Here is a 57,671-nt window from a genome sequence, read left to right on the forward strand (position 1 = left end):
CGATGTAAAGCGTTACAGGCGGTTCGATAGAAGGCAGCGGTTCCCCATTGATCATTGCTTTCTAACTGCTCGATTTGAGCCTTAAAAGCCAACTTCAGCGTTTCGAACTGGATCTCTTTGCCAAAGAAGGCCTTTTCAAACTGCTTGAAGGAAAAAGGGACAATCTTCTCGATGCAATCCTCGGCTTTTTTTTCAATTTCCGCGATCCCGGCCTTGATCCGGCGCAATTCACCCCTCGGGCCGGCGCTATTGATGGCCGCCCACTCTTCCTCGTTGGCGTCGAAACCGGTTCCATAATACCGTCGTTCACCTTTATACGTAATGCGTAGTTTAAGCGGAAGTTTGCCGCCTTCCTTTTTCCGCCTGGCATCCGGAACGATGCTCACATTCACTCTTCCCTTTTTCATAAAATTAGGCTTAGATTTGATACATGATTTGATACATGTTTTTCAAAACTGTCTCAAAACGAATTTACGGAACCCTGTTGATAACTACATGAAAATAATTCATTTAGGGAGTAACTGGAGGTAACTGAAAGCGACTGAAAACACCCCGAAATCAGTCTCATAATCAGAGGGTCGCTGGATCGTGCCCAGCAGGGCCCACTACTTTAACTCCCCGAAAACCGGGGAGTTTTTTGTTCGACCATGCGAAATAGAACCAACTGGCCGGAGGCCATGCGCCCGTTGCTCAAAAAGTATCAGGGCAAAAAACATCCGCTGGAATTTGAGAATCTCTACCAGTTGATCGTCGTCGTCGTACTATCTGCCCGCTCGACCGATGCCTATATTAATTCCATCGCGCCGAAACTGTTTGCCGTCTTCCCCAACATGGAGTCCCTTGCGGCCGTTCAGCCCGAAGCGCTGTTCCCTTATCTTGCCGGCATCACCAATTTTGCCAACAAGGCGAAATGGCTGACGGCCATCGCCGCACGGGTAAAGACCGACAAGCAAATCCCGCTTTCTCTGGAAAAGCTGATCGAGCTACCCGGCATCGGCCGTAAGTCGGCGAACGTTATCCTGCGGGGAGCAGGAAAAAAGCCCGAAGGGGTGATCGTGGACGTCCATGTCCTCCGGGTGGCTCCCAGGCTGGGGATCGTCAAAGAGATGGACGCCGGCCCTATGGAAGAGCGCCTTATGAAGGTTCTCCCGCCGGACGAATGGGAAGCGGGGATGGCGATGTCCTTCCTTGGAAGAGAGATTTGCATGCCCAAGCCAAAATGTGACTCCTGCCTGATGAACAAGGTCTGCCTCTATTACTCGCGGCTGAAGAAATAGTTTATATTTGTTTCCACCTAAGCCTCTAAACATGAATCGACCTGAACCACAAGGGTCGGGAAAGGATGTTGCGCCTGTCCCGGATATCTCTCCCTTACTCGCCGTGCTGAACTATTTCCATCCTGTTACGCCTGAGATGGAAGCCTACCTGAAAAAACATGTTACCTCGATGTCCGTCAGAAAACGCAAGCTCCTTTTGAAGGAAGGCAATTTCAGCGACCATGTCTATTTTATCGTGAAGGGAGCCGTTCGCGGATTTACAAGGGAGGGTCAAAAGGACATCACTACCTGGATCGTCGTCGAGAACGAGCTTGTGTCTTCGATCCTCAGCCTCAACCAGCGAATCCCCTCTATCGAAAATATCCAGGTACTGGAAAACACGGAGCTGCTTGTTATCCGTAACGATGATCTGCAGCAATTGTACGAGCTGATCCCGGCCTTCAACCATGTCGCCCGGAAGCTTCTGCAGCATTACTATGCAGACGCCGAAAGACGCGCCTTCATCGCCCGGCTAACCAAGGCGGAGAACAAATACCGGCATTTCCTGCTTCATCATGAACCGCTGGCAAATCGGATCCCGCTGAAGTATATCGCTTCCTATCTGGGGATGACGCTGGAAACCCTGAGCCGGGTTAGAAAGAAATTCTCATCAAAAACATAGCACTACGCAATTTCGAGCCCCAGCCGGCGGGAGATATTCGACGTGAACCGGTTGCCGGGATCGTATTTGCGCTTGATGGCCATCCATTGTTCGTACTGGGGATACATGGCCTTGAAAGTGCTTTCATGGAGCAGGGCGTCCTTTCCAAGATAAAGCCTGCCGCCCGCCGACAGCACTTTGGCGTCCAGCTTTGGCGTGAAGGAAAGAAGGTTCTTCGTCACCGGGAAATCGATCGCCAGGGTATAGCCTTTGAATGGGAAGGACAGGATTCCCTGACCCTCACCCATTCTCTTAAAAACATTCAGGAAGGGAGTGCAGCCACTGGCGGCGATCATCTCGAGTATCTCCGTGAGGTTTTTCTTGCCGTTGTCTTCGGGGATGACGAATTGATACTGGATAAAGCCCCGTTTCCCATAGCCCCGGTTCCAGTTGTTGATCGCATCGAGCGGGAAGAAGAATTTCTCATAATGCACAAATTCCTTGGGGGAGTTCTGCACAAAGGCGATGACCTTGTTGAGCATCCGCACCGTGAGCCCGTTCAGCACAAAGGAGGGCAGGAAGAACGGCACCGTCAGCCTACTCGTTGCATGGAGCTTGAGCGGATTGCTCTTTAGGTTCTCCGGCAGTTCGCTCAGTTTAGCCGCATTACCCAGGGTAAGGACCCCGCCGCCCAGCTTCGGGCCCTTGGCCAGCGCGTCGATCCAGGCTACGGAGTAGTTATAGTCATGATCGTATTGCTCCAGGGCTTCGAGCATGTGATCGAGGTTCTTTATCTTGATGGATTTCTGCTTGAAATAGGTGGTCTCTACGCGGCGAAGCTTGAGCCGGGCGGTGAGGATCACGCCCAGCAGCCCGAGTCCGCCGAAATTCGCCCAGAACAGATCGGCATTCTCCGTGCGCGATGCCTCCGCGATGGTCCCATCGGCCAGCAGGATGGTAAAGGACAACACACAGTTGACGAACGATCCGTCGATGTGATGCGCCTTCCCGTGAATATCGTTGGCAATAGCGCCTCCGATGGTGACGAATTTGGTGCCCGGACAGATCATCGGCAGCCACCCTTTCGGCCCGAAGGTCAAAATAATCTCTTCGAGGCTCACTCCGGCCTCACATTCCAGTATCCCTTCCTGCTCATTCCACTTTAAGAAATGATTGAGCTTGGTGCAAACGGCGACGAACTGATCCTCGTTCACGGCTTGATCTCCATAACTCCTGCCCAGGCCGCGGGCGATGACCCTTCCTTTGTTCAGGTCGCCCCTCGCATCTTCTTCATTGCGCGGATTGACGGTGTATGATTCAGCGACAGGGTAGTTACCCCAACCGGCTAACTTATGTTTCTGGGCGGATTCCATGAAAAACGATTTTAAGAGACCGGATGCCATCCGGAATCCGCCGTGAAATTAGCTATAGTTGGCGAGTTTATCAATACCCGGGTGTCTGGGTAAAAGCCGGATTGTTATAGGTCCGGGCAAGATCCATCTCCGCCTGTGGCACCGGCCACAACGTGTCCCGGAGTGGAAAGGTCCGGAAGGCGCCGCTGGGGTCTTTTATCGTCGGGATGATCACGCGGTCCAGCCGCCATCTTTTCAGATCGAAATACCGCTGTCCTTCCAGCGCCAGCTCGATCCGCCGCTCATGACGGATGCGGATTCGCATCGAGTCCTGCGAGATCCCGCCCGGCAGCGGCGGCATATTGACACCGGCTCGGGCACGCACGGCGTTCACGGCGCTGTAGACGTCCGGCGAGGGACCGCCCGCCTCATTCTGCGCCTCCGCATACATGAGCAACACATCGGCATAACGCAGGTAGACCCAGTCCTGGTCGCTCTGGGTCCCGATGACCGTGGCCCGGGTCGAATCGACGCCTTTCTTGTTCAGAAAACCCGCCGAGGCGCCCAGCTGCGCGGGTACAAATGGAATACCGCCTTTGTACAGCACGCCCGGTGTAAGTATCGTCGCCAAAAGCCGCGGATCGCGATTGTTGTACGGCGTGGCTGCCTTGTACAGTGGTGACGAACTGATTGGCAGCCCATCGGTGCATTCATAGTCGTTCACCAAATAGCTGACAGGCTGAAAGCTTGAGCTATACGTATAGAGATAGTCGGCCGGGCTATAGGCATTAGGGATCTGGTAGCGGCCCGAGAACATGATCTCAGGATTGTTGTTCTGACCCGGCTTCAGGAAAAGCCCGCGATAGCCGCCGGTATACAGGCTGAACTTGCCTTCGGTCATGATCGTCTGCGCCGCTGCGGCCGCATCGGACCATCGCTGGAGCGTCAGGTCCAACTTGACAAGATAGCCCAGGGCCGTGCCCCGCACCACATGACCGGTATAGGCGGTGTTCGGCAGGTTGGCGGCAGCGAAATTGAGATCGGCGAAGATCGAGTCGATGACGACTGCCTTCGGCGTACGCGGCAGCTTATAGCTCGCGGAATCTTTTCCCAGTGGACGCAGCGACAACACCACGTCTCCATACAGCTGTTCGAGCAGGAAATAGTAATAGCCGCGGATGAACCTAGCCTCACCGATGTACCGGTTGAGGGTGGTTTGATCCAGCGGGATCCTCGTAATATTGGCAAGGAAGACATTGCAGTCCTGGATCGCCTTGTAAGGGGTATTGTAGGCGTCCGACTGGATGGTCCCGGTCGTCGGCTCGATATCTCCGGTAGCCATGGTCCCAAAGGCGCCGCTGTAGGCATTGTCGGTCATGGTCTCCCAGTAGGGGGTACCCGAACCCCAACCCTGGCCGGTGTTGGTGCTGCTGGTGTAATTGTATCCCTGGATCAGGTAACTGTAGATCGAGGTCAATGCCTGGTCGGCATCGGCCTGGGTCTTCCAGAAATTGGCCGAAGAAAGCTGGTCGGGGGGATTCTTGTCGAGAAAGCTCTTGCTGCAACTGCCAAGAAGGACGGCGAAGGATAGGAAAAGTATGAATGAAAGTTTCATGATTCGTTTGTTTTAAAACACGGCTTTTACACCAAAGGAGAAGACCTGGTTCTGCGGATGGACGACAAAGCGGACATTTCCGTTACCCACCGCACGTTCGGGATCGAGACCGGGGAATTTGGTAAAGGTGACCAGGTTGTCGCCTGCGAGATAAATGCGCAGGCTGCTCATAGCCACATGCTTCGCCATCGACGCCGGCAGCGTATACCCGAGTTGCACGTTCTTGATGCGCAGGAAGGAGGCGTCCTTTAGATAAAAGGTCGACGCGGTGCCGATATTGCTGCTGGCATTGCCCTGGCCGGTGATATAGATCAGCGGGGTCGTCGTGCTGTGATTCTGCGGCGTCCAGGCATTGAGATAGCTTTTCGGGGGCGGCGATCCCTGGTTGAAGGGTTGGATGCCCCAGCCGCCTGCATATTGCTTCTGGCCGTAGGAGCCATAGAAGAAGATCGTGAGGTCGAAGTATTTATACGATGCGCTCGTGTTGAAGGAATATTCAAACTTCGGGAAGACCCCCGATACGATCATCCGGTCATTCGCGTTGATCGTGTCGTTTCCGTCGATGTCCCGAAACCTCAGATAACCGGGCTGGGGACTGTAAGGCTGAACGGGCGCCTTGGCGATCTCGTCGGCCGATTGGAAGATGCCGGCGTATTGATACATGTAAAAGCTGCCGAAAGGATAGCCTTCGATATTGATCGTATTATTGGTCGTGATCTGCGGCGCGCCGAATTTCACGAGCGTATTCCGGTTCACCTGGATATTGCCGCCGACCGAATAGCGAACGGGTCCGATCTTGTCGGAATATTGGGCCGAGGCTTCGAAACCCCTGTTCCGCATCCTCCCGTTGTTGATCGTTGGCGAGGCGAGCCCGATATACCCGGGGATCGCCGGCTTATAGAGGATATCATAGGTCAGCTTGTTGTACCAGTCGAAGGTCAGATTGAGCTTGTTGGACACCGTGATATCCGCGCCGACATCGATGATGCGCGTCGTCTCCCATTTGATCTTCGGATCGGCAAGGGCGTTCTGCGCGACGCCGGAGTTCAGATTGCTGCCGGAGAACGGGTAGGCATAGGAGGTATTCGTGTTATACGCGTTGGCGCTGGTGTACACATCCTGGTAGGGATAGTTGGAGATGTTTTGGTTCCCGAGCTTTCCCCAACTTCCGCGAACCTTAAGATTGGTGAGCCAGTTGACTTCTTCGAGGAACTTCTCTTTGGAGAGCACCCAGCCGGCCGAAACGGAGGGAAACAGCCCCCAGCGGTTACCGGGCGGAAAACGGGAAGACGCGTCATAACGGGCATTGGCTTCGAGGAGATATCGCTCCTTGTAGTCGTAGTTCAATCGGCCGTAATACGAGCGTAAAGACCATTCCGCCGAAGTGCCCGAGGCCAGCTGCGAGCCGGCGGGCCCGGCATTCAATTCCCGGGTGATATTGTTGGAGAAGGGGGTGTTACGCGATCCCACGAGGGATTGGCTCCTGTTGTATTCCGCCTGCGTGCCCGCGAGCACCTTCAGGTTGTGTTCGCGGATGCTGTGGATGTAGGTTAGCTGCGTATAGCCCACGGGGTAGATGGTGTTGTTATCGGTCTCGGTCAGCCCCTGGCCGTTGACGTCGAGCGTCCGCTCGGGCAGATCTTTCGGCCCGGCGAACCAGTTGTATTGATTGATCACCGGCTTGAAGTCATAGATATTCTCATACTCGAAATTGAACCCGCCGCTGGTTTTCCATTCAAGGCCTTTGAAGAGGCGGACGTTCAGGAACAGGCTGCTTTGCACAAAATAGTCCTTGTCTTTTACGAGGGCGTTCTGTGCGATGGCGACGGGGTTCTTGTTGGGCGTCTGTACGTTCGGGAAAACGGAGTTGACATAGCGGCCGCTTCCGTCCGGGAGGATCGGGCCATACATCGGAGATTGGGACAAGGTGGACAGGAACTGGTCCTGACTGCCGCGTGACGCATAGAGGCGTTTGCCGTAATTCAACGTGAGGCTTGAGCCAAAGGTTATGGCGTCGGTGATCTTCGAGTTGAGATTGAACTGCAGATTGTATTTTTTAAAGGAGAAACCGAGCATGATATCCGGCTGGTCGACATATCCGAGACCTATATTGTAGGTTGTCCCATTACGGCCGCCGGTGAATCCCAGGTGGTGGGTCTGCGTGGTCACGGTCCGCATGATCTCATGCAGCCAGTTATAGTCGGGATAGAGATGCCTGTCGCGGCTGGGGTTGCTGTAGAGATCGATCTGGGCCTGGGTGAATTTATTGGGATACCCCGAATGATTGGCGGCGGAATCCCAAAGGACCATATACTGGGCGGAGTTATAGACCAGGTTGTCGGGTAGGGCCGACGGACGGGTAAGCCCGATATTGTAATCATAGCTTAGCTGCATCTTCCCGCTGGTGCCCTGTTTGGTCGTCACGAGGATGACCCCGTTGGCGGCCCGCGTCCCATAGATGGCCGCGGAGGCTGCATCCTTTAGCAGGGTAACCGACTCGATATTCTGCGGGTCCAGCGACGAGAGGCTGCCGGGGAGTCCGTCCACGATGATCAGCGGGTTGCTGCCGGCCGAGCTGTTGGTGCCGAGACCCCTGATCCGTAGAACGAGCCCTTCATTGCCCGCCTCGCCCGAACCCTGGGTTACCGAGAGACCCGACAGCTTGCCCTGCAGCAGCTGCATGGGATCTGTGGCGATCCGCTTGTTCATTTCGGTACCCGTGACTGCGACGACGGCCCCAGTGAGGTCTGCGCGCTTTTGTGTGCCATATCCGACGACAACGACGTCATTGAGCTCTGCGGCTTTTTGATGGAGGACGATGAGGAGGGTGGTGCGGCCAGCGATCTTTTCCTCGTCAGCAGCGTATCCTACGATTGTGACGATGATCGTGCCCTGTGGAGGCGCCTCGATTGAGAATTCTCCTTCGGGGTTAGTGACGGCGCTGGCCTTAACACCTTTTACGGTCACCGTGGCGCCGGGGAGCGGTTCGCCTTTATCGTTCCGCACCCTGCCATGCACCGCGACGGTTTGGGCATGGACGAAAAGATGAAACAGGAGGAGAAGGAAAAGGATTCTTTTCTTTTTCATATAGCAGCAATTGATTGCCGGCAAGTACGGAATATTTCGAAGTGGCAAATTCCGCGGGATTGTCAAAATATTACCTCCGTTTGGCGTAAATGCTTATTTTTAGCGGTAGGACATTCTCTGACCGATGACAAATTCGACAGCGGTAAAAAGACGGCTAATAGTATTGTTTTGGCTCACGGTCGCCATATGCCTGCTGCCGTTTGTTCTGCTTGCCTTCCTCAATGACATGGCCGCGGATGATTTCCTGTATTGCAGCCTATTCCGGCAATCCGGTTTTTTCGGCGGTCAGCAATTGATCTATTTGAATTGGACTGGCCGGTTTACAACAAGCTTTCTCAACGCAACGTTTGCAACCCCCGGACTTCTGGCGCATTTTTACTGGCTCCCCTGTCTCCTGTTATTTGCAGGCACAGCTTGGGCGACCTTCTTTCTGGTAAGGACCTTCTACTCCGTACTGCCGGATAAGCCCAGAGGGGGGGTCGGATCGCAGATGGCGGCGGTAAGCTGTATCCTGTTCATTCTTCTTCTTTATGTTCAGGCCGATATTGCCACTGGATTTTATTGGTTCAGTAGCGCCATTGTCTACCAGTCATCGATGATCCTGTTCCTGCTGATAACGGCGATGTTGCTCAAACGGTTTGCCCGGGCCGGCACCGCACCGGGCCATGATGCGTTGCTTTTGCTGCTTATACTGTTGATCGAGGGCTGCAATGAGATGTCGGCCGTACTCCTCCCGTTCTTGCTTGCCGCCGTCATCGGCGGCTACGGCTATATTCATCGCCGGATCCCAGCCTATCTGTGGCTGTATCTGGGCATGGCAATCCTAACCGGCCTTATTCTTGCACTCACATCGGGTGTCCTCCGTGTCCGGTCCGCGATGATGAACACCCATAGCTCGTATCTCACCATTGTAGCGGCGACCGGCTATCAATTTGTCTATGTGCTTTTTTCGGTTTTTAAGGAACCTCTGTTCTGGCTCTCCGGAATTGCTGCGTATCTTGCCGGAGAACGGCTCTCAGGATATGGAAAGGACACGGGGTGGCTTGCGGCATTCCAGGAAAGACCCCTATTTTTGAAGGGAGTGATCGTGCTCTGTTTGCTGATCGGTCTGAGCCTTGCAACGATATTGATAGGGTCACGGGGCTCCCTGCCACCGCGGGCGCTAAACAATCTGACCGGTCTATTCGCCATTGGGCTGTTGATCCTTTCCGTGCTGGCGGGTATCCGCAAAGGCGGCCGGAGGCCGGTTGGCGAAGGCCTCAAACCGGCACCGACGGCGCTGTCCGTGATGATAGTCCTTCTTTTGTTGGCCAGTACGAGCTACCGGGATGCCTGGAAGACCGTCCTTTCCGGATATTTTCGCCATGCCGTATTGCAGGATCGCGCGCGGCAGTTGAGTCATGCCGGTGAGCGCCATCAACGAGTTGTCACCGTCCGTTCCTATCCCGAAGCAATTGAGGACAAGATCCGTGAAAAGTTCCCGCTCGGCCTCCCTGAAACCCTACATTCGCAAATACTTGAAAAACCTCCGTTGATGTACCCTTATGATGGAACCGCGGCGCAAAACCTTAAGGTCTATTGCCAGTACTACGGCATCGACTCGATAATTGTCGGGGGCCATTAGCAAAAAAATAATATCTTGCGGGCGATTAAAAATCAGGCCGGAAGGGGGTTCTTTAACCTTTTATTAACCCCAAGGAGGATACATTTGTCAACCAAAGAGCCTGATAGAAATCACCCACAAGTGAAATTATGAAGAAGTATTTCGTAACTGCGATGGTTTTGTTAGCCACCACAACTGCTGTTTTTGCCCAGAAAAAGCATAAGAATCCTCCTCCACAACCTGCAACTACGACTGACTCCGCAAAGCTTGTTAACAAGGCCTTACAGAATGCGGCCGCCAATACTTCCACCGAGCCTGCCAAGCCAAAGAAGGTCTGGGATCTCAGCAAACGGTCGGCGGACCATTTCATGTTCGAATTGGGTTACGACAACTGGGCCGGCAAGCCGGATAGTGCGAGTATCAAAGGCTTCAACCATAGTCTTAACTTCTATTTCATGATGGACTTCCCCTTCAAGACCGACCAGCGCCTGAGTATGGGCGTAGGTATTGGCCTTGGAAGCAGCCAAATCTACTTTGATAAGACCTATCCGCAGATAGCCGCATTTAATAATACGACGCTGGCCTTCGCCACCACGGTAATTGGGGGTGGGGGGACGGATGCGGACCATTACAAGCGGTTCAAACTGGTCACCAACTATATTGACATTCCCGTCGAATTACGGTTTGCCCTCGATCCCGCGCATATGGACAAGAGCTGGAAGTTTGCCGTCGGCACAAAGATCGGTTTCCTCATTGCGGCCTATACGAAGGCCGTCGATCCGGAAGATGTCTCGGGCCATACGCTCGCCAGCGTCGTCGAAAAGGAATCCTCCAAACAATTCTTCAGCAGCTTCAAGTTTGCCCCTACGATTCGGGTCAGCAAGGGCGTTATCGGCATCTTCGGTCAGTTCCAGGCGAACAGCCTGCTGAAGTCCGGTGCGGGGAATTCGGTGTTTCCCTTTTCCGGAGGCATAGTCCTGAGCGGGCTGTAAAAAAAGCCTATAATCTCTTTAATCCTTCGGGCTATGCCCTGAGGATCCCCGGCAAAGCAACCTTTGCCGGAAATAATGAAAGCCGCCGCCGCCTACTTTTCCCTCAAGGCGGCGGTTTTTTTATTTTACCTTTGCCGTCCTAATCGCAACAGAAATTTGATAGATAAGAAAAACAGTATTCAAAAGGCGGAAAGAGCGGTGCTGGTCGGTTTGGTACACAAGACGCAGACGGAAGAGCAGTCCCAGGAATACCTGGATGAGCTGGCCTTCCTGGCGGAAACGGCCGGCGCGGTCACATTGAAGCATTTTACCCAGAAGCTGCTTCACCCTGATAGCAAGACCTTTGTGGGAAAAGGGAAGCTCGAAGAGATAAAGGATTATGTCAGCACCAAAGACGTGCAGGTAGTGATCTTTGACGACGAGCTCTCCGGCTCGCAGATCTCCAATATTGAAAAGATCCTGGATGTCAAGACGATCGATCGCTCCGACTTGATCCTCGATATCTTTGCCAGCCGGGCTAAGACGGCCCAGGCCAAGTTGCAGGTCGAGCTCGCTCAGTATCAATATCTTCTGCCAAGACTGCGGGGGATGTGGAAGCACCTGGAACGTCTCGGTGGCGGTATCGGGACCCGGGGTCCGGGGGAAACGGAGATCGAGACCGACCGCCGGATCGTAAAAGACAAGATCGCGCTGCTCCGTCGCCGGCTGCAGGAGATCGATAAACAGGCCTTTACCCAGCGCAAGGACCGCGGGGAGTTCATCCGGGTCGCGCTGGTCGGTTATACCAATGTCGGCAAATCGACCATCATGAACCTCCTGAGCAAGAGCGAGGTCTTCGCCGAGAACAAGCTCTTCGCAACACTGGACACCACCACGCGAAAGGTCGTCTTCGAGAACACCCCATTTTTGCTGAGCGATACGGTCGGATTTATCCGCAAGCTGCCCCATCACCTGGTGGAGAGCTTCAAAAGCACACTCGACGAGGTTCGCGAGGCCGATATACTCCTGCATGTCGTGGATGTCTCGCATCCGGGTTACGAGGAGCAGCTCGGCGTCGTCAATAAGACCCTTCAGGAGCTGAATGCGTTCGATAAACCCATATTGGTCATTTTTAATAAGATCGACCGCTATGAGGCAAACACTTTCGACCCCTGGCTCGAAGAGGGCGTGAAACAGGAGATCATGGGCGAGCTTCGGGAGCGATGGGAGCGGGAGACCAATGGCCACAGCGTCTTTGTCTCCGCTACCGAGCGCCGCAATATCGACGAGCTCCGCCGCACCATCCTCGACAAAGTAAAGGAGCTCTATAAGATCAGGTATCCCTACAAATCCGAACACTTCTATTAATCCGAATGGCTTTCAAGAAATACAAATGGCATAAGATAGCCGCCGCCGCGGCCGATATTCAATGGTCGCGAGGCAATGTCGCCTCCGTCGAGGTCAATGGCAAGACCCTCTGCCTAGGCCGGTTCCAGGATCAATTGTATGGCTTCGCCCATCTGTGTCCCCACGCCGGCGCCCCCCTGGGCGACGGCTACATCGACGGCGCCTGCCGCGTCGTCTGCCCGGTGCATTCCATTCGGTTCAACCTCAAGGATGGCCGCGATGCCAATGGGGATGGATACAAGCTGAAGACTTATCCTGTCGAGATCCGCGAGGACGGGGTCTACATGGGGATCGAGGAAGGGGGATTGTTTAAATGGTTCTGACACGGCGCCCACCACTTCGGCTCGGCGGCCCCGTCGCCCGAAAAAAGCGGATAATTTTTTCTCTATCAGGTTTCTGAACCCGGATTTTTCCCTATTTTTGCAACCCCTTTTGGGGCATCCGGGTTCGGCCCGGAATAGGATAATCCTCCTTAGCTCAGTTGGTTAGAGCATCTGACTGTTAATCAGAGGGTCGCTGGTTCAAGTCCAGCAGGGGGAGCAAGAAGACCAAGCAGTTATGAAGAATTCTTTGTAACTGCTTTTTTTATTTGATACATGATTTGATACATCTTAATTGTAGAAAATGGTCAAATGGAAATATGTCGCGACGCAATTAGCGGAATATTCAAGGGTACCTCTGGGGGGTCATTACACCGATGAGTTTTTGGCCAGGACTTGGGTATCGCTATTCGATTATCCCTCCGGAACATACCATGACCCAAATCTAATGCGTGGCGATCTCGCTATACTTTATGATTTCTTCATGACGATAGCGCAGAGGCAAGGCTTGACAGATTCCGAAAAAGTTAAGCGCATTCTACAATTGCTAAAAAGTATAAATGGCAACTACTCCAGTGAGGCTATTCAGGAGATTCTTGGCGAAGCTGGTTACAAGGAAAAAATAACCCACGGCATTTCGCGCGGCGAGTTAGGACATATAATGAATTTTCATCCCGCAATTCTCGATCATTGTGCATCGTTGTTTAAACGTGGCGAGTATTCTATTTGCATCAACGAAGCTTGTAAAGCGTACAACCAGGCCGTTAAGAAAATGTCGAGCAGTGAGAAAGACGGTCGACAATTGATGCTCTGGGCCTTTAGCGATAAAGGAAATCTAAGGATCAATCCGTACAAAAGCACCAGCGAAAAAGATAAACAGGATGGAATAATGTTTTTGTCCGCAGGGCTAATGGCAGGGTTTCGAAATCCAACGGCGCATGAGACAGCAAAAGATTGGAAGATTACAAAAGAAGAATGTATTGAAGTACTGGCTTTAGCGTCGCTTTTATTCAAAGTTTTAGACGGAACAACCAGATTGTAGCTGGACGTAGTCCTTCAGATTAGTATAAAGCTTTGGGGTGCAGGCCTACATTTGGAAATTCATTGTTCGATACCTTTCGCGGTACAACTTGGTCAGCCGACAATATCGAAACAAACCTGCCAAATTCCGCGATAGATTTCAATAATAAAGAGTGGGTTTGTCCGTAAATGACATTATAATAGCTGTATTTGGTCTCCGTAAACCAAGTCGGATCTACAACCAAGTTCGGAGAATAGATTATAGTGAGGGTAAGGCTGGCTGAGCGAAGGATGAAACGATTGCAAACGTAGCCGAGAAGTGTGTCCGTATTATATTTGATCTCAGTTGTGTAAACTGAATCCTGGGAGGCAAGAAGCCGATCTCCCGGCTGGTAGAAAAGAGTGTCAGTCCAATCATACTTTGAGTATACTTTGTTATCAATACGGCTGAAAAAAAGGTATTGCAGTGTTCCAGAGTCAGGTTTTAAGATCATGTTTCCATCCTTAATGATGCAGATGCTTTTTGTCGCACCCGCTGCCCTGAGGGAGTTCAAATCAAACGAACTATCCTTGCTGAAGCTTTGAAGTCGGTATAAGATTTCACCCTCAAAGTATTTTTGGCTAAAGCAAACCTTTGATACTGGGAAAAACAATAGCAACAGCAAGAATCTCATATGCATTAGCTTTATGTCGGTGAGGTAAATATAACTTTTTGGGGGTAATAAACAAATTTCGAAGGATACCTATGATTGGCGGATATTCAGCTGGAAAATGTGCCGACGATGATCCCCATTCAAGGGCTCAGAGTGGAAGTGGCGTCGGGCCAATCATAGGTATCATTCGAAATGCCAAAGCCGGCCATGAAGCTGGGCTCTGTGCTACTGCTGATCGGCTGCGGCTGCTTATTCGTCAGCTGGCGTTTCGGGCTTTGCCGGCCTTAAGCGCAAGTCAGTGCTCCGATTTCAGCTCTTGGTTTCGGACAGCCGCCTTAAGGGCTTCATCCATTTTTTTCCTACCCGCCGGGCCGATGGTGCTGTCAAGGCGGTCCCAGGCGTCCGAGAAAGTCTCATAATAATATCGCCGATTCGCTATTTCACTTTGTTTTTTCAGATAGGTATTACCCAGATTAAGCAGATATGCAAAAATTATTATTATGATCACCCAAGGGATCAAGCGACCGAAAATGATCTTATAATAGTACCCGGAATTATCCTCCGGGAAGAGTAAATATCGGCGTTGATACACGACGTTCTTTGGCTGGGCCTCAAGGACCTCAATTACCTTCTCGAAGTGCTTTTCCATCAGGCCAGCGATTGGCTGGGTGTCAATAGCTGGCACAACAAGCCGGACCTTCCCGAGCTTGTCGTCAAACCCGTCCACCTTCTTCGCAACCTCCTGTTGTTGAGCAGCTTCCTGCTCCAGTAGCTCGTTCGTTCGCTTCTGCTCTTCCAGTAGCTCATTCATCACCGTGTCCAATACTTTGGGTTCCATGATTGCCTCCTTTTGAGTGTTTTATCTATCGACCGATCCTGCGTCCCCGTTGTATCTCCTGCCGTTGTTCTTCTTCCTGGTTTTCCTTTGAAAGGCCAGCGGATCGGTCTGGCATTTTAAAATGGGCTTTTAATTGCTGCAGGGACTGTTCGTTTTGCATCAGCCGATTTCGATCCAGCGCCTTGTCGATCGTCGCCAGGGGATACCCGATCTCACTGCCTTTTACCCGAACATGCTTATCATCCTCGAAGGCAATGCCCCGCCCCTTTTCCACCCGATATCCCTTTTCTGTGATCCGTTTTTCGAATTCCGGGAAGGTCTTCGATTCCTGTAAGGCCTTGGTTATTGTTTCCTTCAAATGTTCTTTCCGGGCGTCATGTCGGGGTATCTGCCGCTGTTCAGGCGACAAATAACGCCTTGGACTTAGGACTTGCTTTAGGGAGTGCTCCAGCTCCATTCGCCGGCAAAAGGCTGCCATTCGCGCATAACTTTGGCTATCACTGGCTACCTTCCCGTCATACCCAACCCGATTGCCAACGATATGCATATGGGGCTCTCGGGTGTCGCGGTGTAGGATGCAGAGATACTGGTTTTGATCGATCCTGAATTCTTTGGCGGCCGCCTCGCCGATGGAGATCCATTGAGCCCTACTGAGCTCGTCGCCAGGCGCCGGCCGGATAGTAAGATGCAGGACCGGCTTTTCTATGCGGTGATTAAGTATCCGAACATCCTTGAACTGGCTGGTCAATTCCCTTTTATCGCCGAAACATAGATGATAGTTCAAAACCTCTGCCCGGTCTTGATGCCGAAGGCCGTCTTGCAGGGAAGGCACCGCCTTTTGCTCTTCGGAAAGACCTTTCTTATCTTCCAAACAATAGCTGATGCAATGCCCAAACGATTTTCCTATCACCACTTTTCCAATCATTGTAAATAGCTTTTGATGTCCTTCGCCAGCTGCCGAAGTACTGTTGAATCATGTTGCAATGTGGCACGTTCCAGGGCATTCAACTCATCGTGGCGGTTGCGTTTGTGGGCAATCTGGTTAATGTTAGCTGCCAGGTGGTTGAGGGTCCCGGTGATTTTCAACACCTCCCGAGGGAGGGTCCTTTCCGGCCTGTCAATTTTTCCGTCAATTCCCATCGTCCGGAGATATTCCGAGACGGATAGGTTCGCCGATCTCGCCTTGGCTTCGATAGCCCTCCTCTCGAGGAGCGAACATTTCACACCCAGTAACTGATCTTTCTTCACCGCCTTTTTAGGGCGCCCTCCTTTATTCCTCATTTCGTCAACAATGCCTGGTTATACAAATGTCCGGAGCGGTTTTCCGAATGCGATAGCATGAGGAAAACCGTCCCCCGAATGCGTAGCATGAGGGGGGGCAGCGGTTTCGGTTTTACCGAAACATAGCTGGCTACCTGAGAGTGGGAGTCGCTTCAAGCGTCGGAATTTCGGTTAGGCGGGAAGTTAGGGGGGCCGTTGGTTGGGTAGCCGTATTGGGCCTGGTCGCGGAGAAAGTCGTTGGGATCTTTGTAAGGCGCGTAAAAATGGCTGCTGTCCTGGTATTGGGTTCCCCATCCGAGAGCTTTAGTTGTGGCCCATTGGCCGGCAGGATCGTTGTCAAGGTAGAGTAGGACCTGGGCATGCCGGTCCATCAAAGGACGCGCTCTTTCAAGCATGGCGAGGGAGTTGAGGACGAGAAAATTTGTCAGGGGTACGGTTGGCTTGGCGAGAGAGAGGAAGGAAAGAAAAGAGAAAAGGCCTTCGAAAACGGCGAGCCGATCAGTGCCATTGTCAATAAAACTGACGTCCTTTGGCCGGCTGCATCCCTTGAAATTCGTGCCACGCAATTCATATCCGCCTGAGCAGTTTGGAAGGCCGAGGGTGGAAATTTTCTTTTGGTAGAGCTCAAAATCGATCTGACAGCAGTACCGCCGGGCCAGCTCTGTCGGGATTTTGCGCTGGCTTAAATAGTCCAGGAGCGGCGGCGATTCGATGGGTTTTACAGCTATGATCCGGATCGGCGAGGGCGCCGCTTCACGAGCTATTTCTGGCCCAATGTGCGGGGTTGCGGGCTGTTGAAAGGAGGGGATTACCTGCTGTTGAAATGATGTATCCAACGCCAGTTTATGGAGGAACTCCTTGACTGTACATCGGAAAAAACGGATGCCGAAGTCGACAAGCGTGCCGCCGATGCCGGCGCCATGGTCATACCAGACATTTAGCTTTTCGCTGACCTTAAAGGATGCTGTTTTCTCTTCCCGCAAAGGAGAAAGATACCAATGATCGCCGCCACGCATGAATAGGGGGTGGTGCCCAAGGGTCGCCAGATAGGCTACGATGGAGCGGCTATTCGCTTCTTTGCACGATATTCCAAACTGCCTCATATCTCTGTTTTACAGGTTCAAAAAAGTAGCTTACTGCCCTTACTATCTTACTAAGGAGCGGGTGAAAAGAAAAAGTAGGTAAGTAAGGTCAAGTAAGTAGTTAGTAAGAAGGTTCTTACTTGTAATAGCCGCACCCAGCCTGGTATTTTGGGATGTAAGTAACATAAGTAAGAAGGTGTTTTATCGTTCATTTCGGTACTTCAGATAATAGGCTTTAACAGGATACCCTTTGTCCTTCGCATACCGGTTGTCCCGGACATAGCCCAGGGTTCGGAGCGCCCGGCCCAATTGGATGTTGGAGATTTTGATGAGGCCGTTGGTGGCTTCCCTTAACCCCAATTCGATCTCGCCGGTACTGCGAAACAGGTCATGGCTTTCCTTGGTTCCAGGCTCGTAATATTTCAGCAGAAGCTCCATTTCCGGTGTGACCTGGATGAATTGTCGGGTCTCCGATTCGTTCTCGGCGACTTCTTCCGCTGTCACGTCGCAGGAAAAGCCTGACCGATATAAGGCATAGGCCTGCGCCCAGGCGTCATCGATTCGAATCTCTTTGGCATAGTTCCAATCGATGCCGGCGATCTCAAACGGGATCCAGCGGACATTGCCGGTGGGATCGGTTAGAAACTCGGTCATATTGGTGGATCCGACGAAGCTGGCCCTGCGGGCGATCTTTTTGGCCTTCCGCTCGAAGGGGTGGCGCTCCTTCACGAAGGACTTGCTGAGAATGCTTTTGAGGGCATTGATCTCGACCCGGGTGAAGGTGGCCAGCTCGTCCAGGTTAATGATAAAGTTCTCCGTCAGCGCGATAAGGCTATCCTTGTCAAAGGAGATATTCTCGGTTATGTAGTCTCTTAAAGCCGGGGGACAGAGAAAGCGGATAAAGGTCGTTTTACCGGAGTTCTGCTTTTCGTGTACCAGGATGATGGCGTTCTTGTTGCAATAGCTGTCTTCCAGTGCGCATTTAATCGCGCGGACCATCCACTTCTTGAAGTGTCGCTCGAAACGCTCAGGGTTGACGGCCTGGACATGAGAGCAGAGACGTTTAATAATGTCCACCTGATCCGGCGCCCATGCCGGCAAGCCTTCAAAATAGTTGAGGAAGGGGTTGAATCGCTCCACGAAATCGGACTTCAACAGGTAGATCAATTCATTCAGCGTCGCTCTAAAACCCTCCAGCCTCAGCTGCCGATAGATATTGTATTCATTCAGCTCATCCCATCCCGGGTCCGTCTTGCGCCGGAACTCAATGCTGCCGGTGATCTCATTGGCCCGGAAATAGAAATGCGTGGACAAGTACTTTTCCAGACGGATATGCTCCTGCTTTTTGCTCATTTTGACCATTTCCCGAATATTTGCTTTTGGCTATCCGCTGTTAATTTTTCTTGTACCTCTTCCTCTGGTATGCCATCCGGCTATGCGGCTCCTGCTTTCCCTCGCCCTTGGCAAACTCTTCGACCCAGGCTAAGAGCTCGCCCAGTTTGACCAGGTAACCCTTACCAACTTTGGTTGCCGGCAAATTCCGATGATGGATATAGTAGCGGACCGTACCGATCGGCCGGCGGACTACCTGGGCGGCCTCTGCCAGGTCCAGAAGCCGGTCGGAAGCCGGTAGAGCAGGAGTGGATTGTTTGGGCGAAGTCTCTGCCAGACCATCGACCGATGTTTGCAATTGGTCCAGTTTGGAAAGGATCAGTTCAAAAGGATTGTTCGTTTGCATTTCAGTAGCTGTTTAATTGTTGCTAACTGGATGCAAGTACATTCACAATCGGCCGAAAATCAGGCAAATCAAGGAGAGAAATCAGGCAATCAGGGGATTGCCAGAATGATCAGGAAAGCTTACTAATTTTCAGGCCCTTCAGTTGCCGGAAAAATTCGCGGTAATGGCGATCATTCCTGAATTCCGATAGGTAGGATTTGAACTTTCCGATACTATTGCCGGAATATCGTAGGTAAGCTTCGAAAACCTGCTCAAGGTTATATTCCTGCTTGAAATATCCCTGTTGGTAGAAAAAGTCGATCATCCCGCCCACGCAGCCATTAAAACCGTACGGGTTTTTGCCATTCGCCAGCCGCTTTACCGGCGAAAATAACTTGAAATGGCAACCTGCTTCCTCGGTTCTGCTGATCATAAATTCCAGGGTGTCCTCAGGGCTTCCATTCATAGGCCGAAGCATTTCCAAAAAGATGGCGGCCCGGGCAGCCGGCGGGGAGTCCAGTGCCGGGGAAAGGTTAGTGTCCCCGTCAGCCAACCGAGGCGGGGAGGAAGGGAAGTCATTTATTCTCTTTTCAACCGCCGTCAAAAATTCCTGACGGTTTTGGGCATCGAGCTGGTACAACAGGGCAAACTCGGCTTGGGTCTTCAGGTGGGCGCTTTTTCGATAGCAGAACAGCAGTTCCTGGTCGGCATCCGCCGGCGCCGGTTCTTTGTAAGCCACGGGATATTCCGCCAAGAGATCCCGGCATCGGAGCAAAATGGGGAGTCTTTGGCTTTCGACCCGGCCGAGGATTTTTAGCAAAAAGCTTTTATTGAAGGTCCAAAAGACGTATTTAGCCAGGTCTTCAAAATGGTTGATATTCCAGAAGGATTCTTCCGTAATGGCAAACGGAGTGGTAAGGAGAGAAATACAATTGTCGGTCCGAATGATCTGCAAATGGTAACGATCCCAGAAACCCAAACGACACAGAAATCGGAGGTTCTTTTTCCCTTCGACCGGCACTTCGTTCAGGTAATGCCGGTGGGAAATGAACATCGTCCAAAAGCCTATTTTCTTATTCTTCGACACAGATAAGGTAGTGATGTGCAAAAATAATCAAGCGCGAAAAACATGTATCAAATCATGTATCAAATAAAAAAGCACCGATGAACGATGCTTGTATAACTTCCTGATTATTAGTGGGCCCTGCTGGGCACGATCCAGCGACCCTCTGATTATGAGTCAGATGCTCTAACCAACTGAGCTAAGGGCCCTGCCGTTGAGGCGGAGCAAAAGTACAAAAATTAAACGCTGCACGCCGATAAAATAAAAAACAAATCCAATCCATTAAAAACTCCTTAACTTGCTAATAATTGCTAATAAAGTACAGAACTGCTTGCCGCTCAAATGACTGCTGAAGGCATAAAATATTTACAATCAAGGATTGCTCGCTTCGACGACCAGAAGGCGTACAAAGAGTTATTCACTACCTTATACACTCCCTTACTTCTCTTTGCGAAATCAATGGTCAAGTCCCGGGAATCCGCCGAGGAGATCGTGTCGGATGTGTTCATTCGCATCTGGGAGAAGCGGCGCGATCTCGAGAAGATCGACAATTTAAAGGTCTATCTCTACGTTTCCATCCGCAATACCGCACTAAACTATCTCACCCATCAGAAACGCACCGTCACCAACCCACTGGACGAGTTTCATGCGGAATTCACCAGCATCTACTTCGATCCGGAACAACTGCTGATCACGGCCGATATGCTGGCGCTGATCAGAAAGTCCATCGATCAGCTTCCGCCAAAATGCAAGATCATCTTCAAGCTCGTCAAGGAAGACGGGCTTAAATACCGGGAGGTAGCCGAGATCCTGAATCTTTCCGTCAAGACCGTGGAGAACCAGGTTGCCATCGCCCTCCAAAAGATCGGCAATACCGTCAGCTTCGACGTCCAAAAATCGGTCCCTTTCTCCGTCAAAAATCATTCTTAACCGATTCATTATCAGCTTGTCTAAAGAATGTTAAAAAAATATTAACCCGTCTTGGGGGTTTTTCCGGTTTTTCATGTCCTTGTCGCAACGACGCTGTCCAATGGGAAAAGAGCACAAGGAACATACCTGGAACCTGATTGCAAAAAAGCTGGCCGGAGAGGCCAGCCCTGCCGAACTACAGGAGCTCGAAGGATTGCTGCGAAGCAATCCCGAGCTACACTATCCTGTACAGACCATCGCCGATCTCTGGGAACACACCAGCCCTGACGACAGGACGAATGCCGAAGAGGCCTTTAACCGGCATCTCGATCGCATCGACCGGCTCAAAATCGACTATTCTCCGACACTTACCGTAGTTACCGACTCGCCGAAACGGTCTTCGACCCTTCGCCGTAGGGCCCTTGTTTGGGCGCCGATTGTGCTTGTTGTCATTGGGGCGATCCTGCTGACCACTCGACCGGGCGCCGGGCGCGGATCGGAGATCGCGGCAAAGCCGCCGGTGACCGACAACCGCGATATCAGCACCACCAGCGGTTCGAGGACGCACATCACGCTTGTCGACGGGACCCGGGTCTGGCTCAATTCCGGGAGCCATATCCATTATGGAAAGGATTTTGGCAGCGGAGCCCGGGAGGTAAATCTCACCGGGGAAGCGTTTTTCGACGTAGCGCCGGATGCCGGTCATCCGTTTATCATCCATACGCCAAAGCTGGACGTCCGCGTCCTCGGCACCAGCTTCAATCTGAAGTCTTATCCCATGGATAAGACCACTGAAGCAACGCTCATCCGGGGCAGCATAGAAATTTCGATCCGCAACCGCCCCCGCGACAGGATCATCCTGAAGCCCAATGAGAAGCTAGTGGTCAACAACGACGACAGCCTGCTGGTCAGAAAGCCCGCAAGCCGCAGGGAAGTGCACCCGGAATCGTTGGTATTCATCGGCCAACCCACGTACGAACACCGGTCGGGAGCGATCATCGAGACATCTTGGGTGGATAACAAACTGATCTTCCAGGATGAAGAGTTTGGGGACCTGGCCCGGCAGATGGAACGCTGGTATGGCATCTCCATCCGCTTCGAGGACGCCAGGTTACAGCAGCTCCGGTTTACCGGCATCTTCGAAAAGGAGAGCATCCGGCAGGCGCTGGACGCCCTGAAGCTGACCGATCAGACGGCAAGATTCGACTATACGATTGATGGGAGCGAGGTAACCATACATAACTAATCGATACGACTATGATTGACAACCTTAAAAAATTGCGAATGAATAACAGCAGTTGAATAGACAAAAAAGCGGGAAATGTTGGCGCATTCCCCGCAAGGTTCTCTCGGAAACCAGGCGGTCAGGGAAAGACACAAACCGGTTTCATTCATCAAAAACCCACAAGTTTAAAAATATGAAAAAAATGCTAACGATTGGGGGCCTCAGCCCTCATGCCGTAAAAAAAGCTCTATTGGTTATGAAATTAACCTTTCTTCTGGTGTTTGTGGCGGCACTGCAGGTATCTGCAAATGTCAGTGGGCAGGGAAGGGTATCACTCACTCTGAAACAGGTAGAGATCTCAAGGGTGCTCAACTCTATTGAAAGGCAGGGAACTTACCGGTTCCTTTATAACAGCAGGCTGGCCACCATCAAGAAAAAAGTGAGCGTCGACGTCACCGATATGACCATCAACGAGCTGTTGAAGAATATGTTCAACGGCACCGACCTCACTTTCAAGATGCTGGAAAACAACCTGATCGTGGTTGTTTCCAACTCACCCCTCCCACAGGACATCAAGGTCACGGGGACTATAACGGGCGCAAACGGAGAACCCCTTTCCGGCGTCACCGTCAGCGTGAAGGGCACCCCGAACGCCACTTCGACGGACAACAATGGTAACTTCACCATCACGGTTCCTGAAAAGGGAACGCTCGTCTTTTCCTACATCGGCTATCAGACCCAGGAAGTCGCCGTCAATGGACAGGCGGTGATCAATGCAAAACTTGCCCCTTCGACCCGGGCGCTGGATGAGGTCGTCGTTATCGGTTACGGCCAGGCCAGCAAGCGTGACCTGACCGGCTCCATCGTCAAGATCGATGGGAAAGAGATCGCTGATAAACCCAACGTCAACCCCGTATCGTCCCTGCAAAGCAAGGTCGCCGGTGTTTATATCGTCAACAGCGGCGACCCCGGCCAGCAGCCCGATATCCGCATCCGTGGTACGACCAGTATCGGCCAGGTGCACCCTCTCTATGTCGTAGACGGGATCTTCCAGGACGATATCTCCTACCTGAATGCGAATGACATCGAATCGATGGAAGTGCTGAAGGATCCTTCTTCCCTCGCCATCTTCGGGGTAAAGGGCGCCACGGGGGTCATAGCCATCACGACGAAAAAGGCAAAAGCCGGCCAGACGGTCATCAACTACAACATTACCCAGGGCTGGAAAAAGCTGGTCGATGCGCCGAAATTTGCCAACGCAACTACGTTCAAGACGCTGTATGCAGAGGAACTGGCCAACACCGGGATCACCACTCCGCCGAATTTTACCGGCCTTGATGCGAATACCGACTGGATCAAAGCGGTTACCCGCACTGCCAATTTTCAGACCAGCAACCTGAGCATCTCGAGCAGCACAGACAAGAATAAATTCAACCTGGGTCTGGGGTATACCAAGGACCAAAGCGTCGTGAACCATATCCAGCTGGATCGGATCAACATCAACCTGAGCGACGAATACAAGGTCAGCAAGAATATAAGAGTGGGTACCAACCTGATCGTTTCCCGGACGCACAATCCCTACATCTATGACGATTTGGGCGACGTCAATGGGTCCAACGTTCTCAACGATGCCCGGCAGGTGATCCCCTTACTGGGAACGGGCACCAAATCGTTCCGCCTGAAGAATCTCTACGGTACGGATACCCTCAACCAGAATATCTATCCCCTGGCGCCGTCGCTTCAACTGGCCGGCGTCGTCAACCCGCTGCTGAAACTGAATAACGAGTCGGACAAAACGATCGATTACACCTACCGCTATGTCGGTTCTGCATTTGCGGAGATCAACTTCCTGAAGTACTTCACCTGGCGCACGACCGTTTATGGAGACATCAGCGACCAGAACAAACGGCAATACAAGCCTACCTACTATGCCTTTAACCCCGTAACGCTCGATGTGCAGGTGCAAAATCCGCTCACCAGCGTACAGGAAAAGTCGATTACGACCCGTAAGTTCCAACAGGATCATATCCTGACCTTCAAAAGCATCTTCAACGAACATAGCATCACGGCCAGCGGCGGTTTCACCACATATTATTTGGGCAACTTCGAAAGAGACGGGAAGGCCGTCCAGGGCACCTACGGACCGATCCCGGACGATAAGCGCTTCTGGTATATTTCGACGAACTTCGAAGATCCCGCAACGGCGATAGCATCCGGTTCGCAGTACGAGTATACTACCGTTTCTTACCTCGGCCGGATACTGTACAATTATGCGAACAAGTATTACCTGACGGGCTCTTACCGCAATGACGGATCTTCGCAGATCTCCGGTCCTCACCGCCATCAGGGCTTCTGGGCTGTCGGCGCCGGTTGGGAACTGTCGAAAGAGAATTTCATGGCTAACCAGCATATCTTCGACTTTGTAAAGCTAAGAGGTTCGGTCGGCGTTCTGGGGAATCAGAGCACCTATGACCCGAGTACGGGTCTCGCAGCACCCTATCTCTTCGACCAGATCCTGACTGCCGGAACGGTGACCCCCTTCGGGAACACGCTCTACAGCGCCGCACAGCCTGCCTACAAGCCGGATCCGGACCTGGCCTGGGAGACGGTACATGCACAGGAGATCGGCTTCGAGGCAAACGCGCTAAACAACCGGTTACACGTAGAGTTCAACTATTACAATAAGAAGACGGAGAACCTGATGACCGTCATTACCAATGGCGCGCTCGGTATCTTCAACGAGGTAACCAACGCGGGCAGTCTGCGGAACTGGGGTGAAGAGGTGACGGCCAGCTGGAACCAGCGGCTTACTACTGACCTGAGCCTGCGGATCAGCGGCAATATCACGTTTATGAAGAACCGTGTTGAATCCCTTAGCCCGTTATTAGCCGGTGGCAAGATCATTCGGACCAGCCAGAACAACGGACAGCAGGCCAGCTATACCCAACCCGGCTATCCGATCGCCTACTTTTATGGTTATCAGCAGGTCGGAATTTATCAGTCGCAGCAGGACATTAGCAGCTCGCCTGATGCTTCGGCGATTGGCACCTATCACCCCGGCGACTTTAAGTTCAAGGACCAGACCGGCGACAACAAGATCGATGTCGATGACCGGACCAAGATCGGTGATCCCTCGCCCAACTTCATCTATGGCGGTTCGGTCGGGCTCACCTGGAGGCATTTCGACCTTGGCGTAGACGTCGGCGGCGTCCATGGCAACCAGATCTTCCGTACCTGGGCGGCGTTGGAATCCCCTTACCAGTTCGTCAACTATGCGGCTTTCCAGATCAATCGTTGGCATGGACCCGGGACATCCAATAAAGTTCCCCAGGTGAATTCCGGTGAGCGTTTCAACTATGTGGGTTCGACTTACAGTATCGAGAGCGGCAGCTATTTCCGCATCCGGAACATACAGCTGGCTTACAATTTCGATCCGAAAATGCTCAACAAGGCCTATATCAAGAACCTCCGCATCTTCGCCAACGTCCAGAACCTGAAGACCTGGAGACACAACAGCGGCTTCTCTCCCGAGTTCGGCGGCGATGCGACCAGCTTTGGCGTAGACTATGGTAAATCGAGCAGCGCGCTTCCGATGATCACCAGCGTAGGGTTGAATGTAACTTTTTAGACAAAAAAATCATTTTTGATATGAAACAGAGCACGAAACTATTTGGGATGATCGCATCAGGCATACTGATCGTGACCTCCTTCTCCTGTAAAAAATTCCTGGACAGGAAGCCGTTGCAGGCCACGCTCCAGGACGTACAGGCGGCGCAAGGTACGCTGGAAGCCCAAAGCCTTGGCCTGTACTATACGCTCAGAACCTATGCCGGTTTCTCCTCGCTGCCGTGGATAGACATGCATAGCATCCGGGGTGACGATGCCGCAAAGGGCAGCGACGCCAATGACGGTAAGGAGGTCATCGCCGAATTCGAGACCTTCCAGTACACGAAGGATGACTGGGCCACCGACACTTACTGGAATGATCACTATACCATGATCAACCTGGCGAATGCGGAGATCCATATCGGTGACTCGCTGAAGCTGACCGACCCGGCAACCTTGCGTGAACTTGGAGAGGCGCATTTCTTCCGCGCCTACTCGTTCTTCGAACTGGTCAAGGCCTATGGCCAGGTACCGTTGATCAACTATTACTTTGTCAACCCGGCAGACGGGATCCGGCCGAAGTCCACCATCGATTCCCTCTATGCCCAGATCGACGCCGACCTGGACACCGCCTCGAGATACCTGCCCCTCTCCGCCAGCGAATATGGAAGCAACTACGCCGGCCGGTTAACACAGGGCGCCGCAAACACTCTCTGGGCCCAAACCTACATGTTCCGCCCGAACAAGAACTGGGGCAAGGTGGTCTCGCTTTGTAACACGGTGATCAATTCCGGCCAGTATAGCCTGCTGCCCAACTTCTACGATATCTGGAAGGATGGCGTATTCGGCCAGGGAAAGAACAGTTCGGAGTCCATCTTTGAAATGAATGCGTACGCCGGGGTCAATGCCCAGTCCATCAGCTCGCAGAACCAGGGCCAGGACGGCTGGGGTACATCACAGCAGGTGCGGCAGGACGGGGCGCCGCTTACCTGGAACCTCGGCTGGGGTTGGAACGTACCCACCGACACGCTGGTTGCGATGTGGGATAATACCGACCCTAGAAAGAATATGACCATCCTGTATTCCGGTCAGTCCGACGGCGGTTCGGCACAAGGCGGCTGGGGCGCAACGCTGGCGCCTTACAGCGACCCGCTGGGTACCACCGGCCTGGCAGAGAAATACTGGAACAAGAAGCTCTATACCGGCAACGACCCCGCGCAGCGTCAAGCCACCGGGTTTGTCGGCGGCAGCGGCGGAGCGCCCTGGATCGATCACCGCATCCTGCGCTATGCGGATGTATACCTGATGCTGGCCGAAGCTTCCAACGAGCTTGGCGACGGCGCCACGGCTGAAAGCGCACTGGAAACGATCCGCAACCGCGCCAGCGGCAACCTGGGCCTGACCCGGACCATCCTTCCCCATATCGCCTTCGTCAACCAGGCGCAGATGCGCACGGCCATCAAGAAAGAGCGGCTTTGGGAATTCGCAATGGAAGGCTACCGCTTCTACGACCTGGTTCGCTGGACGCCGGCTTCGGACGGTATCGATGCTCCGACCGTTCTTCAGCCGCTCGGCTACCAGGCCCGCAATCAATTCTACCCGATCCCCCAACCCGCCATCGATATCTCGAACGGGGTGCTGAAGCAAAATCCGAACTACTAATCGTTTCGCCGGATAAAAAAAGTAAACCTTCACCCTCCTTCGGTGAAGGTTTATTTTTCCGAAACATTGGAGTATGTTAAGACAGCGTCGATATAGTTTAGCGATCATTTTAGGATTACTGCTTTGCGCGGGCGGCTTCGTTACCTGCGTCGACAATCAGCAGAAGCAGATTTCAGCGAAGAAGACAGAGACAGACTCCAGCCGGTATTCCCAATTCGCCGGCTCGGCGTCGTGCGCCAATTGCCACCGCGATATCTACCGGGAACATCTCAAGACAGCTCATTACCTTACGTCTCGCCGGTCGGCCCCGGGCAATATCCCCGGCCCCGTCGAACCGCCTCAAAACCGATTTTATTTTAACCCCAACGTGTATCTTGCGGTCGAAAGACGGGACGGCCTCACCTGGCAGGTGGAATATGTCAACGGCGCCGAGCAAACCCGCGCCCCGCTGGACATCACCGTAGGCTCCGGCAAAAGGGGAGAGACGTTTCTATACTGGTACCGCGATAAACTCTTGCAGTTGCCATTGACTTATTTTACCGAATTGCACCAATGGACGAATAGTCCCGGGTTTTCCAACCGGGTCATCTTCCGCCGGCCGGCCACCTCCCGTTGCCTGGAATGCCATAGCACGTATTTCCATGTTACCTCCGCGCCAAACGTCGAACCCGAAGACTTCTCACACAGCGATATCGTCTATGGCGTGGACTGTGAAAAATGCCATGGGCCTGCCGCCCGGCACGTGGCCTTTCATCAACAAAACCCGACTGAAAAGACCGCGCATTTTATCATCGACCCGAAGAGCTTCACCCGCGCCCGGAGTCTCGACCTGTGCCGGCTCTGTCATGGGGGAAGGTTGGCCAAATCAAAGCCCTCCTTCCATTTCCAGGCGGGCGACAGGCTGGCGGATTTCTTCTCGATCGACACTACGGCAAAGAGTGCCGCCGAGCTGGACGTACACGGTAACCAATATGGCAAGCTGGCGGCCAGCAAATGTTTTCAAAACAGTCAAATGACCTGTCTGAGCTGCCACAGCCCTCACGAAAACGAGACGGGGAAGAAGGCGCTCTTCTCTCAACGCTGCATGAACTGCCACAACGAACAGCACGGCAACTTTTGCAAGGCAAAGGACAGGGTAGGGGCGGCGATAAAGACCAATTGCATTGATTGTCATATGCCCGAAGAGCGGTCTCGATCCATCATGGTCCTTTTGCAGGGCCAGGATATTCCGACCGCGGCGACGATGCGCACGCATTTCATCAGCATCTACCCGAACGCGACCAAGGCTTTCCTGAATAAAACCAGGCCAAAATGAGATTTGTCAAATTCATAGCATTGATGGGGATCATCCTATTGAGTGCCTGCACCCAAAACCGAACCACCTTCCAGCGGCTCGCTTCTTCCGACACCCATATCGAATTCAGGAATGACCTGAAGCCCAGAAAGGCCTTCGGCATCCTGTATTATCTATATTATTATAATGGCGGCGGCGTGGCCGTCGGCGACATCAACAATGACGGCCTGCCCGATATCTATTTCACGGCCAACAGCAAGGGCGGCAACAAGCTCTACCTGAACAAGGGGAGTTTCCAGTTCGAGGACATCACCGAAAAGGCCGGAGTCGCCGGGACCTCGGACTGGTGCACCGGCGCCACCATGGCGGATGTCAACGGCGACGGGCTGCTCGATATCTATGTCTGTGCGGTACAAGGGGAACATGATCTTCACGGCCGCAACGAGCTTTTCATTAATAACGGAAACGGCACCTTCACGGAAAGCGCAGAGAAATACGGTCTCGGATTGGCCGCCTGGTCCACCCAGGCCGTGTTCTTCGACTATGACCATGACGGCGACCTGGACTGCTATGTGCTCAACCAGTCGCATCATCCCTACCAGAATATCGTGGACACGTCCGCCCGCCGAAAATTCGATCCCAATGCCGGCGGCCGCCTGTACCGGAACGATATCGCTACCACGGGCAAGTTCACCGATGTCTCCGCCGAGGCGGGTATCTACCAAAGCAGTCTGTGCTATGGCCTCGGGATCTCGGTAGCCGATCTCAACAACGATGGATGGGAGGATATCTATATCGGGAACGATTTCCATGAGAACGACTACTACTATATCAACGACGGGAACGGCCATTTCACCGAAAGCGGCGCGAAACACTTCGGGCACTATTCCCGGTTCAGCATGGGCAATGATATTGCCGATTATAACAACGACGGCCAGCCGGATATCGTCACCGTGGACATGCTGCCGCCCGATGAGAAGACGCTCAAGACCTACGGGAGTGACGAGCACACCGACATCTATAACCTGAAGATCATTCAACATGGATACCAGAACCAGGTGTCCCGGAACTGCCTGCAACAAAACAACGGCGGCGGAAAAAGCTTTAGCGATATCGCACTGATGGCGGGCGTATCGGCGACAGACTGGAGCTGGTCGCCCCTTTTCGCCGACTTCGATAACGACGGCAACAAGGATCTCTTCATTTCCAGCGGCATCGTAAAGCGGCCGGTAGACCTGGACTATGTCCGTTTCGTCTCCGACCTGGCCGCAAAGGTGAACCGGAATGCTTCCGACGAATACGACGAGATGACGGTGGCCAAAATGCCCGAAGGGAGCTCTTACTGCTATATGTATAGGGGCAACGGTAAGGGCAGCTTCCAGAATATCGGCGCGGATTGGGGGATCAGCGATAAAAAAGGTTTTTACAATGGCGCGGCCTATGCCGACCTGGACAACGACGGCAATCTCGACCTTATCGTCAATCCTCTCAACTCGACGGCGTTCATTTTTAAGAACAACGCCCCGCAAAAAGCCCAGCTCACCATTGACTGCAAGGGCGAGGGGATGAATAAATTCGGCATCGGCGCCAAGGCCTGGGTATTCGCCAATGGGAAGATGCAATACGAACAGTTGATGCTCACCCGCGGCTTCCAATCCGCCGTCGAACCGCGGCTCCATTTCGGGCTGGACACCTGTCATCGCATCGACAGCGTCCTGATCGTCTGGCCAAACCAGAAGTATCAGCTGCTAAAAAGCGTGCAGCCCGGCAAGCCGCTTACCGTGCTGCAAAAGAACGCAGTGGACTCCTTCCGCTATGAAGCCTTTTTCCCGCCGCAGGAGCCGCCGTTTACCAAAGACGTGGTCAGGTGTGACTGGAAGCATGTCGAAAATGATTTCAATGATTTTTCCTATCAACGCCTGATCCCGCATAAGGAAAGCACCCGGGGACCCAAGATCGCCATAGCCGACGTGAACAAGGACGGACGGGAGGACTTCTATGTCTGCGGGGCCAAGTTCCACCCCGGTGCGCTGATGATCCAGCAGCCGGATGGAAGCTTCCGCCGGTCGGACACGGCGCTGTTCAGTCGCTTCGTCACCTGTGAGGATGTGGATGCCGCCTTCTTCGACGCCAATGGGGATGGCTATCCCGATCTTTGGATCGTCGGCGGCGGAAACGAGATGCCGGCCAACGGGATCGCCAATACCGACCGGCTTTTGCTGAACGACGGCAAAGGGCATTTCAAACTCTCTCCAACCAACCTTCCTCAGCATCTCTGGACCAAATCCTGTATCACCGTTGCCGATATCGATCACGACGGTGATATGGACGTGTTCGTAGGCATCCTGGCCGACCAGCAGAAATTTGGCCTTCCCATGCAGTCCTATCTATATATCAATGACGGCAAAGGGAACTTCAGCTATGCCGACAACAAGACGATCAACCTGCTCCAGCTTGGGATCGTTACGGCCGCCGCCTTTACCGACCTCAACAAGGACGGCTGGCCGGACCTCGTCGTCACGGGAGAGTGGATGGGGGTAAAGGTCTTTATGAACGACCATGGCAAATTCACGGAGAAAGACATTCCCGCGTCCACGGGCATCTGGCAGTCGCTTTATGCGACGGATGTCAATGGCGATGGCTATCCCGATCTGCTGGCGGGCAACTGGGGGCACAACTCCAAACTCTGGGCCGGCAAGAACGGCCCGGTGAAACTGTATGTAAAGGATTTCGATTTCAACGGTCGCGTCGAGCAGGTGCTCTGCTACACTATCGATGGGCAGGAATATCCTTTCCTGCCGAAGGATGAGCTGGAACAGGCCATCCCGGTGCTGAAGAAGGCCTATCTCACCTATGGCGAAGTGGCGGGTAAGACGGTGCAGTATATGTTTTACGATCTGTTCAAAGATCCCGTGGAGGCAAAGGCCGAGACGCTCAGCTCTTCCTGTTTCCTGAACGATGGCAAGGGTGGATTCACACGAATCGATCTGCCCGACGAGCTGCAGCAGGCGCCGGTCTTCTCCTTCGCGCCCGCAAAAAACGGGTATATCGCCGGCGGCAATTTCTATGGAACGACGCCATACGAAGGAAGATACGACGCGCTGATGCCGACGCTGTTCTCTTTCGACCGCAACAAATCGGTCTTTGCGCCGGGCCCGATCGTGCCGGAGGCGCCAGGGGAACTGCGGGACCTTAAATGGATGCATATCGCCGGCAGGGATGTAATGGTTGTCGCCCGAAACAACGATAGCCTGCTTTTCTTCCACCTTTCACACTAACAACGATGAGAACGCTTCTTCTTTTTATCACCTGTTTGATCGCGACCACCGCCGGGGCGCAGACCCCGCGCCCCAAAGATCTCAGCGACAGCGCCCTGCTCGATCTCACCGAGCGGCAAACCTTCCGGTATTTCTGGGACTTCGCGCACCCGGTGAGCGGGATGGCGCGCGAGCGCAGCAATCATACCTTCAACACCGGTGACGAGGTAGTCACGACGGGGGGTACAGGATTTGGTGTAATGGCGGTGATCGCCGCGACGGACCGGAAATACATCGGCCGCGACACGGCCGCGAAGTTCCTTTTGAAAATGGTCAACTTCCTGCTAAAGGCGAATTCTTATCACGGGGTCTTTCCCCACTGGATGGACGGGGCGACGGGCAGGACGATCCCCTTCAGCCGGAAAGACGACGGCGCCGACCTGGTAGAGACCTCCTATCTCTTCCAGGGCCTGCTCTGCGCACGTCAATACTTCAACGGCGACGACCCGGTCGAACGCAGCCTGCGCGAACGCATCAACTGGATGTGGAACGATATCGAATGGAGCTGGTTCACCCGCAACGGCCAGGAAGTGCTCTACTGGCACTGGAGCCCGAACAACGGCTGGGCGATGAACTTTCCCGTCCGCGGCTTTAACGAATGCCTCATTCTATACGTGCTGGCAGCTTCGGGGCAGCACTATCCCGTATCTGCGGCGGTCTATCACCGCGGCTGGGTACAGAGTGATTTCTTTAAGAACGGCAAGACCTTCTATGGATACGTCCTTCCGCTTGGCTTTGACTTTGGGGGCCCGCTGTTCTTCTCCCAATATTCCTTTCTCGGCCTCGACCCGCGCGGCCTCAGGGACCGGTATGCCGACTACTGGGAGCAGAACCAGCATCACACGCTGATCAACTATGCCTACTGCGTCGACAACCCAAAGAAGTTCAAGGGCTATGGCGCGAACTGCTGGGGACTGACGGCCAGCGATACCTATGACGGCTACAACGCCTTTTCTCCCACGAATGATTGGGGGACGATCACGCCCTCCGCTGCCCTCTCGGCCTTTCCCTATGCGCCGGACAAGTCGATGAAGGCTCTCCGTCATTTCTATGATGACCTTGGCGACAAGATCTGGAGCAAGTATGGGTTTGTGGACGCCTTTAACGAAACCAAAGGATGGTACGCCGATTCTTACCTGGCTATCGATGAAGGGCCGATCGTGGCGATGATCGAGAACTATCGCAGCGGTCTTCTTTGGCGCCTGTTCATGAGCTGTCCCGAAATACAGGGCGGATTGAAAAAACTGGACTTCCAAAGTCCCTGGATCAAATAATTAGTATGAAACACAGTTTTGCAGCTATCGCTCTTTTTTGCAGCATCTCCGCGGAAGCACAATCCACTATTGCACCCGTGGGCATTATCAAAGGGCTCTCCGATTCCGCGCTGCTCGATGTTGTCCAGCGGCAGACGTTCCGGTTCTTTTGGGACTACGCCCATCCCGTCAGCGGGCTTGCCCGTGAGCGGGACAATACCGTAAAGGCGGAATACTATTGGGACTATATCAACGAGGCGGACGGGGAACCCAACTTCAGCAAACATACCTTTGGCCCGGAAGCATGCGCCATCGGCGGTACGGGGATGGGCGTTCTCTCGACCATCGTCGCGGTACAACGCCATTGGATCGGCCGGGATACCGCGCTGCGGCGGCTGGTGAAGATCGCTGACTTCCTGACAAAGGCCGATTGTTACCATGGCATCTACCCGCATTTTATGAATGGCGCTACCGGCAAAACCATCCCCTTCGGCCGGCTGGATGACGGGGCCGATATCGTCGAGACCTCCTACCTGATGATGGGCCTGCTCTGCGCCCGCGAATATTTCAACGGTGACACGCCGCTGGAAAAGTATTTCCGGAACCGGGTCACGGCCATGTGGTCGGTCGCTGACTGGAACTGGCATAGTAAGGGAGAGGATAAACATCTGTACTGGCACTGGAGTCCCGACAATGACTTCGATATGAACTTCCCGGTCTTTGGCTGGGACGAGGCCCTGATCACGTACATCCTATCGGCGGCCTCGCCCAACCATCCCATTTCCAAAGAACTGTACATGCACTCCTGGGTGGGCAGTGCGTCCTGGCGGAATGGGAAGGAGTATTATGGCATCAAGCTGCCGCTGGGCAATTTCGAGTATGGCGGCCCGCTCTTCTTCGAACAGTACACCTTTATGGGGATCGATCCTGATGGACTGCGGGACGACCAGGGCATCGACTATGCGGAACAGACCCGCAATCATACGCTGATCAACCGCGCTTACTGTATCGACAACCCAAAGAAATTCAAGGGTTATGGCGCCGATTGCTGGGGACTTACAGCCGGGGATAGCTGGAAAGGCTATGTCGCCCATTGTCCGCAAGATGATCGTGGGGTGATACAACCTACTGCCGCCTTGTCGTCATTTCCCTATACGCCGGAATACAGTATGCAGGCACTGAAGCATTTTTACTACGATCTCGGCCCCAGGATCTGGGGGCCCTATGGCTTCGCCGATGGTTTCAGCGAGTCGCACAACTGGTACGCGAAGACCCACCTGGCGATCGACCAGGGGCCCATCGTCGTCATGATCGAGAACTACCGGAGCAAGCTCATCTGGAACCTGTTCATGCGGATCCCGGATGTGCAACGGGGATTGCGTAACTTAGGATTCTCTTCCCCTCAAATAAAAAATTAGCCATATGACAACCTTTCAATTGACCCGGCAACAGCAGGCCGACTACCAGCGGGACGGCTACCTGATCGTCAGGAATTTCCTGGCGCCCGCTGAAATTGAGAAACTATATGCCATCGCCACCGGCGATGACCTACTGCGGAAGCACGCCTTCGATCTGAACGACCAAACCGGCAAGAAGACCAGGCTCACGCTCTGGTACAACCCGGGCGACGATGCCTATGGGCTGCTTACCCGCAGCAAACGGATGGTCGACACCGCCGGCGCCCTGCTCGACGGGGATTCCGCCGTTTGTCACTTTCACAGCAAGCTGATGCAGAAAGAGCCAAGGGTCGGCGGCGCCTGGGAATGGCACCAGGACTATGGCTACTGGTATAAGAATGAATTCCTCTTCCCCGACGAGATGATCTCTATCATGGTGGCCATCACCAGGGCCAACAAACAGAACGGCTGCTTGCAGGTGATAAAAGGTTCGCACAAGATGGGCCGCATCGAACACGGTTTTGCCGGCGAGCAGGTCGGCGCGGCGCAACATTATGTCGATCTCGCGCTGAAGACCATGCCGCTGATCTACGTCGAGCTCGAGCCGGGCGATGCCCTGTTCTTCCACCCCAACCTGCTGCACAGGAGCGAGGCCAATCTTTCCGATAAAGCGCGGTGGTCGCTGATCTCCTGTTACAACCGCCAGCACAATATCGGCTACAATGAACCCAATGGATCGCATACCACGCCCGTAAAGGTCGTACCCGACGAGGCCCTGATGGAGTGGGAGACCAGCGGCGTACAGGAATCGTCCGGGTTCCTCGAAAAAGACAAAGACGAGGCACTTAAATAACTTATATGAAGCATCGCATTCTTTTGTTCCTTGTTGTCCTTTCCGCTTTTCATGTCCGTTCCCAGCAAAAGACCTACTGCAACCCGGTTAACATCGACTATGGGTACACGCCCATCCCCAATTTCAGCGAGTGGGGCCGGCACCGGGCGACAGCAGACCCCGTGATCGTTACGTATAAGAACGACTACTATCTTTTCAGCACCAATCAATGGGGCTATTGGTGGAGCCATGACCTGCTCGACTGGCATTTTATTTCCCGCAAATTCCTCCGCCCCTGGAACAAGGGTTATGATGAGCTTTGCGCGCCTGCGGTGGGAATTCTGGGAGATACGATGATCGTCTTTGGGTCAACCTATACCCGCAATTTCACCATCTGGATGAGCACCGATCCCAAGGGTGATCAATGGAAGCCGCTGGTCGACTCCTTTGACATCGGCGGCTGGGACCCTGCTTTTTTCACAGACGACGACGGCCGGTTTTATATGTACAATGGCAGCAGCAACGCCTTTCCCCTGTACGGCATCGAGCTGGACCGCGCGACGTTCAAACCGATCGGCACCCGGCAGGAAACCTACAAGCTCGAAGACTGGCGGTATGGCTGGCAGCGGTTTGGCGAATATTACGACAATACCTTCCTCGATCCCTTTATCGAAGGGTCCTGGATGACGAAGCACAACGGCAAATATTATCTTCAGTACGGCGCACCGGGCACGGAGTTCAGCGGGTATGCAGACGGAGTGGTGGTCGGCGATCATCCCCTGGGCAACCAGTGGACGCCGCAGTCCGATCCGCTTTCCTTCAAGGCGGGCGGCTTTGCCCGTGGGGCGGGACACGGCGCCACGTTCCAGGCGCCCGACGGAAAATATTGGCATGTCAGCACCATGGTCATCGGCGTAAAGAACAACTTCGAGCGCCGCATCGGTTTCTGGCCGGCCGGCTTTGACAAGGATGACGTGATGTATTGCAACACCAGCTATGGGGACTACCCGCATTACCTTCCCAGCGGCGAGTTCACCGGCTGGATGCTGCTCAACTACAACAAGCCGGTGCAGGTGTCGAGTACACTCGGAGAATACACTGCCAACAATGCCGTGGATGAGAGCATCAAAACCTACTGGAGCGCCGCTACCGGCGAGCCGGGCGAATGGATACAGACCGATCTGGGAAAAATGGCTACCGTCAACGCCATCCAGATCAATTATGCCGACCAGGATGCGACCTTCCTGGGAAAGCGGACGGATATCTATCATCAATATATTCTGTATGCCTCGGAAGACGGAAAGAAATGGACGGTGCTGATGGACAAGAGTAAGAACCGGACGGATGTGCCGCATGACTATGTCGAACTGCCCCGTCCGGTCCGCACGAGATTTATAAAACTCGAGAACCGCCACATGCCTTCGGGTAAATTCGCCATCAGCGGGCTGAGGGTATTCGGCAATGGGGATGGTGCGAAACCGGCGACCGTGAAAGACCTCATCGTTCTGCGCACCGAAAAGGACAAACGCAGCGCCTGGATCAAGTGGCGGCCGGCGGAGGATGCCTATGCGTATCACCTGTATTATGGCACTGCGCCGGACAAATTGTACAACAGCATCATGGTCTACGGTTCCAATGAATATTGGTTCAAGGTCATGGACAGTCAGAAACCCTATTATTTTTCCATCGAGGCGATCAACGAGAACGGCATCTCCCCGAGAACAACGATATTAAAAGTCAACTAACATATGAAAGCAGCAATGACATTTCTTGTCTGTCTCCTTATCGGCGTCGCCGTCCGGTCCCAGGTTACTCCGGATGCAAAGATGAATTCCTTTGTCACGGCCCTGATGGGCAGGATGACGCTGGATGAAAAGATCGGTCAACTCAATCTACCCGGCGCCGGCGATATCACAACGGGCCAGGCGGGCAATTCCGACATCGCGAAAAAAATTGAACAGGGTCTTGTGGGCGGATTGTTCAACATCAAATCCGTCGCCAAGATCAAAGAAGTGCAGCGGATCGCCGTTGAAAAGAGCCGGCTGAAGATCCCGCTGATCTTCGGCATGGATGTGATCCACGGGTATGAGACGGTGTTCCCCATTCCCCTGGGTCTTAGCTGCAGCTGGGATATGGCCGAAGTAGAGAAGAGCGCCAGGGTTGCCGCTACGGAAGCCAGCGCCGACGGCATCTGCTGGACCTTTTCGCCGATGGTCGATATCGCCCGGGATCCCCGTTGGGGGCGAATCGCCGAAGGCAATGGCGAGGATGCCTACCTGGGATCACAGATCGCAAAGGCGATGGTCAGGGGTTACCAGGGCGATCTCTCCGGGAAGTCGGATATCATGGCCTGTGTCAAGCACTATGCCCTTTATGGCGCCGCCGAAGCCGGCCGTGATTACAATACCACGGATATGAGCCCGGTGCGGATGTTCAATGAATATCTGCCGCCTTACCAGGCGGCAGTCGACGCCGGCGTCGGAAGCGTTATGGCCTCCTTCAATGACGTCAACGGCGTTCCTGCTACGGCCAACCGCTGGCTGATGACCGACGTGCTGCGCAAGCGCTGGGGATTCAAAGGTTTTGTCGTCACCGACTACACCGGTATCATGGAGCTGACCCCTCATGGCCTCGGCGACCTGCAAACCGTTTCGGCGCTGGCATTGAAGGCAGGTATCGATATGGACATGGTCAGCGAAGGGTTTCTTACCACCCTGAAGAAGTCGCTGCAAGCGGGCAAGGTCACACAGGCAGAAATCGACCAGGCCTGCCGCCGTGTCCTCGAAGCAAAGTATCGGCTGGGTCTTTTTGCCGATCCTTATAAATACTGCGACGAACACCGGGCGTCGACGGAGATCTTTACCGATGCCAACCGCAATACGGCCCGGCAGATCGCTGCCGACTGCTTCGTGCTGTTGAAGAACAAGGGGAATATACTGCCCCTGAAAAAAGGTGGAACCATCGCCCTCGTTGGTCCGCTGGCCGATAACAAAGAGAATATGCCCGGCACCTGGAGCGTGGCCGCGAATTTCGAGAAGTCCATCTCAGTCCTTCAGGGATTGAAGGATGTGGCCGGCGAAGGAACGAAGATCATCTATGCACAGGGTTCCAACCTCGACTATGATAGTCTTTTTGAACAACGGGCGGGCATGTTCGGCAAGAACCTGCACCGCGATCATCGCCCTGCTGCGGAGATCATCCAGGACGCCGTCAGTGCCGCCAACCAGGCCGATGTCGTCGTTGCGGCTCTTGGCGAGTCCGCCGAGATGAGCGGCGAATCCAGCAGCCGCAGTAATATCGGTATTCCCGAGGCGCAGCAGGACCTGTTGAAGGCGCTGCTTGCTACGGGAAAGCCGGTCGTGCTGGTGTTGTTCACCGGCCGGCCCCTGACCATCAAATGGGAGAATGATGCCACGCCGGCCATTTTGAATGTATGGTTCGGCGGCTCCGAAGCCGGTCACGCCATTGCCGATGTGCTTTTCGGCAAGGTGAACCCTTCCGGGAAGCTGACGACTACCTGGCCGCAGAATGTCGGGCAGGTGCCGTTGTATTACAATCATAAGAATACCGGCCGCCCGCTCGAAGGCGCCTGGTTCCAGAAATTCCGGTCCAACTATCTCGACGTTTCCAATGATCCCGTCTATCCTTTCGGCTATGGGCTCAGCTATACCCATTTCAGCTATAGCGATCTGAGTCTTAGCAGCGCGAGCATGAAAGGCGATCAGCCGCTGACCGCCACGGTCACAGTGACCAATGACGGGCCGGTGGATGGGAAAGAAGTGGTGCAGTTGTATATCCGGGACCTCGTTGGCAGCATCACCCGCCCGGTAAGCGAGCTGAAGGGCTTTCAGAAGATCGATCTGAAGGCCGGCGAATCGAGGAAGGTCAGTTTTGTGATCAAACCGGCCGACCTGAAGTTCTACAATGCAGATCTAAAGTATGACTGGGAGTCGGGGGATTTTGTGATCATGGTCGGCGGCAACAGCCGCGATGTCAGGTCGGCGAAGGTTAACTGGACTAAATAATATGAAAAGAACTATTTGTGCAGGGCTCCTTGTCAGCGCCCTTATCCCGGGCATCGCCGGAGCGCAAAAGAAAAGCATTTCCCAACGCGTCGATTCGGTGTTGAAGCTGATGACCCTCGACGAGAAGATCGGGCAGATGAATCAGTACAACGGGGACTGGGAGGCGACTGGTCCGATCACGAAGGACGGCGACAAACAGGACCAGATCCGGCGCGGCCGGCTCGGCTCGATGCTCAATGTCACCGGCGTGGAACACACGCGGCAGCTACAGGAGATGGCGATGCAATCCCGGCTGAAGATCCCACTGCTCTTTGGCCAGGACATCATACACGGCTATCGGACCACCTTTCCCATCCCGTTGGCGGAGGCCGCTTCCTGGGACCTGGAGGCGATCCAGCGCGCGGCCCGCGTAGCCGGAAAGGAAGCCGCGGCGGCGGGCGTTCACTGGACCTTTGCCCCCATGGTCGACATCGCCCGGGACCCCCGCTGGGGGCGCGTGATGGAAGGCGCCGGCGAAGATCCCTATCTCGGCTCCTGTATCGCCAGGGCCCGGGTGATGGGGTTCCAGGGAAAGAAGCTGGGCGATGTCGATGCCGTCATGGCCTGCGCCAAGCATTTTGCCGCCTATGGCGCCGCTATCGGGGGAAGAGACTATAATTCCGTCGACATGAGCCTGCGCACTCTCTGGGAGATCTACCTGCCGCCCTTCAGAGCCGCCGCAGACGCCGGGGCCGCCACCTTTATGAATTCCTTCAACGACCTAAACGGCATCCCCGCGACAGGTAATGCCTATTTGCAGCGCGAGGTCCTGAAAGGAAAATGGAAGTTCACGGGTTTTGTCGTCAGCGACTGGGGCAGCGTAGGGGAGATGATCCCCCACGGCTACGTAAAAGATAATAAGGAAGCCGCATTGGCCGCAGTCACGGCGGGCTGCGATATGGATATGGAAAGCCGGAGTTATATCACCAGCCTGGCCGCGCTGGTCCGCGAAGGAAAGGTAAAAGCGGAACTGATCGACGAAGCGGTACGCCGCATCCTGACCAAAAAATTCGAGCTGGGTCTGTTCGACGATCCTTTCCGTTTTTGCGATGTTCAGCGCGAGCGGCAGCAGTGGAACAACCCGGACAACCTGGCCATCAGCGAGGACATGGCCCGGAAAAGTATTGTCCTGCTTAAAAACGATCGTCAGCTGCTCCCGTTGTCCAAACAGACAAAGACCATTGCGCTTATCGGGCCACTTATGAAGTCGGTTCGGGAGAACCTGGGTTTCTGGTCTTACACGTGGGCCGACGATTCCGCACGCATCATTTCGCCCTGGACCGGCATCCAGAGTAAGGTGGGTAACGGAACCCGGCTTTTGTATGCCCGGGGTTGCGGCATCACCGACACCTCGACGGCCGGTTTTGCGGAAGCGGTCGAGGTCGCCAGGCAGGCGGATGTCGTGGTCATGAATATCGGTGAGGCGCCGGACATGACCGGCGAGGCCAAGAGCCGTAGCAGCATCCATCTTCCCGGCGTACAGGAAGAACTTGTCAGCGCGATCGTAGCAACCGGCAAACCTGTAGTCGTCTTGATCAGCGCAGGCCGGCCGACCGTGTTCAATTATACGGCCGATCATGCCAACGCCATTTTGTACACCTGGTGGCTGGGCACCGAGGCGGGGAAGGCCATCGCAGATGTATTATTCGGGGATTACAATCCCTCGGGGAAACTGCCGATCAGCTTTCCGCGGACGGAGGGCCAGATCCCCATTTATTATAATCATTTTTCGACGGGCCGCCCGGCGAAGAACGACTCCGACGTCAATTATGTCTCGGCCTATACCGATCTTCCCAACGATCCCCGATATCCTTTCGGCTTTGGACTCAGTTATAGCCGGTTCGTGTATAGCGATCTTCGGCTCAGCGCACCCTCCTTCCATGCCGGCGGTTCGCTAACGGCCACCATTACGGTCACCAATGCCGGAGGAGTTGACGGTCGCGAGACAGTACAATGGTATATCCGCGATCTCGTGGGCAGCGTCGTGCGACCGGTAAAAGAGCTAAAAGGTTTTGAGCCCGTATTTTTGAAAGCGGGAGAATCGAAGAGGGTAAATTTTACCATCGATGTCGAAAAACTTCGCTTTTATAACGATCGGCTGCAGCACATCTATGAACCCGGTGAATTCCGCCTTTTTGTCGGTGGCGATTCGCACAATGTTAAGGAAATACCGTTCAGCCTTATAGGCGCTGTTTCGGAATAATTGTACCTATATTTGTTGCACTACCAATCGACCTATGCGTGGAATAAAGAACATCATTTTCGACCTCGGCGGGGTTATCATCAATTTGGACAACCAGCGTACGACAGATGCTTTTGTCGCGCTGGGGCTGAAGAATATCCGGGAATATTTCGGTCACGGCCACGCCGCCTCGTTTTTCAAGGACTATGAAGTAGGCAGGATCACCGACCGGGAATTCATCGACGCCATCCGCGAGACGGGCGGGCTCACCGCCTCCGACCAGGCCATTATCGACGGCTGGAATGCGTTACTGCTCGATTTTCCACGCGAGCGGATCGCACTGCTGAAGCAGCTTCAGAAGACCTACCGCATCTTTCTTTTCAGCAACACCAACGCGCTGCACCTCGCGGCGTTGCAAGGTATCTATACCCGGACGTTCGGATCGGGTTCACTCGAGGATCTGTTTGAAAGGACCTACTATTCTCATCTGTTGGGAATGCGGAAGCCCGACAAGGCTTCGTATGAGTATATCCTTCGCGAGAATGGGCTCGAAGGGCAGGAGACCCTGTTCGTGGATGACGCGATCATCAATGTGGAAGGGGCTGAGCAGGCGGGATTGAAGGGGCTTTTTTTGCGGCCTGGAATAAGCCTGCTGGATTTCCAGTGGTGACCGGTTAGTCTTTTACTTCCTCGAAGTCGATATACTCTCCGACGGAGGGCTTTTGTGCCGGGCGCCGGGACTCCCTGGGTTGGGCTTCCTGTTCAGTCTGATCCTGCATATTCCTGAACTGCTGGCGCACGTGACGGGTCGTCCGGGCCACGGGTACGATGAAATTGAACACGAACCGGTACAGCAGGTAGAATACGATCGCCAGGAAAAATATTTCAGATAAAGCCATAACTATATTACCCGCTAAGGTAGGCAATGGTTCGGTAAAAGGCTGTTAAAGCCGCAAACTATTTCTTGAAGACTCTGGTTGTCAGCCAGTTAAGGCCGTCTCCGAGCTTCTCGGCGATGATATCGGCCAGTTTGAGCAGGATGCCCTGCAGCTTCTCGTTCTGCAGCGCGACGTCAAGCAGCCGCAGCCCGGTCACCTGCTCGTCGTCTTCGATCCTGCGGGGAAGCAGGGAGCGGACAAACATACTCCCGGAGTGTTGTTGAAAGTAGTTGAAATTGTCGTCGATCTTTTCTTCCAGCTGTTTTGCCTTTACGCGCAGCCGCCGGATCTCCTGATCGAGGGCGTCCATGCTGCGATCGGCCTTGCTAAGATTGGGCATTGTCTTCCTCCTCTTCTTTGGATTTTTGGATAACACTGTGAATCACAGGATTTACGAACAGAACTTTGCGAAAGATGGCAAGCAGGACGAAGACCACCAGGATCATCAGGGTCACCAGGCCAAATCCTTTGAAATAGCTGTGAAATTGCTCGGAGAACCAGAAGGCCGTCATCATCCCGCCGAAAAGCAGGAAAAGAAACGCCAGGAACAGGGACAGGAGGATCCAGGCAAAATATCCCGCCGACCGGGCAAAAAGGCGAAGACTTTGCAACCGGTAGATCTCCAGGCGGGTCTCTAAGTATTCCTTTATCAGCGTCTTATTTTCGGCAAAGAAGGATCCTAAATTATCGGGCTGCGGCATGCGCTTTCTTTTCTTAAAAGTAAAAATATTTGGGCAAAGGCATGAAATTATCATACCTTTGCAGCAGCTAAAAAGAAACAAGAGAAGGGAACGCAATCGTTCCCTTCTTCTTTTCTCGGGCAAGGAGGAATTGGACATGGTCAACGAAACAGTAAAAGCCGTAGAAGGATTGGTACAGGCCCTTTTGGCCGGGGAATCCGGTTATTTCCTGGTGGACGTCCGGATCAAGCCAACCAATAATGTAAAAGTGTATATTGATGGCGATCAGGGGATTTCCATCGAAAAATGCGTACAATACAATCGCGCCCTCTATAAGAAGCTCGAGGAGTCGGGACTGTTCCCGGCGGGTGATTTTTCCCTCGAGGTGTCCTCCCCCGGGCTCGACGAACCCCTGAAGCTGCTGCGGCAGTACAGGAAGAACATCGGCCGGCAGGTGGAACTGGTGCTGCAGGATGGCTCTAAAAAGGAGGGCCGTCTGCTGGAGGTGAGCGAGGACGGCATTATCGTCGAAGAGGTCAGGGGAAAGAACAAGAAAAAGGAGGTGATCAACCATACTTTTTTATTCGATAACATAAAAACAACAAAAATTCAAGTAGTTTTCTAGAGCTTTAAATTCAGTGCTATGGCAAGTATCAATTTGATTGAAGCCTTCCAGGACTTTAAGGAAGCCGAAAATATCGATCGCCCCACCATGATGAAGGTGGTAGAGGACGTGTTCAAAACTTTGTTGCGAAAGAAGTACGGAAGCGACGAGAATTTTGACGTAATTGTGAATGCGGAAAAGGGCGACCTGGAGATCATGCGGCGCCGGACCATCGTGGAAGATGGTGCGGTGAACGATCCCCTGGCGGAGATTGCCTATAGCGATGCGACCAAGATCGAGCCTGACTATGAAGTAGGAGAGGAGTTGTATGAAGAAGTGGAGATCCTTGATTTCGGCCGTCGCGCCATCCTGGCTGCCAAGCAAACGCTGGCCAGCCGGATCGGCGATCTGAAGAAGAACGTTCTTGTAAAAAAATATTCCGAGCGGGTTGGGGAGATCGTCAGTGCCGAGGTCTACCAGGTGTGGAAGAAGGAGATCCTCCTGCTCGACGAGGATGGCAGCGAGCTGATCCTGCCGAAATCGGAACAGATCCCCCAGGATTACTTCAAGAAGGGGGAAAGTATCCGCGCCGTGGTCAAGAAAGTGGAGCTGAAGAATAACTCGCCGGTGATCATCCTGTCGAGGACCAGCCCCGATTTCCTGGCCAAGCTGCTCGAGATCGAGGTCCCGGAAATATTCGACGGGCTGATCGTCATCAAGAAGATCGTCCGCGAGCCGGGTGAAAGGGCAAAGGTCGCCGTAGAATCCTATGACGACCGGATCGACCCGGTAGGCGCCTGCGTAGGGATGAAGGGAAGCCGTATCCATGGCATTGTCCGCGAGTTGAAGAACGAGAATATCGACGTCATCAACTGGACAAACAACACCCAGCTGCTGATCCAACGTTCGCTGACGCCCTCCCGGATCACAAATATGGAGCTGAACAGCGAAAAGTCGCATGCGAATGTCTATTTAAAGCCGGACCAGGTCTCCCTGGCCATCGGCCGCAAGGGCGTCAATATCAAATTGGCCCAGGAATTGACCGGTTATACCATCGACGTATTCCGGGATAACGAGGGCGAGCCCGAAGAATTCGATATCGACCTGGAAGAATTCAGCGACGAAATAGAAACCTGGGTCATCGACGAACTCAAGCGTATCGGTTGCGATACGGCCCGCAGCGTTCTGGAGCTCACGGCTGAAGAGCTGGAAAGAAGAACGGATCTGGAACGGGAGACCATCGACGATGTGAGAAGGGTGCTGAAAGAAGAGTTTGACAAGGGATAGAAATAGAGCCGCCGGACCGCCAATTTATTGGTGGGCTCGAGAATATAAATAGTCCTATTTTTGAAGCAAATATGGCAGAAACAACGACATTACGCTTAATGGCTGCCGCCAAGGAGTTCAACATCGGGAAAGATACCCTGGTGGACTTCCTGGTGGGCAAAGGATTCAGTGCGGATGACCTTCGGGGAAATGCAAAGCTCTCCGATGAGATGTATCGTTCCCTGCAGCAGGAATTCCAGGGAGATAAGGTCGCCAAGATAAAGAGCGACCAGATCGACCTGCCCAAGGGAAGCCTTGAAGCGAAGAAGAAGAAAGAAGAGGAAAGTACGCAGCAGCAGGTGTCTCCGTTCAAGAAGGAGGCGCCGCCAGTAGTAAAAAAGGCGAAGGAAGAGGCGCCGCCTCCCGTTGTCGTGGAGGAAAAGCCCGTAGTGGCGGCGACTCCGCCTCCTGCTGCGATTCCCGAGCCGGTCACCGAAGAGCCTGAAGTCGTTAAGATCGAGGCGCCGGAGCTGGAAGGCCCGAAGGTGATCAACAAGATCGATCTTTCGGCCATCGATTCGTCCACCCGGCCCAAGAAGGGCGGTAAGAAAGGTCCGGAAAAGGAAACGCCTGCGGAACCGGTTTCCGAAGAGTCCAAAGAGGCGGCACCCGAACCGCAGCCAGTTGCCCAGGCGGCTCCCGCCGTGGCGGAGCCGGTCGCGTCCGTAAAGGAAGAGCCGCAACACGAAGCCGTGCAGGAAGAGTCCGAGCCTGTTAAGCATGAAGAAGAGCCGGCGGCGGAAGAGCAGGAGACGCCTCCGATGATCGAGAATATCAAGGCCGAAAAGCTCGAAGGCCCCAAGATCCTTGGGAAGATCGAGCTGCCGGTCAATAACGATACCCGGCCGAAGCAGCCTTCCGAAGAAAAGCGGAAGCGCAAACGGATACCCATCGAAAAGAAAGATCATCAGCACGGCGGCGGTGGCGGCCAGCAGCAGGGTGGCGGCGGAAGGCCCCATGGCGGCGGCCAGCATACCGGCGGCGGAAATACCCGTCCTCCGGGACAGGGTCGTATCCCCATCCAGCGGAACACCGGCGGTGGGCGCGGTCCGGGCCAGGGTGGACATGGTCATGGTCAGGGCGGCGGCAATCGCCGGCAGGACCCGAGGCATGCCCCCCGTGAAGCAAAAGAGATCGATAAAAAGGAGATACAGGAGAAGATCCGGCAGACGCAGGCCAAACTGGCCGGCGCCGGTGGCCGCGGAAAGAGCCTCAAAGCGAAATATCGCCGCGCCAAACGCGACGAAATGGCCGAACAGGCTGCCGGAGAGGAGATGCTCGACAGCCGGCTGCAGGTGACCGAGTTCATCAGCGTCAGCGAGCTCGCCAACCTGATGGATGTAAGTTATGCCGAAGTGATCGGTAAATGTATGAGCCTGGGGATGATGGTATCCATCAACCAGCGGCTGGAAGCCGATGTCATCGAGCTGGTAGCCGGAGAATTCGGCTATACCGTCGAGTTCATCGGGATCGACGATGCCGCGGAAATGGAGGAAGAGGAAGAAGACGACGATCCTGAGGATATGGTCTCCCGTTCGCCGGTCGTGACCATCATGGGTCACGTCGACCACGGTAAGACATCCTTACTGGATTATATCCGAAGCGCCAATGTGGTCGCCGGTGAGGCCGGGGGTATCACCCAGCATATCGGCGCCTACCAGGTGACGACGGCAACGGGTAAGAAGATCACCTTCCTCGATACGCCGGGTCACGAGGCCTTCACTGCCATGCGTGCCCGCGGTGCGAAAGCGGCCGACGTCGCCGTCATTGTCGTGGCAGCGGACGACGCCGTGATGCCCCAGACCAAGGAAGCGATCTCGCACGCCCAGGCTGCAGGTCTTCCCATGGTCTTTGCCATCAACAAGATCGATAAGGACGGGGCCAACCCCGAAAAGATAAAGGAGCAGCTGGCAGGCATGAATATCCTCGTCGAAGACTGGGGCGGCAAATTCCAGTCCCAGGAGATATCGGCGAAGAAAGGATTGAATGTTGACCTCCTGCTGGAAAAGATAGGGCTGGAGGCCGAATTGCTGGACCTTAAGGCCAACCCCGACCGGGAGGCCTCCGGCAGCGTCATCGAGGCTTCGCTCGACAAAGGACGCGGTTATGTGGCGACAGTATTGGTACAAAGCGGCACCCTGCGCAACGGCGACCTGGTGGTTTCCGGCCAATATTTCGGTCGTGTAAAAGCCATGTTCAACGAACGGAACAAACGCATCGAAGACGCCCCGCCGTCCTCGCCCGTCCTGCTGCTGGGTCTCAACGGAGCCCCTCAGGCCGGAGAAAAGTTCAAGGTCTTCGAAGACGAAAGTGAGGCCAAGGAAGTTGCCAACAAACGCGCCCAAATCCTCCGCGAACAGGGTATTCGCACCAAGAAGCATATCACCCTGGACGAGATCGGCCGTCGTCTTGCCCTCGGCAACTTCAAAGAGCTTAACCTCATCATCAAAGGGGACGTGGACGGTTCCGTGGAAGCCCTCAGCGACTCGCTGCAAAAGCTGTCCACCGAAGAGATCGCCGTACGGGTCGTACACAAGGCCGTGGGCGCTATCACCGAGAGCGATGTCCTGCTGGCCACCGCCTCCGACGCCGTCATCGTCGGCTTCAACGTCCGGCCCTCTTCGCAGGCTTCCCGTCTCGCGGAGAACGAAGGCGTGGAACTCAAGACCTACTCCATCATCTATAACGCCATCGAAGAGGTAAAGAGCGCCATGGAAGGCCTGCTGGAACCCAAGGTCGTGGAAAAGATCGTGGCCAATGTCGAGGTCCGCAACGTCTTCAAGTTCGACAAGGCGACCGTTGCCGGCTGTTATGTCCTCGACGGAAAGATCTTCCGCAACTCGAAGATCCGCCTCGTTCGCGATGGCATCGTGATCTATCCCGTAGGCGAAGGCGCCACCGCCGAGCTGGCTTCTCTAAAACGCTTCAAGGACGATGTGAAGGAAGTTCCCTCGAGCATGGAATGCGGTCTCACCATCAAGAACTATAACGACATCCGCGTCGGCGATATCGTGGAAGCCTACGAAGAAGAAGAAGTAAAGCGCACGCTGTAATCTTTTGTTAAATACCCCCGTACGGGGGTATTTAACATTTCATCCATTTTAAATTTGGCTCATGTTACCCAAACTCGTCATACCTACGCTGCTTCTGTTTATCACCGCTTCTGCTTTTGCGCAGGAAAAAGTGGTTGCCGATAAGATCGCCGGTATCGTCGGCGACAAGATCATCCTGAGATCCGATCTCGTCACCGCCATTGCGGATATGCAGCGGAATAACGGCGGGCAGGAGGTAAAAGGGGTCGACGAGTGCAGCATCCTCGACCAAATGTTGATCCAGAAGGCGCTGGTGCTCCAGGCCGAGAAGGACTCCCTCCCCGTCAGCGACGAGGAGGTGGAGGCGGAAGTGGACCAGCGCATCCGGTACTTCATCAACCTGTATGGCGGCAAGGAGGCCTTTGAACAGATCGCCCAGCGGACCATCTACCAGGCCAAGATGGACTTCATGCAGCCGATCCGCGAGCAACGTCTTGCCGACGCGATGCGCAGAAAAGTAGTGGAAGGCATGACCGTTACGCCTACGGAAGTGAAAGAATATTTCGACAAGATCCCCGAGGACAAACGCATCTTTTACGAATCCGAAATGCAGCTCAGCCAGATCGTCATCTATCCCAAGGCCAGTCACGATATCGAGAAGCTCGCCATCGACGAGCTGAACGAATACAAACAAGAGGTGGAGTCCGGTCAGAAGAAATTCGAATTCCTCGCCCGCTTGTATTCGGATGATCCCGGCAGTAAGGAAAAAGGCGGCGTCATCGAGCTGAATCGTGCCGACAGCAAATCCTGGGACCCGGTATTCTTCGCCACCGCATTCCGGCTGAAGGAAGGCCAGGTATCCCCCGTGATAAAAAGCAAGTTCGGCTATCATATCATCCAGATGGTAAGCCGCAATGGAGATGACGCCGTTGTACGGCATATCCTGAAGATCCCGCAGATCACCCAGTCCGAGGTCGACGAAACCAGCAAGCAGCTGGATTCGATCCGCACGGTGCTGGCCAACGGCACGCTCAGTTTTGGTCAGGCGGTATCCCTTTATGGCGACGACGCCCAGAAATCTACGGCCGGCCAGATCATGAACCGCAACGGCAGCACCTTCCTGACCATTTCCGATATGGACAAGGACCTGGTGCTTTTATTGAAAGAGTCCAACCTGAAACCTGGCGAGATATCGAAGCCCTCTACCTTCACCGACGAGCGGAATAAGAAAGGTGTCCGGATTGTAAAGATGCTTTCCAAATCGGAGCCGCACCGGGAGAACCTCCGGGACGACTACGACCGCGTCGCAGCCAGAGCACTGGACCAAAAACGTACCGCAGCATTGGAAAAATGGTTTATGGCCAAGATCCCCACCTTTTATATCATGATCGATGGGGAATATCGCAATTGCGGCAACCTTTCCAAATGGCAGATCAACCCTCCCTCCACCGCAGGCAATTAGCAGTGGATCGTATCTTAGATATTTACACTTAGGGGCTGCGAAATAACATATTATTTCATAGGCTATACGGGCTTCTTTAGTAATTTGATAGCTCAATTCCTATCATCTGTATGCTAAGTAGTGCCCAAAAGTCCGCGCCTACGACAAAGCAGTTTCGCCAACCTTATTTTATGGATATCAACCCGGAAGGGGTCATTTTATCCACCTGCACCCGCGTTGCCGCACTACTGAAAAGAAGGAATATCCACTCTTTTATCGGCTCCAGCGTACTGGACATCTTTCCGCAATTGGGAAGGATCGAACCGGGACTTACCCCGGAAAATATCCGGCAAGGACTGCCCGGAACCCTCGATCTGACCATCCAGGGCTCGGACACCCGGTCCTTCGTCATCCGGTGGATCGCCACCCCAAGCTATCCGCTGAATTCCCATGGCTGCGGCTGGCAGCTGACTGGATTGAAGATCTACGCAGGCCCCTTTCCTGAGTCCGACCGCCGGCGTTCGGCCCCGAATCCCGCCGTACCCGAAACCGCGGCAAACCTGATTAAACAGGTGTCGGATATTATCATCACAACCGACCTGGAACACCGGATCATTTACTGGAACAATGCGGCAGAACGGTTTTATAACCTCCCGGCCTCCCTGGCCATCGGCCAATCCCTGCGGGAATTGATACATTATGATTATTTGAATACAACGGAGGAAGCGGCCTATGAGACCCTCCGTGAGCGCGGGATTTGGGAAGGGGAGGCCACTTATCTTTCCGGTGCGGGAAAAAAATCGTACCTTATTTGCTCTATCCGGTATGTACGGGACCACAACCGTCAGATAACGGGTATCATGGCCCTGAACACGGATGTGACGGAGGTCAAGCTGGTACAGCAGGATCTCGCCAGCATCCTCGATGGGATAACGGATGGGTTTTTTGCCCTGGATCAGCATTTCAGGGTAACGCTGTGGAACCACGAAGCAGAAAGGATCACCCGTCTTTCCGCCGCAGAGATGATCGGTCAATCTATCTGGGATAAATTACCCGAAGTGGTCGGTTCCGACACCTGGCAGTCTTTTCATAAGGCTTTCAAAAAGAAGATGACGGTCACATTTGATCAATACCATGAACGCAACGACCGGTGGCTCGAAATGAGCCTCTATCCCTCCGACCAGGGAGTGTTCGCGTATTTCAAGGAAGTGACCCTGCGGAAAAAACAGGAGGCGCTGCTGGCCCTCGAGAAAAAGGTGCTCGAACTGAATACCGCCAGGCGGATGTCCCTTCGCTCGCTGCTCAATTTCTTCCTCAAAGGCATTCAAAAGATATTTCCCGGGATGTACTGCTGCGTCCTCACGCTCGACGAGGACGGCCGGAGCGTGCGATTGCTTTCGGCGCCCGGCCTGCCCGCCATCTATACCCATGCCATCGACGGCCTGCCCATCGGACCACGGGCCGGAAGCTGCGGAACCGCAATGTTCCGCAAAGAGACCGTCATCGTATCGGATATCGCCACCGATCCCCTCTGGGCGGAAAATCGCGATCTAACGCTTTCGTTCGGGCTTCGGGCCTGCTGGTCGATACCGGTAATCAATGGGAAGGGCGAAGTTCTTGCCGCTTTTGCCGTATACTATACAACCGCTAAGGCGCCGACTGAAGCGGAAATGAATACATTCGAAAGAGTCGCCAATCTGGTGACCATGATCATCGAAAGCCGAAAGGCGGAAGACCGGCTGATCCGGCAAGAGCTGAATAAACAGAAGCTGATTGCCCAGGCCATGGTCGACGCGCAGGAAAAAGAACGGGCGGAGATCGGCAAGGAGCTGCACGACAACATCAACCAGATCCTGTCGACGACCAAGCTGTATCTCGAGCTGGCGAAGAACGATCACAAAGAGCGGGTGAGTCTGATCAATCGCAGCGCGGACAATATCCATAGCGCGATCCATGAGATCCGGAATATCTCCCGGAACCTGGTCCCGGCAAGCATCGGCGACCTGGGCCTGCAGGATTCCGTCGCCGACCTCGTGGAAAGCCTGCGGACGACCCGCGCCATCCACGTCGAGTTCTATCCGGCAGGCAATTTCGACGAGAAGATCGGCGATAAGGCGAAGCTGATGCTTTTCCGCATCATCCAGGAGCAGATCAACAATGTGATGAAACACTCCGGGGCGCGGAACCTCATCATCGAGCTGATCCTCTCGGAAGCCGATCAATGCATCGAGCTCAGCATCACCGACGATGGAAAAGGGTTCGACCCCGGAAAGGCCGGGAAAAAGGGATTGGGTCTGTCCAATATCACAAGCCGGGCCGATCTGTTCGGCGGCAAGGTGACTATCCAGTCCGCCCCCGGCCAGGGCTGTAAACTACGAGTGCAAGTACCTATTCATACATAGCGGACCACAGGTCCGCTGGCCGAAGGCCCATCATAAACCGTGCGCAGGGGATGGGTTATTTTGGTAGAAAACCATCCCCGGCGCACCTGAATTCTTAAAACAATCCTATATGAGTAAGATCAATATCTTGATTGCTGACGACCACAAACTGATCCGGGAGACCTGGAGTTATATCCTGAACAGCGACTCCCGGTTCCAGGTGATAGCGGAGTGCGGCGACGCACAGGAGGCGGTAGAGTTGGCAAAAACAAAAAGACCCCATGTCGTTCTCATGGATATCAATATGACACCTTTCTCCGGCCTGGAAGCTACCCAACGCATTCGCAAGATCTCACCGGGCTCCAAGGTCATCGGCGTTTCGATGCACTCTCAACCGGCGTATGCCAAGAAAATGCTGCAAATGGGGGCACGGGGATATGTAACCAAGAACTCCTCCAAGGAAGAGATGATCAAGGCCATACTCGAAGTGAACCACGGGAACAAATACATCTGCGACGAGATCAAGAACATCATCTCCGAGCAGCTGCTCGATGAAAAGGAAGATTCGCCGAACATCAATGCGCTGACCGAACGGGAGATGCAGATCATCAACTTCATCAAGGAGGGGCTCTCGTCAAAGGAGATCGCCACCAGCCTCAATATCTCGCTCAAAACGGTCGAGGTACACCGGCACAATATCCTGAAGAAGCTAAAGCTGAAGAACTCGGCGTCTCTCGTCAATTTCATCAACACGAACGCGACCTATATTTAGCCTGCAGCCAAAAAGCACTTATTGCAAATCAGCATTTTAACAACTACTTTTGTTAACAATCGATATCCTACGAAAGACGCCCCCAATAGTCCTATGAAGACTGGGGGTTTTTTCTTATCTTTGCGGCTCATTTGCAAGGCGGATCAACTCATCCCGCGGCGCAAAACATAGATGAGCGATGCAATAAAACATGAATGCGGGTTAGCATTCATCCGGTTACGCAAGCCGTTCTCCTATTACCTGCAGAAATACGGGACTGTTCTGTACGGCTTGAACAAGCTGTACCTGCTGATGGAAAAGCAGCATAACCGGGGACAGGATGGCGCAGGAGTCGCCTCCGTCAAGTTGAACATCGAACCGGGACATCCCTTCCTGCATCGCATCCGAAGCGCCAATCACCAACCTATTGCCGACATTTTCTCCAAGATCATGGGCGAGGTCAAGGACCTGGAGCAATATCAGCCCGACATCACCCAACATCCGGGCCTGATGAAGGGACATATCTCGCACCTGGGCGAGCTGCTCCTCGGACATCTTCGCTACGGCACCCAGGGCAGGAATCTTGTAGAATTCTGCCACCCGTTCATCAAACGCAATACGATCCCCGCCCACAACCTGGCTTTGGCGGGGAATTTTAATTTGGTCAATACCGACGAGCTGTTCGACCTGATCGGGATCGACCCCGGCGATTTTCAGAAACAAAGCGACCTGGCCGCGATGATGGAAGTGATCCATCATTTCCTGGTCCGCGGCGATGAGGCTTCGCCCGGCAATCTCGATGTAGCGGGTCTGCTGAAGAAGGCCGTTCCCCTGTTTGACGGCGGATTTACCGTCGGCGGACTGATCGGCAACGGCGACAGCTTTGTTTTCCGCGACGCCCATGGCATCCGCCCGGCCTATTATTACGTCAGCGAGGACGTGGTCGTCGCCGCTTCCGAACGGGCGGCCATCCGGACCGTATTCAATGTCGGCGAGAATGAGGTCATGGAGCTGATGCCCGGTAAAGGGCTTATCGTCAAAGCCGACGGTGCGGTGAGCGTGGAAACCATCCTCGAGCCAAAGCAGCGCCGGGCCTGCAGTTTTGAACGCATCTATTTTTCCCGCGGCAGCGACGAGAAGATCTATCGCGAACGGATCGCCCTTGGCTACAATCTCAGCGAACAGATCCTCAATGCCATCAACCACGATCTCAAGAATACCATCTTTTCTTTCATCCCGAACACCGCCGAAGTGGCGTTTTACGGTCTTTGGAAAGGTATGGACGACTACCTGGAGAAGGTAAAGATCCAACGCATCCTTTCCTGGGGCAAGGACTTCACCGAGGACAAGCTGAGGGAGATGCTCAGCCGGAAGATACGCGTGGAGAAAGTGGCCATCAAGGATGTCAAGATGAGGACCTTCATAACGGAGGATTCCAGCCGTAACGAAATGGTGCAGCACGTTTATGACGTTACCTACGGTACGGTCCAAAAGGATGTGGATACCCTTGTCGTCATCGACGACTCCATCGTACGGGGGACCACCCTGAAGCAGAGCATCATCCGGATGCTGGCCCGCCTGAAGCCCAAAAAGATCATCGTCGTTTCATCGGCGCCGCAGATCCGCTATCCGGACTGCTATGGCATCGACATGAGCAAACTGGGGGATTTCATCGCCTTCCGGGCGGCGGTGGAGCTGATGAAGGAACGCGGGAAAGAAGGCTGCCTGCAAGAAATATATGACCGCTGCAAGGAGCTCGCCCGCACCGGGCAGCTGCATACCGAGAATGTCGTCCAACGACTCTATAAGCCTTTTACGGCGGAAGAAATAGCCGGGAAGGTCGCCCAGCTGATCACCCCGCCCGAGATCGATATCCCCGTCCAGGTCATCTTCCAAACCATCGAGTCCCTCCATCGGGCCTGTCCAACCAATACCGGGGACTGGTATTTCACCGGCGACTACCCGACGCCCGGTGGTAACAAGGTCGTTAACAAGGCCTTCCTGAATTACATGGAGGGGAAGAACGTCCGGGGCTACTAGTAAAAAAATATTCCCTTCGGTTGCGGTTATCAGAGAAAATCCTTAATATTATATAGCTATTAGCACCCATCCCCTTAAAAGATAACATCGTCGCACTGGTTAAGGCATCCCGTTAGTAATGTTTGGCAGTTTTCTGTCCGATAGAAAAAATCAAGCGTTATGAAGAAAGTTTCTATTATGATCGTCGACGATCACACTTTAATCCGTGAGACCTGGAGTTTTTTGTTGGGAAAGAATGAGAATTTCGATGTTGTCGCCGAATGCGGCGATGGTGAAAGGGCGATCGAGCTCGCCCGCGACAAGCGGCCCGATGTCGTATTGCTGGATATCAATATGGCGCCGATGAGCGGTTTCGACGTGCTGAAAATGATCCGCAAATACTCTCCCGGGTCCAAGATCATCGGCGTTTCCATGCATTCCCAACCCGCCTATGCCAAGAAGATGCTCCGCCTTGGAGCCAAAGGCTATGTCACCAAGAATTCCCCCCGGCAGGAAATGCTGCAGGCGATTGCCGAGGTCAGCCAGAATCATGTCTATATCTGCCAGGAAGTAAAGAATATCCTGTCGGACCAGCTGCTCAACCAGGACCAGGTCAATCCCGATATCAATAATCTTTCCGACCGGGAGATGCAGATCGTGCGGGCGCTGAAGGAGGGTCTCTCGTCCAAGGAGATCGCCTCCGAGCTCAACATCTCGCTAAAGACGGTGGAAGTGCACCGGCACAACATCCTCAAAAAGCTGAAGTTGAAAAATACGGTCTCCCTGATCAATTTTATCAATTCCCAGGCGTTCGACATTTAATTTTGCCGAAATTAACGGGTGAAATCAATTTAGTGAAAACACTCCTACTCATCCGGCATGCCAAAAGCAGCTGGGACGATGCGTCCATGAGCGACATCGACCGGCCGTTGAACGACCGGGGTAAGCGCGATGCGCCAGCTATGGCCAAACGGCTGATCAAGGCCGGTATCGAGATCGACCGCTTCGTCTCCAGCCCTGCCAAACGCGCCCGACAGACGGCGGAGCTCTTCGCGCATGAATATGATGTAAAAGAAAAGAAGATCCGCTTCATCCCCGAGCTCTATCATGCCACGCAGCCGGTTTTCGAAGCGGTGGTCGACGGCCTCGACGACGATGACGACACTGTCGCGGTCTTCTCGCACAATCCTGGTATTACCTCCTTCGTCAATACCCTGACGAATGCCGTCCGCGTCGATAACATGCCGACCTGCGCCGTTTTTGTCGTGAGGAGCGATACCGGCGCCTGGAAAGACTTCCGGACCACCGCACAATTCGGGTTCTTTGATTACCCCAAGGCGGGGCAGGACTGAGCAAGCACCGAAAGAACTTCAGCGCGCAAGCGCTCTCCGTTGTCCTCCGCCGGCCAGGCCGGCGCCGGTACGGCCGAACTCAACGCCTTCTCCAATGAGAATTTATTTTGAGGGATACACTCCGCCCAGCCTTTTGCCGCCAGGTAGCGGCCCAGATATTCCTGTTCGGTCTGCCCGGGTGTAGGGATCAACACCGCCCGTTTGCGCATCCGCACGAGATCCATCACCGTGCTATATCCCGAACGCGTGATCACCAACCGGGCGCACGCCATCACCCGCTCCAACTCTGTCGACGGAAGATGATCATAGGCGGTGACGGTAGCAGGCGCAGCCTTCAACGGTTGCCCTCCGCCGGGTAGTCCGCGCACGAGCACGATCGGGTCGTGTACTGCCGCCGCCTGCCGCAGGATATCTTTTTCCAGCACCGTCCTTTGTGGCTCGGGGCCGGACAGGATAACCAGCACATAGGTTTCTTCCGTGGCGGCGGACCCGCTCATTCGGGACAATACCCCGATGTAACGGGTAGTTACCTGCGGCATCCGCTTAGGATCCGAAAGCGCACCGGCCAGCGATCCGGGCCCGCCGATATCGGGTACCCAACAACGGGAGAACCGGCGGATGAGTTTATAGTTCATTCTTTGTAGCAATCCATCCGTCCAACGGCCGAATGGCGTCAGGATGCGCAATTGATGGGTGATAAAAACACAGAAGACGCCGGGGACTGCCAGCCCATAGCGGTTGTCCGAGATGACCAGGTCGAGCCCTTCCTGCGCCGCAAACCCGCGCAGCCAGGCCCTTTCCCGCTTGATGCAGATCAAGATTTTCGGAATCAAGGCGATCATCCGTACGATCGTAATGGCGCGATTTTTGCCGTAGTTTACGCGATACCCGGGTAAATCTACGAAGGTCAAAGACGCAAATTCCGCCTGCAATAGCGCGCGTTGCACGCCGATAGCAGCGACAATCACCTCACATCTTTGATTTAGTAATTCCTTAATAATTGGAAAACATCTTGTTGCGTGCCCCAGTCCCCAGTCCAACGGAGCGATGAGAACTTTTAGCGATCCGTAAGTGGGACTGTTAATTTTTGCAGGATCAGACAAGTGCAGATACTATTTTCTGTACAAAATAGTTAAATTAGTAGGATATAAGCCATGAAAACCGCAAAACAGATATTGATTCTGTTATTATTTATTAGTACCATTGTAGTCCTCGGCTGTAGTTCCGGCAGGGGAATCGGCGGCAGCAGTAAGAAGTGTGGCTGCGGAGTTAACAAAGGGATGTCTGGTTATTAAAATCTAATAGAATGAAAACTTGTAACAGGGATTTGCTTGTTCTCGTGAAAGACGAACACATGAATGAAAAATCGATGGAGCGCGAGTTGGAGCAGCTGAATGACCTGTTGTTCCATTTTGAGACCATCGAATCCTTTTGTACCGCTCACGAAGTCTTCGATATCAACCGCCATAAGACGCTGCAC

General features: G+C 53.9%; 46 protein-coding genes and 2 tRNA genes (2 of these 48 running past the window's edge). 31 read left to right on the top strand and 17 right to left on the bottom strand.

Annotation, left to right across the window (positions count from 1 at the left end; translation table 11 throughout):
- Positions 1-407, bottom strand: the 5' end (the start) of a protein-coding gene (locus tag VHE34_RS18920; RefSeq protein WP_325590477.1) for a site-specific integrase. It extends 817 nt beyond the left edge of the window; the window shows 407 of its 1,224 coding nt (coding positions 1-407); the start codon lies at positions 405-407; its stop codon lies off the left edge, out of view.
- 240 nt (positions 408-647) lie between these two features.
- On the opposite strand from VHE34_RS18920, the gene VHE34_RS18925 reads away from it, so the two are divergent.
- Together VHE34_RS18925 and VHE34_RS18930 are read left to right on the top strand one after the other, a co-directional pair.
- Positions 648-1,277 (top strand): endonuclease III, encoded by a 630-nt coding sequence (locus VHE34_RS18925; RefSeq protein WP_325590479.1) that lies wholly within the window; start codon positions 648-650, stop codon positions 1,275-1,277.
- A gap of 31 nt (positions 1,278-1,308) precedes the next feature.
- On the top strand, positions 1,309-1,938 hold the full coding sequence (locus VHE34_RS18930) for a Crp/Fnr family transcriptional regulator (RefSeq protein ID WP_325590481.1): 630 nt from the start codon (positions 1,309-1,311) through the stop codon (positions 1,936-1,938).
- A gap of 2 nt (positions 1,939-1,940) precedes the next feature.
- Here the strand turns inward: VHE34_RS18930 and VHE34_RS18935 are convergent, their stop codons facing one another.
- The 3 genes from VHE34_RS18935 to VHE34_RS18945 form a co-directional block, all read right to left on the bottom strand.
- Positions 1,941-3,290: an FAD-binding oxidoreductase gene (locus VHE34_RS18935; protein WP_325590483.1), complete on the bottom strand. Its 1,350-nt coding sequence runs from the start codon at positions 3,288-3,290 to the stop codon at positions 1,941-1,943.
- 70 nt (positions 3,291-3,360) lie between these two features.
- Positions 3,361-4,884 (bottom strand): RagB/SusD family nutrient uptake outer membrane protein, encoded by a 1,524-nt coding sequence (locus VHE34_RS18940; protein ID WP_325590485.1) that lies wholly within the window; start codon positions 4,882-4,884, stop codon positions 3,361-3,363.
- A gap of 12 nt (positions 4,885-4,896) precedes the next feature.
- Positions 4,897-7,971 carry a TonB-dependent receptor gene (locus tag VHE34_RS18945; RefSeq protein ID WP_325590487.1) on the bottom strand — a complete coding sequence of 1,025 codons (3,075 nt, stop codon included), beginning with the start codon at positions 7,969-7,971 and terminating at the stop codon, positions 4,897-4,899.
- Positions 7,972-8,095: 124 nt separating this feature from the next.
- Between VHE34_RS18945 and VHE34_RS18950 the strand changes: the two genes are divergently transcribed.
- From VHE34_RS18950 to VHE34_RS18975, 6 genes are all read left to right on the top strand, one after another.
- Positions 8,096-9,595 carry a DUF6056 family protein gene (locus VHE34_RS18950; RefSeq protein WP_325590489.1) on the top strand — a complete coding sequence of 500 codons (1,500 nt, stop codon included), beginning with the start codon at positions 8,096-8,098 and terminating at the stop codon, positions 9,593-9,595.
- A 128-nt stretch (positions 9,596-9,723) separates the two neighbouring features.
- A complete protein-coding gene (locus tag VHE34_RS18955) occupies positions 9,724-10,566 on the top strand; it encodes an outer membrane beta-barrel protein (RefSeq protein WP_325590491.1) in 843 nt (280 codons plus the stop codon).
- Between the two features lie 156 nt (positions 10,567-10,722).
- Positions 10,723-11,913, top strand: coding sequence for a GTPase HflX (hflX, locus tag VHE34_RS18960; RefSeq protein ID WP_325590493.1), 1,191 nt, complete (start codon positions 10,723-10,725; stop codon positions 11,911-11,913).
- 5 nt (positions 11,914-11,918) lie between these two features.
- Complete coding sequence (locus tag VHE34_RS18965; RefSeq protein ID WP_325590495.1) at positions 11,919-12,275, top strand: Rieske (2Fe-2S) protein; 357 nt, start codon at positions 11,919-11,921, stop codon at positions 12,273-12,275.
- Between the two features lie 143 nt (positions 12,276-12,418).
- A tRNA-Asn gene (locus tag VHE34_RS18970) sits at positions 12,419-12,492 on the top strand.
- Positions 12,493-12,576: 84 nt separating this feature from the next.
- Positions 12,577-13,314, top strand: coding sequence for a TIGR02391 family protein (locus VHE34_RS18975; RefSeq protein WP_325590497.1), 738 nt, complete (start codon positions 12,577-12,579; stop codon positions 13,312-13,314).
- Between the two features lie 19 nt (positions 13,315-13,333).
- On the opposite strand, the gene VHE34_RS18980 is transcribed toward VHE34_RS18975, so the two are convergent.
- From VHE34_RS18980 to VHE34_RS19020, 9 genes are all read right to left on the bottom strand, one after another.
- Positions 13,334-13,966 (bottom strand): hypothetical protein, encoded by a 633-nt coding sequence (locus VHE34_RS18980; RefSeq protein ID WP_325590499.1) that lies wholly within the window; start codon positions 13,964-13,966, stop codon positions 13,334-13,336.
- A 274-nt stretch (positions 13,967-14,240) separates the two neighbouring features.
- Entirely contained in the window at positions 14,241-14,783 is a 543-nt protein-coding gene (locus VHE34_RS18985; protein WP_325590501.1) for a hypothetical protein, read from the bottom strand.
- A gap of 25 nt (positions 14,784-14,808) precedes the next feature.
- A complete protein-coding gene (locus tag VHE34_RS18990) occupies positions 14,809-15,708 on the bottom strand; it encodes a relaxase/mobilization nuclease domain-containing protein (RefSeq protein ID WP_325590503.1) in 900 nt (299 codons plus the stop codon).
- Positions 15,705-16,064, bottom strand: coding sequence for a plasmid mobilization protein (locus VHE34_RS18995; RefSeq protein ID WP_325590505.1), 360 nt, complete (start codon positions 16,062-16,064; stop codon positions 15,705-15,707). The genes VHE34_RS18990 and VHE34_RS18995 overlap by 4 nt, the downstream gene beginning before the upstream one ends.
- Before the next feature lie 152 nt (positions 16,065-16,216).
- Complete coding sequence (locus tag VHE34_RS19000) at positions 16,217-17,167, bottom strand: toprim domain-containing protein (protein WP_325590507.1); 951 nt, start codon at positions 17,165-17,167, stop codon at positions 16,217-16,219.
- A gap of 180 nt (positions 17,168-17,347) precedes the next feature.
- Positions 17,348-18,499: a VapE domain-containing protein gene (locus VHE34_RS19005; RefSeq protein WP_325590509.1), complete on the bottom strand. Its 1,152-nt coding sequence runs from the start codon at positions 18,497-18,499 to the stop codon at positions 17,348-17,350.
- Positions 18,500-18,539: 40 nt separating this feature from the next.
- Positions 18,540-18,884 (bottom strand): helix-turn-helix domain-containing protein, encoded by a 345-nt coding sequence (locus tag VHE34_RS19010; RefSeq protein WP_325590511.1) that lies wholly within the window; start codon positions 18,882-18,884, stop codon positions 18,540-18,542.
- Between the two features lie 109 nt (positions 18,885-18,993).
- Positions 18,994-19,917 (bottom strand): hypothetical protein, encoded by a 924-nt coding sequence (locus VHE34_RS19015; RefSeq protein WP_325590513.1) that lies wholly within the window; start codon positions 19,915-19,917, stop codon positions 18,994-18,996.
- Positions 19,918-20,061: 144 nt separating this feature from the next.
- Positions 20,062-20,135, bottom strand: a tRNA-Ile gene (locus VHE34_RS19020).
- Positions 20,136-20,268: 133 nt separating this feature from the next.
- Between VHE34_RS19020 and VHE34_RS19025 the strand changes: the two genes are divergently transcribed.
- From VHE34_RS19025 to VHE34_RS19085, 13 genes are all read left to right on the top strand, one after another.
- Positions 20,269-20,856, top strand: a complete 588-nt coding sequence (locus tag VHE34_RS19025) for an RNA polymerase sigma-70 factor (protein WP_325590515.1) — start codon at positions 20,269-20,271, stop codon at positions 20,854-20,856.
- A 100-nt stretch (positions 20,857-20,956) separates the two neighbouring features.
- A complete protein-coding gene (locus VHE34_RS19030; protein ID WP_325590517.1) occupies positions 20,957-22,081 on the top strand; it encodes a FecR family protein in 1,125 nt (374 codons plus the stop codon).
- A 235-nt stretch (positions 22,082-22,316) separates the two neighbouring features.
- A complete protein-coding gene (locus tag VHE34_RS19035; protein ID WP_325590519.1) occupies positions 22,317-25,688 on the top strand; it encodes a SusC/RagA family TonB-linked outer membrane protein in 3,372 nt (1,123 codons plus the stop codon).
- Positions 25,689-25,708: 20 nt separating this feature from the next.
- Entirely contained in the window at positions 25,709-27,328 is a 1,620-nt protein-coding gene (locus tag VHE34_RS19040) for a RagB/SusD family nutrient uptake outer membrane protein (RefSeq protein WP_325590521.1), read from the top strand.
- A gap of 73 nt (positions 27,329-27,401) precedes the next feature.
- Positions 27,402-28,643, top strand: coding sequence for a multiheme c-type cytochrome (locus tag VHE34_RS19045; RefSeq protein WP_325590524.1), 1,242 nt, complete (start codon positions 27,402-27,404; stop codon positions 28,641-28,643).
- On the top strand, positions 28,640-31,900 hold the full coding sequence (locus VHE34_RS19050; RefSeq protein ID WP_325590526.1) for a VCBS repeat-containing protein: 3,261 nt from the start codon (positions 28,640-28,642) through the stop codon (positions 31,898-31,900). The genes VHE34_RS19045 and VHE34_RS19050 overlap by 4 nt, the downstream gene beginning before the upstream one ends.
- Before the next feature lie 5 nt (positions 31,901-31,905).
- Positions 31,906-33,213, top strand: coding sequence for a glucoamylase family protein (locus VHE34_RS19055; protein ID WP_325590528.1), 1,308 nt, complete (start codon positions 31,906-31,908; stop codon positions 33,211-33,213).
- 5 nt (positions 33,214-33,218) lie between these two features.
- Positions 33,219-34,610 (top strand): glucoamylase family protein, encoded by a 1,392-nt coding sequence (locus tag VHE34_RS19060; protein WP_325590530.1) that lies wholly within the window; start codon positions 33,219-33,221, stop codon positions 34,608-34,610.
- A gap of 4 nt (positions 34,611-34,614) precedes the next feature.
- Positions 34,615-35,442 (top strand): phytanoyl-CoA dioxygenase family protein, encoded by an 828-nt coding sequence (locus tag VHE34_RS19065; protein ID WP_325590533.1) that lies wholly within the window; start codon positions 34,615-34,617, stop codon positions 35,440-35,442.
- A 5-nt stretch (positions 35,443-35,447) separates the two neighbouring features.
- Entirely contained in the window at positions 35,448-37,166 is a 1,719-nt protein-coding gene (locus VHE34_RS19070) for a family 43 glycosylhydrolase (RefSeq protein WP_325590535.1), read from the top strand.
- Between the two features lie 3 nt (positions 37,167-37,169).
- Positions 37,170-39,446, top strand: coding sequence for a beta-glucosidase BglX (gene bglX / locus VHE34_RS19075; RefSeq protein ID WP_325590538.1), 2,277 nt, complete (start codon positions 37,170-37,172; stop codon positions 39,444-39,446).
- 1 nt (position 39,447) lies between these two features.
- On the top strand, positions 39,448-41,688 hold the full coding sequence (locus tag VHE34_RS19080) for a glycoside hydrolase family 3 N-terminal domain-containing protein (protein WP_325590540.1): 2,241 nt from the start codon (positions 39,448-39,450) through the stop codon (positions 41,686-41,688).
- 34 nt (positions 41,689-41,722) lie between these two features.
- Entirely contained in the window at positions 41,723-42,337 is a 615-nt protein-coding gene (locus tag VHE34_RS19085) for an HAD family phosphatase (protein ID WP_325590542.1), read from the top strand.
- Positions 42,338-42,341: 4 nt separating this feature from the next.
- Here the strand turns inward: VHE34_RS19085 and VHE34_RS19090 are convergent, their stop codons facing one another.
- From VHE34_RS19090 to VHE34_RS19100, 3 genes are read right to left on the bottom strand one after another with little or no spacing between them, the layout of a single operon-like run.
- Complete coding sequence (locus tag VHE34_RS19090) at positions 42,342-42,566, bottom strand: hypothetical protein (RefSeq protein WP_325590544.1); 225 nt, start codon at positions 42,564-42,566, stop codon at positions 42,342-42,344.
- 58 nt (positions 42,567-42,624) lie between these two features.
- A complete protein-coding gene (locus tag VHE34_RS19095; RefSeq protein WP_325590547.1) occupies positions 42,625-42,945 on the bottom strand; it encodes a hypothetical protein in 321 nt (106 codons plus the stop codon).
- Positions 42,932-43,306 carry a hypothetical protein gene (locus tag VHE34_RS19100; protein WP_325590549.1) on the bottom strand — a complete coding sequence of 125 codons (375 nt, stop codon included), beginning with the start codon at positions 43,304-43,306 and terminating at the stop codon, positions 42,932-42,934. The genes VHE34_RS19095 and VHE34_RS19100 overlap by 14 nt, the downstream gene beginning before the upstream one ends.
- A 58-nt stretch (positions 43,307-43,364) precedes the next feature.
- Between VHE34_RS19100 and rimP the strand changes: the two genes are divergently transcribed.
- The 9 genes from rimP (at position 43,365) to VHE34_RS19145 (ending at position 56,191) form a co-directional block, all read left to right on the top strand.
- Positions 43,365-43,910, top strand: coding sequence for a ribosome maturation factor (rimP, locus tag VHE34_RS19105; protein WP_325590551.1), 546 nt, complete (start codon positions 43,365-43,367; stop codon positions 43,908-43,910).
- Between the two features lie 18 nt (positions 43,911-43,928).
- Positions 43,929-45,176 carry a transcription termination factor NusA gene (gene nusA, locus VHE34_RS19110; protein ID WP_325590553.1) on the top strand — a complete coding sequence of 416 codons (1,248 nt, stop codon included), beginning with the start codon at positions 43,929-43,931 and terminating at the stop codon, positions 45,174-45,176.
- 98 nt (positions 45,177-45,274) lie between these two features.
- Complete coding sequence (infB, locus tag VHE34_RS19115) at positions 45,275-48,268, top strand: translation initiation factor IF-2 (protein ID WP_325590555.1); 2,994 nt, start codon at positions 45,275-45,277, stop codon at positions 48,266-48,268.
- 61 nt (positions 48,269-48,329) lie between these two features.
- The gene (locus VHE34_RS19120; protein ID WP_325590557.1) at positions 48,330-49,709 is read left to right on the top strand and encodes a peptidylprolyl isomerase; all 1,380 of its coding nucleotides are present in this window, start codon (positions 48,330-48,332) and stop codon (positions 49,707-49,709) included.
- Between the two features lie 170 nt (positions 49,710-49,879).
- Complete coding sequence (locus VHE34_RS19125) at positions 49,880-52,090, top strand: PAS domain S-box protein (protein WP_325590559.1); 2,211 nt, start codon at positions 49,880-49,882, stop codon at positions 52,088-52,090.
- A 109-nt stretch (positions 52,091-52,199) separates the two neighbouring features.
- A complete protein-coding gene (locus tag VHE34_RS19130) occupies positions 52,200-52,841 on the top strand; it encodes a response regulator transcription factor (protein ID WP_325590561.1) in 642 nt (213 codons plus the stop codon).
- Positions 52,842-53,012: 171 nt separating this feature from the next.
- Positions 53,013-54,860: an amidophosphoribosyltransferase gene (locus VHE34_RS19135; RefSeq protein WP_325590564.1), complete on the top strand. Its 1,848-nt coding sequence runs from the start codon at positions 53,013-53,015 to the stop codon at positions 54,858-54,860.
- 159 nt (positions 54,861-55,019) lie between these two features.
- Positions 55,020-55,661: a response regulator transcription factor gene (locus VHE34_RS19140; protein ID WP_325590566.1), complete on the top strand. Its 642-nt coding sequence runs from the start codon at positions 55,020-55,022 to the stop codon at positions 55,659-55,661.
- 32 nt (positions 55,662-55,693) lie between these two features.
- On the top strand, positions 55,694-56,191 hold the full coding sequence (locus tag VHE34_RS19145; RefSeq protein ID WP_325590568.1) for a SixA phosphatase family protein: 498 nt from the start codon (positions 55,694-55,696) through the stop codon (positions 56,189-56,191).
- On the opposite strand, the gene VHE34_RS19150 is transcribed toward VHE34_RS19145, so the two are convergent.
- Positions 56,167-57,009, bottom strand: coding sequence for a glycosyltransferase (locus tag VHE34_RS19150; protein ID WP_325590570.1), 843 nt, complete (start codon positions 57,007-57,009; stop codon positions 56,167-56,169). The genes VHE34_RS19145 and VHE34_RS19150 overlap by 25 nt on opposite strands.
- A 488-nt stretch (positions 57,010-57,497) precedes the next feature.
- On the opposite strand from VHE34_RS19150, the gene VHE34_RS19155 reads away from it, so the two are divergent.
- Positions 57,498-57,671: the 5' portion of a hypothetical protein gene (locus tag VHE34_RS19155; protein ID WP_325590572.1), read on the top strand. It continues 75 nt past the right edge of the window; the window shows 174 of its 249 coding nt (coding positions 1-174); it begins with the start codon at positions 57,498-57,500; its stop codon lies beyond the right edge, outside the window.

It is taken from the genome of Puia sp., from assembly GCF_035546395.1.
GTDB lineage: Bacteria > Bacteroidota > Bacteroidia > Chitinophagales > Chitinophagaceae > Puia.

Excerpts from the sequence above, each read along its gene's own strand:
- VHE34_RS18925 (WP_325590479.1), top strand. The coding sequence starts at position 648 with ATGCGAAATAGAACCAACTGGCCGGAGGCCATGCGCCCGTTGCTCAAA.
- VHE34_RS18930 (WP_325590481.1), top strand. The coding sequence starts at position 1,309 with ATGAATCGACCTGAACCACAAGGGTCGGGAAAGGATGTTGCGCCTGTC.
- VHE34_RS18935 (WP_325590483.1), bottom strand. The coding sequence starts at position 3,290 with ATGGAATCCGCCCAGAAACATAAGTTAGCCGGTTGGGGTAACTACCCT.
- VHE34_RS18940 (WP_325590485.1), bottom strand. The coding sequence starts at position 4,884 with ATGAAACTTTCATTCATACTTTTCCTATCCTTCGCCGTCCTTCTTGGC.
- VHE34_RS18945 (WP_325590487.1), bottom strand. The coding sequence starts at position 7,971 with ATGAAAAAGAAAAGAATCCTTTTCCTTCTCCTCCTGTTTCATCTTTTC.
- VHE34_RS18950 (WP_325590489.1), top strand. The coding sequence starts at position 8,096 with ATGACAAATTCGACAGCGGTAAAAAGACGGCTAATAGTATTGTTTTGG.
- VHE34_RS18955 (WP_325590491.1), top strand. The coding sequence starts at position 9,724 with ATGAAGAAGTATTTCGTAACTGCGATGGTTTTGTTAGCCACCACAACT.
- VHE34_RS18965 (WP_325590495.1), top strand. The coding sequence starts at position 11,919 with ATGGCTTTCAAGAAATACAAATGGCATAAGATAGCCGCCGCCGCGGCC.
- VHE34_RS18975 (WP_325590497.1), top strand. The coding sequence starts at position 12,577 with ATGGTCAAATGGAAATATGTCGCGACGCAATTAGCGGAATATTCAAGG.
- VHE34_RS18980 (WP_325590499.1), bottom strand. The coding sequence starts at position 13,966 with ATGAGATTCTTGCTGTTGCTATTGTTTTTCCCAGTATCAAAGGTTTGC.
- VHE34_RS18985 (WP_325590501.1), bottom strand. The coding sequence starts at position 14,783 with ATGGAACCCAAAGTATTGGACACGGTGATGAATGAGCTACTGGAAGAG.
- VHE34_RS18990 (WP_325590503.1), bottom strand. The coding sequence starts at position 15,708 with ATGATTGGAAAAGTGGTGATAGGAAAATCGTTTGGGCATTGCATCAGC.
- VHE34_RS18995 (WP_325590505.1), bottom strand. The coding sequence starts at position 16,064 with ATGAGGAATAAAGGAGGGCGCCCTAAAAAGGCGGTGAAGAAAGATCAG.
- VHE34_RS19000 (WP_325590507.1), bottom strand. The coding sequence starts at position 17,167 with ATGAGGCAGTTTGGAATATCGTGCAAAGAAGCGAATAGCCGCTCCATC.
- VHE34_RS19005 (WP_325590509.1), bottom strand. The coding sequence starts at position 18,499 with ATGAGCAAAAAGCAGGAGCATATCCGTCTGGAAAAGTACTTGTCCACG.
- VHE34_RS19010 (WP_325590511.1), bottom strand. The coding sequence starts at position 18,884 with ATGCAAACGAACAATCCTTTTGAACTGATCCTTTCCAAACTGGACCAA.
- VHE34_RS19015 (WP_325590513.1), bottom strand. The coding sequence starts at position 19,917 with ATGTTCATTTCCCACCGGCATTACCTGAACGAAGTGCCGGTCGAAGGG.
- VHE34_RS19025 (WP_325590515.1), top strand. The coding sequence starts at position 20,269 with ATGACTGCTGAAGGCATAAAATATTTACAATCAAGGATTGCTCGCTTC.
- VHE34_RS19030 (WP_325590517.1), top strand. The coding sequence starts at position 20,957 with ATGGGAAAAGAGCACAAGGAACATACCTGGAACCTGATTGCAAAAAAG.
- VHE34_RS19035 (WP_325590519.1), top strand. The coding sequence starts at position 22,317 with ATGAAATTAACCTTTCTTCTGGTGTTTGTGGCGGCACTGCAGGTATCT.
- VHE34_RS19040 (WP_325590521.1), top strand. The coding sequence starts at position 25,709 with ATGAAACAGAGCACGAAACTATTTGGGATGATCGCATCAGGCATACTG.
- VHE34_RS19045 (WP_325590524.1), top strand. The coding sequence starts at position 27,402 with ATGTTAAGACAGCGTCGATATAGTTTAGCGATCATTTTAGGATTACTG.
- VHE34_RS19050 (WP_325590526.1), top strand. The coding sequence starts at position 28,640 with ATGAGATTTGTCAAATTCATAGCATTGATGGGGATCATCCTATTGAGT.
- VHE34_RS19055 (WP_325590528.1), top strand. The coding sequence starts at position 31,906 with ATGAGAACGCTTCTTCTTTTTATCACCTGTTTGATCGCGACCACCGCC.
- VHE34_RS19060 (WP_325590530.1), top strand. The coding sequence starts at position 33,219 with ATGAAACACAGTTTTGCAGCTATCGCTCTTTTTTGCAGCATCTCCGCG.
- VHE34_RS19065 (WP_325590533.1), top strand. The coding sequence starts at position 34,615 with ATGACAACCTTTCAATTGACCCGGCAACAGCAGGCCGACTACCAGCGG.
- VHE34_RS19070 (WP_325590535.1), top strand. The coding sequence starts at position 35,448 with ATGAAGCATCGCATTCTTTTGTTCCTTGTTGTCCTTTCCGCTTTTCAT.
- bglX (WP_325590538.1), top strand. The coding sequence starts at position 37,170 with ATGAAAGCAGCAATGACATTTCTTGTCTGTCTCCTTATCGGCGTCGCC.
- VHE34_RS19080 (WP_325590540.1), top strand. The coding sequence starts at position 39,448 with ATGAAAAGAACTATTTGTGCAGGGCTCCTTGTCAGCGCCCTTATCCCG.
- VHE34_RS19085 (WP_325590542.1), top strand. The coding sequence starts at position 41,723 with ATGCGTGGAATAAAGAACATCATTTTCGACCTCGGCGGGGTTATCATC.
- VHE34_RS19090 (WP_325590544.1), bottom strand. The coding sequence starts at position 42,566 with ATGGCTTTATCTGAAATATTTTTCCTGGCGATCGTATTCTACCTGCTG.
- VHE34_RS19095 (WP_325590547.1), bottom strand. The coding sequence starts at position 42,945 with ATGCCCAATCTTAGCAAGGCCGATCGCAGCATGGACGCCCTCGATCAG.
- VHE34_RS19100 (WP_325590549.1), bottom strand. The coding sequence starts at position 43,306 with ATGCCGCAGCCCGATAATTTAGGATCCTTCTTTGCCGAAAATAAGACG.
- nusA (WP_325590553.1), top strand. The coding sequence starts at position 43,929 with ATGGCAAGTATCAATTTGATTGAAGCCTTCCAGGACTTTAAGGAAGCC.
- infB (WP_325590555.1), top strand. The coding sequence starts at position 45,275 with ATGGCTGCCGCCAAGGAGTTCAACATCGGGAAAGATACCCTGGTGGAC.
- VHE34_RS19120 (WP_325590557.1), top strand. The coding sequence starts at position 48,330 with ATGTTACCCAAACTCGTCATACCTACGCTGCTTCTGTTTATCACCGCT.
- VHE34_RS19125 (WP_325590559.1), top strand. The coding sequence starts at position 49,880 with ATGGATATCAACCCGGAAGGGGTCATTTTATCCACCTGCACCCGCGTT.
- VHE34_RS19130 (WP_325590561.1), top strand. The coding sequence starts at position 52,200 with ATGAGTAAGATCAATATCTTGATTGCTGACGACCACAAACTGATCCGG.
- VHE34_RS19135 (WP_325590564.1), top strand. The coding sequence starts at position 53,013 with ATGAGCGATGCAATAAAACATGAATGCGGGTTAGCATTCATCCGGTTA.
- VHE34_RS19140 (WP_325590566.1), top strand. The coding sequence starts at position 55,020 with ATGAAGAAAGTTTCTATTATGATCGTCGACGATCACACTTTAATCCGT.